At 63.5% G+C, this 57,671-nt stretch carries 49 protein-coding genes (1 of these 49 running past the window's edge); 29 read left to right on the forward strand and 20 right to left on the reverse strand.

The features are described from left to right. The 3 genes from ACX0GZ_RS14175 to ACX0GZ_RS14185 form a co-directional block, all read left to right on the forward strand. A partial coding sequence (locus ACX0GZ_RS14175) for a cryptochrome/photolyase family protein (protein WP_458817404.1) occupies window positions 1-795 on the forward strand: 795 nt, incomplete at its 5' end. A gap of 147 nt (window positions 796-942) precedes the next feature. Then, window positions 943-2,289: a class I SAM-dependent methyltransferase gene (locus ACX0GZ_RS14180; protein ID WP_458817405.1), complete on the forward strand. Its 1,347-nt coding sequence runs from the start codon at window positions 943-945 to the stop codon at window positions 2,287-2,289. Window positions 2,290-2,294: 5 nt separating this feature from the next. Further along, window positions 2,295-3,515 carry a serine hydrolase domain-containing protein gene (locus ACX0GZ_RS14185; protein WP_458817406.1) on the forward strand — a complete coding sequence of 407 codons (1,221 nt, stop codon included), beginning with the start codon at window positions 2,295-2,297 and terminating at the stop codon, window positions 3,513-3,515. 304 nt (window positions 3,516-3,819) lie between these two features. Here the strand turns inward: ACX0GZ_RS14185 and ACX0GZ_RS14190 are convergent, their stop codons facing one another. Beyond that, window positions 3,820-4,530 (reverse strand): SDR family NAD(P)-dependent oxidoreductase, encoded by a 711-nt coding sequence (locus ACX0GZ_RS14190; RefSeq protein ID WP_458817407.1) that lies wholly within the window; start codon window positions 4,528-4,530, stop codon window positions 3,820-3,822. A 107-nt stretch (window positions 4,531-4,637) separates the two neighbouring features. Then, window positions 4,638-6,095 carry an amidophosphoribosyltransferase gene (gene purF / locus ACX0GZ_RS14195; RefSeq protein WP_458817458.1) on the reverse strand — a complete coding sequence of 486 codons (1,458 nt, stop codon included), beginning with the start codon at window positions 6,093-6,095 and terminating at the stop codon, window positions 4,638-4,640. A 132-nt stretch (window positions 6,096-6,227) separates the two neighbouring features. Here purF and ACX0GZ_RS14200 point away from each other — a divergent pair, with 132 nt between their 5' ends. After that, the gene (locus ACX0GZ_RS14200) at window positions 6,228-6,476 is read left to right on the forward strand and encodes a DUF7218 family protein (RefSeq protein ID WP_458817408.1); all 249 of its coding nucleotides are present in this window, start codon (window positions 6,228-6,230) and stop codon (window positions 6,474-6,476) included. A gap of 137 nt (window positions 6,477-6,613) precedes the next feature. Here ACX0GZ_RS14200 and ACX0GZ_RS14205 read toward each other — a convergent pair whose 3' ends face one another. The 7 genes from ACX0GZ_RS14205 to ACX0GZ_RS14235 all read right to left on the reverse strand — a co-directional run bounded on the left by ACX0GZ_RS14205 (window position 6,614) and on the right by ACX0GZ_RS14235 (window position 15,535). Next, entirely contained in the window at window positions 6,614-8,896 is a 2,283-nt protein-coding gene (locus ACX0GZ_RS14205) for a patatin-like protein (RefSeq protein ID WP_458817409.1), read from the reverse strand. Between the two features lie 158 nt (window positions 8,897-9,054). After that, a complete protein-coding gene (locus ACX0GZ_RS14210) occupies window positions 9,055-9,750 on the reverse strand; it encodes an endonuclease/exonuclease/phosphatase family protein (protein WP_458817410.1) in 696 nt (231 codons plus the stop codon). Between the two features lie 146 nt (window positions 9,751-9,896). Next, window positions 9,897-11,276: a sensor histidine kinase gene (locus tag ACX0GZ_RS14215; RefSeq protein ID WP_458817459.1), complete on the reverse strand. Its 1,380-nt coding sequence runs from the start codon at window positions 11,274-11,276 to the stop codon at window positions 9,897-9,899. A gap of 2 nt (window positions 11,277-11,278) precedes the next feature. Then, complete coding sequence (locus ACX0GZ_RS14220; RefSeq protein WP_458817411.1) at window positions 11,279-11,998, reverse strand: response regulator; 720 nt, start codon at window positions 11,996-11,998, stop codon at window positions 11,279-11,281. Between the two features lie 106 nt (window positions 11,999-12,104). Next, the gene (locus ACX0GZ_RS14225) at window positions 12,105-12,923 is read right to left on the reverse strand and encodes a hypothetical protein (RefSeq protein ID WP_458817412.1); all 819 of its coding nucleotides are present in this window, start codon (window positions 12,921-12,923) and stop codon (window positions 12,105-12,107) included. A 312-nt stretch (window positions 12,924-13,235) separates the two neighbouring features. Next, window positions 13,236-14,006 carry an acyl-CoA thioesterase gene (locus tag ACX0GZ_RS14230; RefSeq protein WP_458817413.1) on the reverse strand — a complete coding sequence of 257 codons (771 nt, stop codon included), beginning with the start codon at window positions 14,004-14,006 and terminating at the stop codon, window positions 13,236-13,238. Next, a complete protein-coding gene (locus tag ACX0GZ_RS14235; protein WP_458817414.1) occupies window positions 14,003-15,535 on the reverse strand; it encodes a class I adenylate-forming enzyme family protein in 1,533 nt (510 codons plus the stop codon). Before ACX0GZ_RS14235 ends, ACX0GZ_RS14230 begins: the two co-directional genes overlap by 4 nt. 73 nt (window positions 15,536-15,608) lie before the next feature. Between ACX0GZ_RS14235 and ACX0GZ_RS14240 the strand changes: the two genes are divergently transcribed. Further along, a complete protein-coding gene (locus ACX0GZ_RS14240; RefSeq protein ID WP_458817415.1) occupies window positions 15,609-16,403 on the forward strand; it encodes an SDR family NAD(P)-dependent oxidoreductase in 795 nt (264 codons plus the stop codon). Between the two features lie 200 nt (window positions 16,404-16,603). On the opposite strand, the gene ACX0GZ_RS14245 is transcribed toward ACX0GZ_RS14240, so the two are convergent. After that, a complete protein-coding gene (locus tag ACX0GZ_RS14245; protein ID WP_458817416.1) occupies window positions 16,604-17,290 on the reverse strand; it encodes a glutathione binding-like protein in 687 nt (228 codons plus the stop codon). A 167-nt stretch (window positions 17,291-17,457) separates the two neighbouring features. Here ACX0GZ_RS14245 and ACX0GZ_RS14250 point away from each other — a divergent pair, with 167 nt between their 5' ends. The 4 genes from ACX0GZ_RS14250 to ACX0GZ_RS14265 all read left to right on the forward strand — a co-directional run bounded on the left by ACX0GZ_RS14250 (window position 17,458) and on the right by ACX0GZ_RS14265 (window position 24,257). Then, window positions 17,458-18,678, forward strand: coding sequence for an acyl-CoA dehydrogenase family protein (locus ACX0GZ_RS14250; RefSeq protein ID WP_458817417.1), 1,221 nt, complete (start codon window positions 17,458-17,460; stop codon window positions 18,676-18,678). Between the two features lie 113 nt (window positions 18,679-18,791). Continuing rightward, on the forward strand, window positions 18,792-19,856 hold the full coding sequence (locus ACX0GZ_RS14255) for an acyl-CoA dehydrogenase family protein (RefSeq protein ID WP_458817418.1): 1,065 nt from the start codon (window positions 18,792-18,794) through the stop codon (window positions 19,854-19,856). A 185-nt stretch (window positions 19,857-20,041) separates the two neighbouring features. Next, complete coding sequence (locus ACX0GZ_RS14260; RefSeq protein WP_458817419.1) at window positions 20,042-22,864, forward strand: TonB-dependent receptor; 2,823 nt, start codon at window positions 20,042-20,044, stop codon at window positions 22,862-22,864. 76 nt (window positions 22,865-22,940) lie between these two features. Continuing rightward, window positions 22,941-24,257, forward strand: coding sequence for a spinster family MFS transporter (locus ACX0GZ_RS14265; protein WP_458817420.1), 1,317 nt, complete (start codon window positions 22,941-22,943; stop codon window positions 24,255-24,257). 156 nt (window positions 24,258-24,413) lie between these two features. Here ACX0GZ_RS14265 and ACX0GZ_RS14270 read toward each other — a convergent pair whose 3' ends face one another. Then, the gene (locus ACX0GZ_RS14270) at window positions 24,414-25,652 is read right to left on the reverse strand and encodes a TetR/AcrR family transcriptional regulator (protein WP_458817421.1); all 1,239 of its coding nucleotides are present in this window, start codon (window positions 25,650-25,652) and stop codon (window positions 24,414-24,416) included. 190 nt (window positions 25,653-25,842) lie between these two features. Here ACX0GZ_RS14270 and ACX0GZ_RS14275 point away from each other — a divergent pair, with 190 nt between their 5' ends. From ACX0GZ_RS14275 to ACX0GZ_RS14295, 5 genes are all read left to right on the forward strand, one after another. After that, window positions 25,843-27,081: an acyl-CoA dehydrogenase family protein gene (locus ACX0GZ_RS14275; protein WP_458817460.1), complete on the forward strand. Its 1,239-nt coding sequence runs from the start codon at window positions 25,843-25,845 to the stop codon at window positions 27,079-27,081. 110 nt (window positions 27,082-27,191) lie between these two features. Continuing rightward, window positions 27,192-28,277, forward strand: coding sequence for a Zn-dependent alcohol dehydrogenase (locus ACX0GZ_RS14280; RefSeq protein WP_458817422.1), 1,086 nt, complete (start codon window positions 27,192-27,194; stop codon window positions 28,275-28,277). After that, the gene (locus tag ACX0GZ_RS14285; RefSeq protein ID WP_458817423.1) at window positions 28,274-29,293 is read left to right on the forward strand and encodes a phosphotransferase family protein; all 1,020 of its coding nucleotides are present in this window, start codon (window positions 28,274-28,276) and stop codon (window positions 29,291-29,293) included. The genes ACX0GZ_RS14280 and ACX0GZ_RS14285 overlap by 4 nt, the downstream gene beginning before the upstream one ends. Before the next feature lie 117 nt (window positions 29,294-29,410). After that, window positions 29,411-30,184 (forward strand): SDR family oxidoreductase, encoded by a 774-nt coding sequence (locus ACX0GZ_RS14290; RefSeq protein ID WP_458817424.1) that lies wholly within the window; start codon window positions 29,411-29,413, stop codon window positions 30,182-30,184. Between the two features lie 121 nt (window positions 30,185-30,305). After that, window positions 30,306-31,106, forward strand: coding sequence for an SDR family NAD(P)-dependent oxidoreductase (locus ACX0GZ_RS14295; protein ID WP_458817425.1), 801 nt, complete (start codon window positions 30,306-30,308; stop codon window positions 31,104-31,106). Window positions 31,107-31,418: 312 nt separating this feature from the next. On the opposite strand, the gene ACX0GZ_RS14300 is transcribed toward ACX0GZ_RS14295, so the two are convergent. Then, window positions 31,419-32,585 carry a hypothetical protein gene (locus ACX0GZ_RS14300; RefSeq protein ID WP_458817426.1) on the reverse strand — a complete coding sequence of 389 codons (1,167 nt, stop codon included), beginning with the start codon at window positions 32,583-32,585 and terminating at the stop codon, window positions 31,419-31,421. Window positions 32,586-33,002: 417 nt separating this feature from the next. Continuing rightward, a complete protein-coding gene (locus ACX0GZ_RS14305; RefSeq protein WP_458817427.1) occupies window positions 33,003-33,881 on the reverse strand; it encodes a LysR family transcriptional regulator in 879 nt (292 codons plus the stop codon). A gap of 96 nt (window positions 33,882-33,977) precedes the next feature. Between ACX0GZ_RS14305 and ACX0GZ_RS14310 the strand changes: the two genes are divergently transcribed. From ACX0GZ_RS14310 to ACX0GZ_RS14350, 9 genes are all read left to right on the forward strand, one after another. Further along, the gene (locus ACX0GZ_RS14310) at window positions 33,978-34,787 is read left to right on the forward strand and encodes a type 1 glutamine amidotransferase domain-containing protein (RefSeq protein WP_458817428.1); all 810 of its coding nucleotides are present in this window, start codon (window positions 33,978-33,980) and stop codon (window positions 34,785-34,787) included. Next, a complete protein-coding gene (locus tag ACX0GZ_RS14315) occupies window positions 34,787-35,245 on the forward strand; it encodes a VOC family protein (protein WP_458817461.1) in 459 nt (152 codons plus the stop codon). Before ACX0GZ_RS14310 ends, ACX0GZ_RS14315 begins: the two co-directional genes overlap by 1 nt. Beyond that, window positions 35,245-36,351 carry an NADH:flavin oxidoreductase/NADH oxidase gene (locus ACX0GZ_RS14320; protein ID WP_458817429.1) on the forward strand — a complete coding sequence of 369 codons (1,107 nt, stop codon included), beginning with the start codon at window positions 35,245-35,247 and terminating at the stop codon, window positions 36,349-36,351. Before ACX0GZ_RS14315 ends, ACX0GZ_RS14320 begins: the two co-directional genes overlap by 1 nt. Continuing rightward, on the forward strand, window positions 36,348-37,496 hold the full coding sequence (locus ACX0GZ_RS14325; protein WP_458817430.1) for an L-dopachrome tautomerase-related protein: 1,149 nt from the start codon (window positions 36,348-36,350) through the stop codon (window positions 37,494-37,496). Before ACX0GZ_RS14320 ends, ACX0GZ_RS14325 begins: the two co-directional genes overlap by 4 nt. A 76-nt stretch (window positions 37,497-37,572) precedes the next feature. After that, entirely contained in the window at window positions 37,573-38,313 is a 741-nt protein-coding gene (locus ACX0GZ_RS14330; protein ID WP_458817431.1) for an SDR family oxidoreductase, read from the forward strand. A gap of 111 nt (window positions 38,314-38,424) precedes the next feature. After that, window positions 38,425-38,718 (forward strand): putative quinol monooxygenase, encoded by a 294-nt coding sequence (locus ACX0GZ_RS14335; protein WP_009823882.1) that lies wholly within the window; start codon window positions 38,425-38,427, stop codon window positions 38,716-38,718. 122 nt (window positions 38,719-38,840) lie between these two features. Continuing rightward, the gene (locus ACX0GZ_RS14340) at window positions 38,841-39,260 is read left to right on the forward strand and encodes a GlcG/HbpS family heme-binding protein (protein WP_458817432.1); all 420 of its coding nucleotides are present in this window, start codon (window positions 38,841-38,843) and stop codon (window positions 39,258-39,260) included. A gap of 333 nt (window positions 39,261-39,593) precedes the next feature. Next, window positions 39,594-40,733, forward strand: coding sequence for a glutathione-independent formaldehyde dehydrogenase (locus ACX0GZ_RS14345; RefSeq protein WP_458817433.1), 1,140 nt, complete (start codon window positions 39,594-39,596; stop codon window positions 40,731-40,733). Window positions 40,734-40,764: 31 nt separating this feature from the next. Next, a complete protein-coding gene (locus ACX0GZ_RS14350; protein WP_458817434.1) occupies window positions 40,765-41,310 on the forward strand; it encodes a type 1 glutamine amidotransferase domain-containing protein in 546 nt (181 codons plus the stop codon). Between the two features lie 256 nt (window positions 41,311-41,566). Here the strand turns inward: ACX0GZ_RS14350 and ACX0GZ_RS14355 are convergent, their stop codons facing one another. From ACX0GZ_RS14355 to ACX0GZ_RS14365, 3 genes are all read right to left on the reverse strand, one after another. Further along, window positions 41,567-44,227 (reverse strand): excinuclease ABC subunit UvrA, encoded by a 2,661-nt coding sequence (locus ACX0GZ_RS14355; protein WP_458817435.1) that lies wholly within the window; start codon window positions 44,225-44,227, stop codon window positions 41,567-41,569. Window positions 44,228-44,422: 195 nt separating this feature from the next. Beyond that, complete coding sequence (locus ACX0GZ_RS14360) at window positions 44,423-45,532, reverse strand: S-(hydroxymethyl)glutathione dehydrogenase/class III alcohol dehydrogenase (protein ID WP_458817436.1); 1,110 nt, start codon at window positions 45,530-45,532, stop codon at window positions 44,423-44,425. Window positions 45,533-45,601: 69 nt separating this feature from the next. Beyond that, window positions 45,602-46,591: a zinc-dependent alcohol dehydrogenase family protein gene (locus ACX0GZ_RS14365; RefSeq protein ID WP_458817437.1), complete on the reverse strand. Its 990-nt coding sequence runs from the start codon at window positions 46,589-46,591 to the stop codon at window positions 45,602-45,604. A gap of 138 nt (window positions 46,592-46,729) precedes the next feature. Between ACX0GZ_RS14365 and ACX0GZ_RS14370 the strand changes: the two genes are divergently transcribed. Both ACX0GZ_RS14370 and ACX0GZ_RS14375 read left to right on the forward strand, forming a co-directional pair. Beyond that, window positions 46,730-47,308 (forward strand): TetR/AcrR family transcriptional regulator, encoded by a 579-nt coding sequence (locus ACX0GZ_RS14370; RefSeq protein WP_458817438.1) that lies wholly within the window; start codon window positions 46,730-46,732, stop codon window positions 47,306-47,308. Window positions 47,309-47,383: 75 nt separating this feature from the next. Then, window positions 47,384-48,214, forward strand: a complete 831-nt coding sequence (locus ACX0GZ_RS14375) for an aldo/keto reductase (RefSeq protein ID WP_458817439.1) — start codon at window positions 47,384-47,386, stop codon at window positions 48,212-48,214. 562 nt (window positions 48,215-48,776) lie between these two features. Here the strand turns inward: ACX0GZ_RS14375 and ACX0GZ_RS14380 are convergent. From ACX0GZ_RS14380 to ACX0GZ_RS14395, 4 genes are all read right to left on the reverse strand, one after another. Beyond that, a protein-coding gene (locus ACX0GZ_RS14380) for an IS5 family transposase (RefSeq protein ID WP_458817462.1) occupies window positions 48,777-49,528 on the reverse strand; the annotation gives its coding sequence in 2 pieces (ribosomal slippage) (window positions 48,777-49,189 and window positions 49,189-49,528; 753 coding nt in all). Between the two features lie 786 nt (window positions 49,529-50,314). Beyond that, window positions 50,315-50,617: a DUF1971 domain-containing protein gene (locus ACX0GZ_RS14385; protein ID WP_458817440.1), complete on the reverse strand. Its 303-nt coding sequence runs from the start codon at window positions 50,615-50,617 to the stop codon at window positions 50,315-50,317. After that, window positions 50,614-50,994: a group III truncated hemoglobin gene (locus tag ACX0GZ_RS14390; RefSeq protein ID WP_458817441.1), complete on the reverse strand. Its 381-nt coding sequence runs from the start codon at window positions 50,992-50,994 to the stop codon at window positions 50,614-50,616. Before ACX0GZ_RS14390 ends, ACX0GZ_RS14385 begins: the two co-directional genes overlap by 4 nt. A 78-nt stretch (window positions 50,995-51,072) precedes the next feature. Further along, entirely contained in the window at window positions 51,073-51,762 is a 690-nt protein-coding gene (locus ACX0GZ_RS14395) for an alternative oxidase (protein WP_458817442.1), read from the reverse strand. 122 nt (window positions 51,763-51,884) lie between these two features. On the opposite strand from ACX0GZ_RS14395, the gene ACX0GZ_RS14400 reads away from it, so the two are divergent. From ACX0GZ_RS14400 to ACX0GZ_RS14415, 4 genes are all read left to right on the forward strand, one after another. After that, window positions 51,885-53,405 carry a PAS domain S-box protein gene (locus ACX0GZ_RS14400; RefSeq protein ID WP_458817443.1) on the forward strand — a complete coding sequence of 507 codons (1,521 nt, stop codon included), beginning with the start codon at window positions 51,885-51,887 and terminating at the stop codon, window positions 53,403-53,405. Continuing rightward, window positions 53,395-54,003 (forward strand): response regulator FixJ, encoded by a 609-nt coding sequence (gene fixJ / locus ACX0GZ_RS14405; protein ID WP_458817444.1) that lies wholly within the window; start codon window positions 53,395-53,397, stop codon window positions 54,001-54,003. Before ACX0GZ_RS14400 ends, fixJ begins: the two co-directional genes overlap by 11 nt. Window positions 54,004-54,297: 294 nt before the next feature. Continuing rightward, on the forward strand, window positions 54,298-55,788 hold the full coding sequence (locus tag ACX0GZ_RS14410) for an ATPase domain-containing protein (RefSeq protein WP_458817445.1): 1,491 nt from the start codon (window positions 54,298-54,300) through the stop codon (window positions 55,786-55,788). Continuing rightward, window positions 55,785-57,671: the 5' portion of a response regulator gene (locus tag ACX0GZ_RS14415; RefSeq protein ID WP_458817446.1), read on the forward strand. 132 nt of this gene lie beyond the right edge of the window; the window shows 1,887 of its 2,019 coding nt (coding positions 1-1,887); the start codon lies at window positions 55,785-55,787; its stop codon lies beyond the right edge, outside the window. The genes ACX0GZ_RS14410 and ACX0GZ_RS14415 overlap by 4 nt, the downstream gene beginning before the upstream one ends.

Consider the following 57,671-nt stretch of genomic DNA (forward strand, 5'->3'; position numbering starts at 1 on the left):
AGCGCCCAGGAATGGACGCCGGGGGAGGATGGCGCGCGGGCGCGGGTCAATGATTTCGTCGGCGAGGCTGCGGATTACGAGGCGACGCGCAACCTGCCCTCGATCGAAGGAAGCGCGCGCCTGTCGCCTCACCTCCATTTCGGCGAGGTGTCGCCTGCCCATGTCTGGCACCGCACGATGAAGGCAGGCGGATCGGTCGATGTGTTCCTGGGCGAACTGGGATGGCGCGATTATGCGCAGAACGTGATCCTGCAGTTTCCGGATTACGCATCGAAGAACGCGCGCGACCGGTTCGACGCGCTGCCGTGGCGCGACTTGCGCGAGGCGCGGGGGGATTTCGCGGCCTGGAAGGAGGGCCGCACCGGCTATCCGATCGTCGATGCCGGGATGCGGCAACTCTGGACCAGCGGCTGGATGCACAATCGCGTGCGGATGATCGCAGCGTCGTTCCTGATCAAGCATTTGCTGATCGACTGGCGTCATGGCGAACAATGGTTCTGGGACACGTTGGTCGATGCCGATTACGGGTCGAACGCGGTCAACTGGCAATGGGTCGCGGGAACGGGGATCGATTCCAACATGTTCAGCCGGATCATGGCGCCACTGTCGCAATCGGAGAAATTCGAGTCCGGCGATTATATCCGCGAATGGGTGCCGGAGCTGGCGAAGCTGTCGGACGCGGTGATCCACGATCCCGACGAGCATGGGTGTCGGCCGAAGGACTATCCGGCCAAGATCATCGGGCATCGCGAAGCGCGCGAGCGTGCGCTTGCGGCTTATGCCAAGGTGAAGTGAGAGGGCTTGCGAAGAGTCTTGCTCGGTGCATTAGGGAGACATGATCGCTTTCCAATTCGTCATTCCCGCGCGCGCGGGAATCCATAAGCACTGGCATGGGTTATGGATTCCCGCCTGCGCGGGAATGACGGGTGGAGTGGATGCCGCGTGAACGTTGAGCGCAGCAATCGGGGGCGTCGTGTCGTCGCGCCACGCGGGCATCGCGCGCGGGCGATCGATACGCTGCTCAACCCCTTCACGGCGCTGTTTCACGGCTTCCTCGACCGGATGGATGGCGCGATCGTCGATGGCGCGATCGAGGCGAGCCTGCCCGACGGCACCACGCGCCTGCTCGGCGGACGGCGACCGGGGCCGCATCCGGTGGTGCACCTCCACAGCTGGCGCGCGCTCGTCAGCCTGGCGGCGGGCGGCTCGGCGGGATGGTATGAGGCGTGGGCGCGCGGCGACTGGTCGTCCCCCGATCCAGTGCCCTTGTTCGAGATTTTTACGCTCAATCGCACCACGCTTGCGCTGCTGGGGCGGGCAAGTCCGGCGACGCGGGTGTTTCGGCGGCTGGCGCACCGACTGCGGCGCAACGACAAGAAGGGATCGCGGCGCAACATCGCCTATCATTACGATCTGGGGAATGATTTCTATCGCGCGTGGCTGGACCCGACGCTGACCTATTCGAGTGCGCTGTTCGGTGCACCCGTCGCTCACCCTGAGCCTGTCGAAGCCGGGATGGCGGAAGCACCCTTGGACGGGCTCAGGGTAAGCGCGCAGGGGCGTCCGACCGCAGGAGGTCTGGAGGCGGCGCAGCAGGCCAAGCTCGACGCCATCCTGGCGCGCACGGCGACCGGACCCGGCGATACCATCCTCGAGATCGGCTGCGGCTGGGGATCGTTTGCCGAAACCGCGGCGCGGGGCGGGCGGCGAGTCCATGCGCTGACCCTGGCTGCCGAACAGAAGCGCCATGTCGAAGCGCGGATGGCCGCGGCCGGGCTGACGGGGGTGGCGGTCGAACTGACCGATTATCGCGATGTCGCGGGCACCTATGACGCGGTTGCGAGCATCGAGATGGTCGAGGCGGTGGGGCAGGAATATTGGCCCGCCTATCTCCAGACCATTGCCCGCGTGCTCAAACCGGGAGGCCGGGCGGCGATTCAGTATATCGCGATCGACGATGCGATCTTCGCGAACTACGCCGCCAATGTCGACTTCATTCAGACCTATGTCTTTCCCGGCGGGCTGTTGATCTCGGAAAGTCGGTTTCGTCGAATTGCCGAAGATTGCGGGCTGGAATGGGCCGATCCGCATCGCTTCGGCGCCGACTATGCCGAAACGCTTCGGCTGTGGCGCGAGGCGTTCGACGCCGCCGATCGCGAAGGGCGGATACCGGTTGCATTCGACAACGCCTTCCGCGAGCTTTGGCGCTATTATCTGATGTATTGCGAAGGCGGATTCAGAGGCGGCGCGATCGACGTCGCCCAGGTGACGCTGGTGAAGAAGGAGTGAGGGGGATGATCGGACGGTTGCTCGGCGGAATTGCGGGTCTTGCGCTGTTGGCGGGATGCGCGGCGGAAACGCAGGTCGCGTCGCTGAACGGCATACCGGTCGCGAAGGACGCGGTGGTGTCCGATGCGATGACCGTCGCGCCCTCCGATCTGGGGCGATTGCAGCAGGTCGGCGCGGAAATCCTGTTCTGGGACCAGCCGACGCGCGAGCGCAATTTCCGGCAGATGGAGGCGATTTTCCCCGGCTATGTCGTCCAGGCCGGATCGCGGGTGAAGCCGCTTCCCGCAGGCACGCCGCTGCCGGTCGATGGCGCGACGGTCGATGCGTATATGAAGGCGAACAACGTCGCCGGACTGATCGTGGTTCAGGACGGGCGGGTGCGGCTGGAACGCTATGGCCTGGGGTTCGGACGCGAGGGGCGCTGGACCAGTTTTTCGGTCGCCAAGTCATTTACCTCGACGCTGGTCGGCGCGGCGATCAAGGACGGTTTCATCAAGTCGGTCGACGAGCCGGTGACGCGCTATATCCCCGAACTGGCGGGGTCGGGCTATGACGGAGTGACGATCGCGCAGTTGCTGACGATGACGTCGGGGGTGCGCTGGAACGAAGATTATACCGACCCCAATTCGGACGTGGCGCGCATGTATGCCAAACCCGCGCCCGCGGGAATGGACGCGACGGTCGCCTATATGCGGACGCTGCCGCGTGAGACCAAGCCGGGCGACAAATTCGTCTACAAGACCGGTGAGACCAACCTGATCGGCGTTCTCGTGTCGAATGCGATCGGCAACCGGTCGATCGCGACCTATCTGAGCGAGAAGATCTGGAAGCCCTATGGTTTCGAGCAGGACGCGTTCTGGATGGTCGACCCGACCGGGCAGGAAGTCTCAGGCTGCTGCCTGTCGGTGTCGTTGCGCGATTATGCCCGGATGGGGCTGTTCGCGCTGGAGGGCGGAGCAGGCCTGGTGCCCGATGGCTGGATCGCGGAAGCGACGCGACCGCACGTCACGCTGAACGCCGCCGGGTTCGGCTATGGTTACCAGTGGTGGACCTATCCCGGCGGGCTGTATGGCGGGCAGGGGATTTTCGGTCAGTCGATCACGGTCGATCCGAAAACGAAGACGGTGATTGCGATGGTCAGCGCGTGGCCGCGTGCGACGGGGAGCGACCTGACCATGCCTCGCTTGAAGTTTGTGAGTGAATTGGTGGCGGCTGCCGAGAAGTAGTCCGTTTCGCTTCCCTCTTTGTCGTCATTGCGAGCGTAGCGAAGCAATCCAGAGCGGTGCGCGTAACGGCTGGATTGCTTCGCTAGGGTCCAAACTCAATCAGGAGATCGACGTGACGGAGCCGATTTTGGTGCCAGGCAAGGCGCGAGGAAGGCGCGATGCTTGAGCATCGTGCCCGACGAGCAACGCTGCCTGGCGCCGAAATCGGCCCGCCGCAAAGCGGTCGCCCGGAGCGGCGGGTGGGCGATCACGCCGACCCCCTGATTGAGTTTGGACCCTAGGCTCGCAATGACACAGGGAAGGTTCAGTCCACCCGTTCGAAATGGCCGGTGGCGAAATCCTCGGCCAGCAGCGCGGCGATCCGCTCGCCGACGACCTCCGGCAGCTTCACGCTGTTGGGGTCTTCGCCGGGATAGGCGCGCTCGCGCATCTTGGTGCGGGTGGCGCCGGGATCGATGATCGCGACGCGGACCTTGCCCAGCCCGCGATGTTCCTCGGAATAGCTCGCCAGCAGCGTGTCGAATGCTGCTTTGGACGCGCCGTACAGCCCCCAATAGGGACGCGGGCTGCGACCGACGCTGGAGGTCAGACCGACGACGCGACCACGCCCGCTTTTCTTGAGCAGGTCGTCGAACGACGCGATCAGTGCGGCCTGCGCACTGACGTTCAGCGTCAGCAGCCGCGCCATTTCCTTCATGTCGATCGCGGGCACCGCCGATAGCTGGCCCAGCGTCGCGGCGTTCAGCACCAGCATGTCGAGCTTGCCCCAGCGTTCGCTGACCGCCTGCGCCAGCCGCGCGACGCTGTCGCCGTCGATCAGGTCGAGCGGCGCGATGGTCGCGGTGCCGCCCGCCTCGTGAATGCGTTCCTCGACTTCCTCAAGCCCGGCGGCGGTACGCGCGGTGAGCACGACATGCGCGCCGCGTGTGCCCAGCGCGATGGCGGTCGCCGCGCCGATGCCGCGCGATGCGCCGGTGACGAGCGCGATTTTGTCGGTGAAGGATTTGTCGGTCATGTGCAGTCCTGGGATATTTCCCCGCGCTCAGGCTGAGCCTGTCGAAGCCGGGTTTGTCTCGACACCCTTCGACAAGCTCAGGGTGAGCGCGGTTGCGAAGAGTTGTTCTAACCCACCCGTTCTTCGAGCAGGGCGAACTGGTCGACCTGTGTAGTTTCGTCCTGATCGGTCAGCGGGGTGGGGTAATCGCCGGTGAAGCAGGCGTCGCAATAGCCGGGTTCGCGCTCGGCGCGCGTCGGCTGACCCAGCGCCTTGTAGAGGCCGTCGATGGAGACAAAGGCCAGGCTGTCGGCATGGATGAAGTCGGTCATCCCGCCGACATCGTGCTTGGCGGCAAGCAGCTTGGCGCGCTCGGGCGTATCGACGCCGTAGAAGCAACTGTGCCGGGTCGGCGGCGATGCGATCCGCATGTGAACCTCTGCCGCGCCCGCATCGCGCATCATCTGCACGATCTTGAGGCTGGTTGTCCCGCGCACGATCGAATCGTCGACCAGAATCACGCGCTTGCCCGCGATCAGCGAGCGGTTGGCGTTGTGCTTCAGCTTGACGCCCAGATGACGGACCTTGTCGCCCGGCTGGATGAAAGTGCGGCCGACATAATGCGAGCGGATGATGCCGAGTTCGAACGGAATGCCCGACGCCTGAGCGTATCCGATCGCGGCGGGCACGCCCGAATCGGGCACCGGGATGACCAGATCGGCATCGACCGGCGATTCCATCGCGAGTTGCGCGCCGATTTCCTTGCGCACTGCATAAACCGAGCGATCCTCGGCGATCGAATCGGGGCGCGAGAAATACACCCATTCGAAGATGCAGGGCCGCGCCGCACGCTCGCCGAACGGGCGGATCGAGCGGACCTCGGTGCCCTTGACGATGACCAGTTCGCCGGGCTCGACATCGCGTTCGTAGGTCGCGCCGACGACGTCGAGCGCGACCGTTTCGGACGCGAAGATCACGCTGTCGCCCAGCTTGCCCATCACCAGCGGACGGATGCCCAGCGGATCGCGGCATGCGATCATCCCCTCAGGCGTCATCACGATCAGCGAATAGGCGCCCTCGACCCGTTTCAGCGCGTCGATGAACTTGTCGAGCAGCGTCCGGTAATGCGAGGTCGCGACCAGGTGGATGATCGTCTCGGTATCGCTGGTCGACTGGAAGATCGAACCCGATCGGATCAGGTCGCGCCGCAGCCGCATCGCGTTCGAGATGTTGCCGTTATGCGCGATCGAAAAACCGCCCGAGGCCAGTTCGGCATAGAGCGGCTGCACGTTTCTGAGCGCGGTTTCTCCCGTCGTCGAATAGCGGACATGGCCGGCCGCAACTTCGCCCGGCAGCGCTTCGATAATCTCGGGCCGGTCGAAATTGCCGGCGACATGGCCCATCGCGCGGTGATTGTGGAATTGCTGGCCGTCGAAGCTGGAAATCCCGGCGGCTTCCTGTCCCCGGTGCTGGAGCGCGTGAAGCCCCAGCGCGACGAGCGCGGCCGCTCCTTCCGCGCCGGATACCCCGAACACGCCGCATTCTTCGCGGAGTTTGTCGTCGTCGTAAGGATTGGTGGTCAGCATGCAGCCCAGCTTCGCGTGATCCAAGTCACCGGCCATATAGGGAGGGTTGGCCGCTTTGTCCCCCCTTTGTCACACATCGCTGAACCTGCCGTGAAATCGGGCGTTTTTGCATTGTCGCAACGGAGAATGACGATGGCGAAGGATCACGGACCGCAGATCAAGGACGACAAGCTGTACGAGGAACTGCGCAAGCAGGGCGAATCGAAGGAAAAGGCCGCCCGCATCGCCAATGCGAAGGCGGCGGGGACGCTCGACCGCAAGGGGACGAATCTCGACGATCGTTCGAAGGACGAACTGTACGATGAGGCGAGAGACATCGGGATCGAGGGGCGGTCGCAGATGTCGAAGGATGAACTGGTCAAGGCGATCCGCTCGCATTGAAGCGCTAAATTGCGGTCTAGCGAAATCGCCTTCCCCGTTCGTTTCGAGCGAAGTCGAGAAACGCGATGTTGGCGCTCGGGTCACGTTTCTCGACTTCGCTCGAAACGAGCGGGTTGGGGGTGTCTCGGGGATGAGGTTCAACCGATCTCCACCCTCAGCGATGCGATCAGCCGGTCGGCGGTTTTCAGGCGAGGTTCCTCCTCGTCCAGAATCGCGTGGAACGCGCGGCGCTTGAACCCTGCGATCGCGCCGGGTTTCAGCGTGACGGTATCGGGCAGGGTCGAAACCACGATGTCGATCAGCCGATCGGCACCATGCAGCCGTCCCCAGAGATAGTCGTTTTCGCGATAGGCGCGGCTGAAGAACGCGCCGAAATTGTTGAACTGAGTGCCCTTGAGCGTTGCCTCCGCGCCGCCCTTTCGAATGGTGTTGCAGTCGTCGGGCGAAATGCGGTCGATGCGGATGGGGTCGAATTCGTCGAGCCCTTCGCCCTGCAACATCGGCAGCGTCGCGATGTCGAAAAACGGAAAGCCGAGATAGGCAAGCAGCATCGGCCGCCGAAGCTCCTTGTCCAGCCTGCTGAGCGCGGTGGACAGCGCCGCGTCGGTTTCGTCGTCGAGCCGACGCAGGTCCATCGCCGCCTCCAGCCGGTCGAGCACCGGCGCGGCGTCGCCGTCCATCGCCTTTAATTCGGGGCGAAGCGCGCGGTAACGATCCGATCGCTCGCATTCGAGATAGGCGGACAGCGCGTCGTAGATCGCGTCGCGCATCGGCTTTACCTCGGCCTCGCCTGCCTGAGCGTCGAGTTCGGCCAGACGGCGTGCGAGCAGGCGCAGGCGGCGGATGCGGAAGCCCAGATCGTGCGCGCGCAGGAATGCGATTGCCTCGGCATTGGTGGTTTTCGCCGAAAATTCATGCGCGCCGCGCGCTTCGACCGCCGCCGCGACCGCCGCGCGCGTCCGGTGCCAGGCGTCGTGATCGGGCTTGCCCGCGATCGTGTTCAGCGTCGTCGCGATGCGGTCGACGATGCCGTCGAGTTTCAGCAGCGCATAGGCGGTGTGGCCGTAACCGGCCTTGGACGCGGCGGCATTCTGTGCGCGCCTGCGCCACCCTTCCAGCCGCTTGGGCGTCGGATAATCGAGGAACAGCGTGTAGCCGAACAGCGATTCGACCTGCGCTTCCACTTCCTCGCGGATGCGTTCCAGAATCGTCAGCATCCGTTCGATCTTTTCCGATCGGTCGGACAGCGCGTCGAGATTGTCGCGGATCGGCTGGTGGCGCGGCAATTCGCTCAGCGCGCCGATGACGGTGCGAAAGAAGCCGGGCGCTTCATCGCCATTGCTGCGCAGCGCGAAGGTCATGCCGGGCGACGGGTCGATATAGACGAAACGGCGATCGATCTGGCGATGCGCGGGGCGTTCGCGAAGCGCCTCGATCGCCGGACGGAAAGGCGCGTTGGCCAGCACCGATCCGTCGATGAGTGCGGCCTGTTCGGCGCGTCCGATCGCGAAATGGCGCGGCAGGATGCGGTCGAGAAACGCTTTCCGGCTCGGCCAGCGCAGCTTTCGTTCCTCGGCCACCGCGTCCAGTTCGCCGACGGTAAAGGCAGGGAACGCGCCGGGAAAGCTGGACGTCGCACGCGCGGCAAAGGCCAGCTCGGCGGGGTGGGCGAGCGTTTCGGGCGTGTCGCCATGATCGGTGAAGGAGAGGACGAGGCGATGTTCGGTCTCGACCACCTCGGGCGGCGAATTGAGCCGCAGGCGTTCAGGATGGCCGCCGAAATCGGTTACGGTGACGAACAGGTCGAGCGGCTGGCCATTCGGGAGCAGCCGCTTGGCCTTGGGCGACTTCGCCATCGCGTCCAACGCGTCGAGGATCATGTTCAGCAGCCGCTTGCCGCCGAACGGCGGCTCGAACCAGCGCGATCGGACGAAGCGCAGCAATTTGGCCTGCACTTCCTCGCGTTCCTCCGGCTCCACCGTGCCGTCGACGGTGATCCCCTTCTTCGCCGCCATCCACGCGATCGGCGCGGCCCAGAATTTGGTCATGCCCGATTTTGGCGCCTGATCGGGGTCGAGCAGCGCGTCGGCATCGGCATTGTCGAGCCACATCTGCGTCAGCGGCTCCAGCGGCTGGCCGGTGGTGATGGCTTGCGCCAAAAACACGCCGTTGATCCCGCCGGCGCTGGCGCCCGCGATGATGTCGATCAGCACGCGCAGGCGGATGCCGGTCTCGTCCTCGATGTCCTGAAGCAGCGCGCGATAGACGCCCTGGCTGCCGGGCGCGGGCGGATCGCCATCGGCGAACGCCCGGCTGGCGGAGGACAGCCGCCAGATTTCCTTGGTGATGCCGTGCATATAGACAGCCAGGCTGATCCCGCCGTAGCAGACGAGCGCCAGCCGCAATTCCTTTTCGCGCATTCCGCTCGCTGGCTCCCCACAATCATATCCGTTTGTGCTGAGTAGAGGCCGAGTAGCCGCGTCAGCGGCGTATCGAGGACTCGTATCGAAGCATCCTTCGATACGCCCCATCGGCTTCGCTCAGGGGCTACTCAGAACGAACGGATAAAGTTGCGTCCTCAACTCGCCACCACCCTAGCCCATATCGGCAGGTGATCGGAAGCCGTGCGCGACGCGAGACTTTCATGGACGCCACAATCGGCGACCTTCAATTCGCGCGACACCAGGATGCGGTCTAGTTTCGCCACTGGCCGCCGCGCGTGGAAGCTGGGGCCGGTGTCGGCCATGTCGTAATGGCGGCAGAAATGGCGGATGCAGCCGAGCCGGGCGGACCATTCGTTGAGGTCGCCCATCATTACCGTCGGCATCGCCTCTCGCTCATGGGCGAGATGGGCGAGGATCGCCTGCGCCTGACGGCGCCGCCACAGCCCCGACAGGTCGAGATGCATGCCGACGACACGCAAGCGTTTGCCGTTGATTTTCAGATCCGCCATCACCGCGCCGCGTGGCTCCAGCGCGGGCAGATGGATCGCCTCGCAATCGAGGATTTCGGCGCTTTTCCGCACCAGCAGGGCATTGCCATGCCAGCCCATCGACCGGTCGCGCAGCGCGATCGGGACGGCTTTCCAGTCGCTATGCTCTTCCAACAGATGCGGCGTCATCACGCTGGCGCGCGTGCCGAACCGGCGATCGGCCTCTTGCAGCGCGATCACGTCGGCGTCGATTTCGTTCAGAACCTGCAACGTGCGTTCGGGACGGCGACGGCGGTCGGTCCCGATCGACTTTCGCATATTATAGCTGGCGACCTTGATCATGCGGTTCCCAAAACATTCCTCCCCATCGGGGGAGGTGGCAGGCGCAGCCTGACGGAGGGGGCGACCCAAGCGAGCGACTCGTGTGCGGCGCCCCCTCCACCAGCTTCGCTGGTCCCCCTCCCCCGGTGGGGGAGGAATTTGCGTAACTATCGCGGCAGGGTGATGGTTGCGATCAGGCCGCCGCCGTCGCGATTGGCAAGCCGGATCGTGCCCCCGGCTTCGCGCACGATCGCGCGCGCCAGCGACAGGCCCAGCCCGATGCCGCCAGTGTCGCGATTTCGCGATGCCTCCAGTCGGGTGAAGGGATCGAACACCGCGTCCAGTTTGTCCTGCGGGATGCCGGGACCACGATCGCACACCTCGATCGCGACCGAACCCGGCGGGGTGGTCAGTCGAACCTCGGCGCTGCCCGCATATTTCACCGCGTTCTCGATCAGGTTGCGCACCGCGCGGCGCATCAGTGCGGGGCGCATCCGGGCGCGGATGCGGGGGCTGTCCTCCAGCGTAACGTCCGCACCGATGTCGCGAAAATCCTCGACCACCGCATCGACCAACGCCGCCAGATCGACCTCGGTCGCCGGTTCGCTCGGGCGCCCAAGCCGGGCCAGCGACAGGATATCGTCGAGCATCCGGTTCATCTCTTCGATGATTTCCGCCATCCGCGCGCGGTCGGCATCGTCATCGACCGATTCGATGCGGACGCGAAGCGCGGCAAGCGGCGTGCGCAGGTCATGCCCGATCGCGCCCAGCATCCGGTCCTTTTCATCGAGCATCGCGGTCACCCGTGCGCCCATGCCGTTATAGGCGGCGATCACCGCGCGGACATCGTCCGGGCCGCGTTCCTCCACCGCGTGCGCCTCTTCGCCGGGGCGGAACTCGCGCGCGGCGGTGGCGAGCGATTTGAGCGGCTTGGTGATGCGCCGCCCGACCCACAGCAGCGGGATCAGGACGATGATGTAGAAAATCAGCGTCTGGGCCGCCAATCGCCAGATCACGTCGCGTGCGCCGCGTGGCCAGGGGGTGGACAGCGTCAGCCAGCCTTCGCCCGGTATTTCGACCGCGATCATCAACTCGCCGCCAAAGCGCTTCAATCGTTCTGCACGCTTCGCCGAATAGGTGGCGAGGCGGGGGTCGTTGCTGCGGATCTGGCGCACGCCCGTAATGATCTGCCCGTGTGGCAGGCCAAGTTCGGTCAGCGCGGTGCGGATGCCGTCCTCCACATCGTCGGCTCGGTCCAGCCCGGCAGGGATCGGGTTCGCCTGTACCAGGTCGACGCGCCCGCCACGCCGTTCGGGGCGTGGATTGCCCTGACGATCAAGGCGCGGGATGACCAGCGTGCGCCCGGCGCGGAGCCGTTCGATCGCATCGACGACACGGGTGATGGCGGGTGCGGTGACCTGATTGAAGCGCAGCGCCTGACGCTCGCGAAAGATCAGCCCGAAATTGATCGCCTGCGCGACGAACAGCGCGAGTGCCACCAGCAGCGCGATCTGGCCGGTCAGGCTGGAGGGCAGGAAGCGCCGGATGGTCAAAGCCGGGTGACCTCGCTGGCGAGCGTGTAACCGCCGCCCCAGACGGTCTTGATGAGTTCGGGCGATTTGGCATCGACCTCGATCTTCTTGCGCAACCGGCTGACCTGATTGTCGATCGCGCGGTCGAACGCGGCGGCTTCGCGGCCCTGGGTCAGATCGAGGAGCTGGTCGCGGGTGAGCACCTGACGCGGGCGAGTGACCAGCGCGAGGAGGAGGTTATATTCGCCCGTGGACAGCGGCACCGATACACCTTCGCGATCGACCAGGCTGCGCTCGCCGGTCTTCAATACCCAGCCCGAAAAGGCGTAGCTGCCGCTCTCCGGAGCATGTTGCCGCGCGCCGCCCGCCGCCATGCGGCGCAGCACGACGCGGATGCGAGCGGCGAGTTCGCGGGGAGAAAACGGCTTCACGACATAATCGTCGGCGCCCATTTCCAGCCCGACGATCCGGTCGGTCTCCTCCGACTTGGCGGTCAACAGGATGACGGGCGTCTCGCTGGTCGCGCGGATGTGGCGGCATAGCGACAGTCCGTCTTCGCCCGGCATCATGATGTCGAGGATGACGAGGTCGATCGCATAGGCTTGCAAGCGCGTGCGCGCCGCCTCGGCATCGCCGACCTGGGTCACGCGAAACCCCTGTTTGGTCAGATATTGCGCCAGTGGTTCGCGGATCGAGCGTTCGTCGTCGACCAGCAGCAGATGGGGGGTGTCGGCCATGTCCATCGGTTAGCAGGTCCTTGGGCGGAGAAAAGGGCCGGTTACCGCCGGGCAGGGGGAGGAGGGGGCTGATACCCCCGCCCGGCGGTCCGGTTTCGACGCGACCTCAGTTGGTCGGCGCCGCGACGGGCGCGTCACGCTGCGCCCGCATTGCTGCGCGTCGTTCCTGCATCTGGGCGCGAAATGCCTGACGCTCGGCTGCATCGACGCGGCCATCCTTGTTGGCGTCCATCCGGTCGAACCGGGCGAGTGCCGCTGCACGATGTTCGTCGCGGCTGATCATGCCGTCGCCATTGGTATCGACGCGCGCCAGCATCGCCGCGCCGCGCTCGCCGCCGCCACGGCGACCCATGCGTGGGCCTTCGCCGCCCTCGGCGCGGCGCGCCTGACGGGCTTCGCGGAATGCCGCGCGTTCCTCGGCGGAGACGGTGCCGTCGCCATTCGCGTCCATTCGCGCGGTCATCTGCGCGCGGCGGGCGGTGCGGCTGGCCTTGGCGGTGGCACGTTCGGCATCGGTGACGGCGCCGTCATTGTTGGTGTCGAGCCTCCCATCGCGCTTGGCCTTCATCGCCGCGCGCGCTTCGCCGCGTTCGGCGGCAGAAATCTGTCCGTCGCCGTTGGTATCGAACTGAGCCAGACGACTCTGGCCCATGCCCATCCGCTTCATGCCGCCGCCGCGCTTGCCCTTCATGGCGGCGCGTTCGTCGGCGGAGATCTGGCCGTCATTGTTGGTATCGAGGCGCGCGAACCGCGCGTCGGCCTGTGCGGTGATCTCGGCGCGGGTGATGATGCCGTCACGATTGGCGTCGGCAGGCGTCTTGTTCGCGCCCTGCATCGCCGGACTGGAGCTATCCTGACCGGCGATCGCAACCCCGGCGATCGCGGTGGCAGCAAGCGCAGCTGCCATGAAAAGTCGGTTGTTCATCGTAAGCATCCTCGCAACTAGAGACGCGAACTACCGCGTCGATGGTGCGATAAATGAACCCCGGCTGTCGCACGCCTTTGTCAGCGCGCGGCCAAAGTGTCGCAAATTGTCGCAGAGGGGGTGGCCACTCCCCATCCCATTTGGTTCCAGCGAAGTCGAGAAACGTGGGATGGCGCTTTGATTCCGTTTCTCGACTTCACTCGAAACGAACGGAGGGGGCGGGCGGTCAATTCTTTTCGTGCTCCTGCGAAAGCAGGAGTGTTGGAAATATGGCGGACGATGGCCAGCACTCCTGCTTTCGCACGGGCAAGACTATCCGAAAATCGCCACCGCCTGCATCGCTTCGGCCACCGGGGCGCCATCGGCATTCCAGATCGTCATCCGCTGGCTCGAATACCCCCCTTGCGCACGGTCGCTGGTCGCGCCCAGCAGCCACCAGCCGTCGCGGGTTGCGGGCGCGGGGTCGAGGAAATTGATCTGCCAGTTGAGCGAGGACAAGGGCGTCAGTTTCTCGAACAGCTTGAACGCGGCAGGCGGCAGCCCGTCGCCGATCGCCATCAGCTCGACCATCGGGTCCAGTCCGTCGCGCGTCCGAAGCCGCCCCCAGCGCAACCATTCCGCCGGGCCGAGGTCTGACTTGGGATCGAAGAACTCGAAATTGCTCGTGAAGAAATTTTCCGGCCCGACATAAAGGCTTGCATCAGGCGGCGGCGGCGCGATCGGGGCGGTGCGCACGGCGTCGTACGACACCGCACTTTCACGACCGGTCATGAACACGAAGGTCGCGCGAAACCCTAGCCCCGCCTCGCTGACGATGTCCGACTGGACGAAGGCCGCATTGCGTCCGCGGCGCAGCAATGTGGCGGTGACCGTCACCGCGCCCGACAAGGGGCCGACGAACGCGATCTGCGCCGACCGGAGCGGCGGCAGGTCGTCCGCCAGACGCTGCGCCGCGTCGAGCGCCAGCGCGGCGGACAGGCCGCCATAGGCGGTGCGGCCCTGCAACCAGTTGGCGGGAATCTCGCTCGCAAAGCCACCCTCGACCGGAGTCGCGGCAGCGAGAATGTCGGTCAGCGACGTCATGCATCGGCTCCCTGATAACGGTCGCGCAGGTCACGCTTCAGCACCTTGCCGATCGCGCTGCGCGGCAATTCGTCGAGGCGTTTGAGCTCGGAGAGGCGCTGCGTCTTGCCCACCCGTTCGTTGAACCAGCCGAGGATCGCGGCGGCCTCGTCTTCGGCGTCGGCGCGCGCGACGTAGAAACCCATCGGCGTCTCTCCCCAGGCCTCGGACGGCATCCCGACCACGGTGCACTCCACGACATCGGGGTGGGTGGCGAGGATCGCCTCAAGGTCGCTGGGATAGATGTTGAACCCGCCCGAGATGATGAGGTCCTTCTTGCGGTCGAGCAGGGTCAGGAACCCGTCCGCGTCGAACCGCCCGACATCGCCGTGGCGGATGAAGCGGTTGCCGTCGGCATCGAACCATTCGGCGGCGCTCGACGCCTCCTTGCGCCCGAAATAGCCGCTCATCATTGCGGGGGATCGACCGACGACTTCGCCGACCTCCCCGGGCGCGACCTCCACGCCGTCGTCGTCGATCAGCCGGATGTCGTGCCCCTCGATCGGGCGTCCCACCGTCGCGAGCTTGTCGGGAAACTGGTTGCAGACGAGGAGTGTCGTGCCGCCGCCTTCGGTCATGCCGTAATATTCGACCAGCAGCCCCGGCCAGCGCGCGACGATGTCGGCCTTGAGCGCGGCGGAGAAGGGCGCGCTGGTGCAGGTCTTGAGCACGAAGCTCGACAGGTCGAATGCGTCGAAATCGGGGAGCGCCATGATCCGCGCATATTGGACCGGCACCAGCATCGCATGCGTCGCGCGGTTGGCTTGCGCCAGTTCGAGGAAGCGGCGCGCGTCGAATTTCTTCATCAGCACTGCCGTTCCGCCCCAGGCGAGGGTGGGCAGGAAGCTGACCAGGGTTGTGTTCGAATAGAGCGGCGTCGCGATCATCGTCACCGCGCCGGTGAAATTGCTGCGCGACACTTGCGCCCAGCGCATGGCGTGCGGCTGGACGATCCCCTTGGGCGTGCCCGTGGTGCCGGAGGAGTAGATGATGTTGAACGGGTCTTCGGGCGCGATCTCTACCGCGGCGGGCGGTGTCGTCGCATTCGCCCATCGATCCAGCTCGCCGAGCGCCAGCAGCGGCACGGCGAACGGAGCGTCGGCGAGCGCCGCCAACGAAGCATCCTCGGCGAACAGCATCGGCGATCCGCAATCGGCGACCATCGCCGCGATCTGGTCGGGCGTGGAGGACGGCGCGAGCGGCGTCGGCACGCATCCGGCGCGCAACGCCCCCAGGAACAGCGTGGCGAGCGCCGCGCTGTTGCTCGCCACCATCGCGATCGGCGTACCCCTGGCGATCGACGCCGCCTGAAGCGTGGCGGCGATGCGGTCCATCGCCCCGTCGAGTGCGGCATAGTCGAGCATTGCGTCCTCGCCGACCAGCGCAGCCTTGTCCGGTTGCGCGCGGGCGTGTGCCGCGATCAGGTCGGACAGCGTTCCGAAATCGCTGTCGATCAGGGCGGCGGGCAAGGCGGGATCGTCGGCAGTCATGCTTTCCAGCTATGCGAGCCGCCGCACGAATGCCATACGCAATTTTCGAAAACCGGCTTTTGGGAGAAGCGAAATGACCGACGCGATGCATGGCATGGTGGCGATCGTCACTGGCGGCGGAACCGGAATCGGCGCGGCAGTGGTGCGGGCGCTCGCCAAGCGGGGCGTGCGATGCGTCATCAACTATGCCTCCAGCCGCGACGCTGCCGAGGCGCTGGCGGCGGAGGTCGGGGGCGGATCGATCGCGGTCCAGGCCGATATCGCCGACGACGCCCAGTGCCGGGCGTTGGCGGAAGCGGCGCGCGTAGCGTTCGGGCGCATCGACCTGCTCGTCAACAATGCGGGCAAGACGAAGTTCGCTGACCATGAGGATCTCGACGCGCTGTCGGCGGACGATTTCCTCGACATCTATCGCCTGAACACCGTCGCCGCGTTTCAGATGACGCGCGCCTGCGTGCCGCTGATGCGCGAAAGTCCCAGTGCGGCGGTGGTCAACCTCGCCTCGGTCGCGGGCGTGTTCGGCAATGGTTCGTCGGTCGCCTATGCCGCGTCGAAGGGCGCGCTGATTACCATGACCAAGAGCCTCGCGCGGGTGCTGGCGCCCGCGATTCGGGTGAATGCGGTGGCGCCGGGCTATGTCGGGACGGGCTGGTTTTCGGAGCGGATGGACGCGGATCAGTTCGCGAAGTTCGAAGGCTTCATCGCCGGGCAGGTTCCGATGGCGATGGCGGCGCATGCCGAGGATATTGCCGGGCCGATCGTCATGCTGCTGGACCCGGCGAGCCGGGTGATTACCGGCGAGACGGTGCTGCTCGACGCGGGCGCGCATCTCGATGTGGGGTTGAGCAGACGGCCGGGGCGGGGGTGATTTCGCCCGTCCCCTTTTCCGTTCGTTTCGAGCGTAGTCGAGAAACGCGACCAGAGCGCCCAGCCCGCGCTTCTCGACTACGCTCGAAACGAACGGTCAAAGGGGGGGCGGGGGCATTCGAGCGCTCACCCTGAGCCTGTCGAAGGGTGTTGGGACAAAACCCGGTTTCGACAGGCTCAGCCTGAGCGCGGCGGGGCGGGTCAGTTCTTCAACCCAAACAGCACCGCTTTTGCCTTCTCGGTCATTGGCTGGTTCGGCGGGCTCACCTCATCGCCCTTGCGATATGCCTCCACCGTCGCGGGCCGCGCGCGGATCACCTCGAACCAGCGCTTCACGTTGGGGAAATCCTCCAGCCGCTGGCCTTGCGCCTCATAGGGCACGATCCACGGATAGGCCGCCATGTCGGCGATCGAATAATCCCCGGCGATGAACTCGCGCCCTTCAAGCCGCCGGTCGAGCACGCCGTATAGCCGCGCGGTTTCCTTGATATAGCGGTCGATCGCGTACGGAATCTTCTCGGGCGCATAGCGGTTGAAATGATGGTTCTGCCCCAGCATCGGCCCCAGCCCGCCCATCTGCCACATCAGCCACTGCAACTGCTCGGTCTTCGTCCGGGCGTCGGGGCCGTAGAAGCGCCCCGTCTTCTCCGCGAGATAGATCAGGATGGCGCCCGATTCGAACACGCTCACCGGCGCGGCTCCATCGGCCGGCGCGTGATCGACGATCGCGGGCATCCGGTTGTTGGGCGCAATCTTGAGGAAATCGGGCTCGAACTGCGCGCCTTCGCCGATATTCACCGGCACGATCCGGTATTCCAGCCCCGCTTCTTCGAGAAACAGCGTGATCTTGTGGCCGTTCGGCGTGGGCCAATAATGCAGGTCGATCATGGGTGGCGCTCCGTTGCAATTCCCTCGCTGCGCCAGATGGTCATGGTCCGTCGCGACCACAACCGCGCATCATCGCGCTTGACGTGGCGTCGGACATACCGCAATTTCGAATCCTGATCGGGTGACCTGCGGTGCATGAGCGCCGGGCGCCGAAATGGAGGAGCAGGATGGCAGGTGTTGCCGAGGCCGAACCGGCCGTCAATTCGCTGGATGATTTCCGGCAGCAGGTGCGCGACTGGATCGCCGCCAATTTCCCGGCATCGTTGAAAGGCAAGGATGCCAGCCTATCCGCGCTCGAAGGGCCGAGCGAGGAAAGCGCCGATGAAAAGGCGTGGCGCGAGGCGATGGGCGAACAGGGCTGGGGCGTCCCCACCTGGCCAAAGGACTATGGCGGCGGTGGGCTGAGCAAGGCCGAGGCGCGCGTGCTGCAGGATGAACTGGGCCGGGCAGGCGCCCATAACCCGATCGGCGGCATGGGCGTGATGATGTTCGGGCCGACCTTGCTCGAATACGGGACCGAGGAGCAGAAGCGCGAACACATCCCGGCCATCGCGCGCGGCGAGGTGCGCTGGTGTCAGGGCTATAGCGAGCCCAATGCCGGGTCCGACCTCGCCAATATCCAGACCTTTGCCGAGGACAAGGGCGATCACTACGTCATCAATGGCCAGAAGACCTGGACCAGCGGCGGGCAATGGGCCGACAAATGCTTCGCGCTGGTCCGCACGTCGAAGGAATCGAAACATGGCGGGATCAGCTTCATGCTGATCGACATGCACCAGCCGGGGGTGGATACGAAGCCAATCGGGCTGATTTCCGGCTCGTCGCCGTTCTGTGAGACGTTCTTCACCGACGCAAAGACCGACAAAGCGAACCTGGTCGGACGCGAGGGGCAGGGGTGGGAAATCGGCACGCGGCTCTTGCAGCACGAACGCGCCAGCCTGTCGGGCGGCAGCGGCGGGGCGAGCCGGTTGTTCGCGGGGATGCCACTCAGCGCGCTGGCGAAGGAATATGTCGGTACCGACGAACAGGGCCGCATTTCCGATGCCGATCTACGCACTCGCATCATCAAGCATGAAATGGACGTGCGATCGTTTCTGCTGACGCTGAAGCGCGCGGGCGAGGAAGCCAAGTCCAACCAGGGGCCGTCGGCGACCACGTCGATCATGAAGAATGTCGGCGCGCGGATTACCCAAGACCGCGCGGAACTGGCGCTGGAGATCATGGGGATGCAGGGGCTGGGCTGGGAAGGCGAGGGCTTCACGGCAAAGGAACTGGAGCAGACCCGCACCTGGCTGTGGGGCAAGGCGGTGTCGATCTATGGCGGATCGACCGAGATCCAGAACAATGTGATCGCCAAGCGCATCCTGGGGATGCTCGACCATCAATAGAAAAAAACAGATCGTCTCCCCAGCGAAAACTGGGGGATCAGGCGGCGTGCGTGCGGCCTGATATGCCAGCCTGCGCTGGCATGACGACACCAATGAAAAGGCGGGGCTGAATAATGGCCGTACTCAACGACGAACAGGTGATGCTGCGCGACATGGCGCGCGAATGGGCGGACAATGAATCGCCCGTCACGGAGTTTCGTAAACTCCGCAAATCCGGCGCGGCGGAGAAGTTCGACGCCGACAAATGGCGCGCTCAGGCCGAAATGGGTTGGGCGGGCGTCATCGTTCCCGAAGAGCAGGGCGGAGTCGGCATGGGCTGGCTGGCGCTCGGGCTGGTGCTCGAACAATTGGGGCGGACGCTGGCGGCAAGCCCGCTTGCCGCGACCGCATCGGCGGCGGGTGCGATCCTGCTGTCCGACGACGAGGCGCTGAAGGGCGAGGTGTTGCCGCGCATCGCCAGTGGCGAAGCGATCGCGACCCTGGCGATCGATGAAGGCTCGCGCTTCGACCCCGCAAGATGCGCTACCCGTGTCGAGGGCGGCAAGCTGACCGGCACCAAGATGTTCGTCGCGGAAGGCGACGCCGCAACCCTGTTCGTCGTGTCGGCCGAGGATGGCCTCTATCTGGTCGAGGACGCAGCGGGGGTCACCAAGTCGTCGCGCGCGATGGTCGATTTCCGCAGCCATGCCGATGTGCGCTTCGATGGCGCGCCAGCGCGAAAGCTGGGCGGGACCGATCTGATCGCGGCGGCCACTGACCGCGCCGCCATCGCCACGGCGGCCGAAATGCTCGGCATGGCGGAAGCGGCGTTCGAGCAGACCAACGACTATCTGAAAACCCGCACCCAGTTCGGGCAGAAGCTATCGACCTTCCAGGCGCTCCAGCATCGCATGGCAAAGATGTTCACCGAGTTGCAGCTGATGCGCTCGGCGGTGGAGGGCGGACTCGAAGCACTCGACCGCGGCGCGGGCGTCGATCAGGCGGCAAGTCTGGCCAAGGCGGTGGCGAGCGAAACGCTGCACTTGGTCAGCCGCGAGATGATCCAGCTCCACGGCGGCATCGGCATGACCGACGAGCATGATGCGGGCTTTTACATGAAGCGCGCGCAGGTGCTGGAGACGATGTGGGGCACCGCCTCCTATCACCGCGACCGCTTTGCCCGGTTGAACGGCTATTGAGTTTCGATTTGATACTCAATTCGGGCGCGGGGTATGGCCATTTTGGTGTATGGTATTTGCGTCACACCTTTGTCGAACGCTAGCGAATATGCGGGATTCCCACTTGACGAACATGGGACACCGCTTCAAATTCGAGGATGAGGTATGCGCCGTCCAACAGGCGCAGCCAATCAGGAGAGGATGCTATGGCTAAGCGACAGTTGATGGTTGCGTGCGCGGGTTCGGCATTGATGCTGGCGCTCGCGATGCCGGCCCATGCGCAGGACGTGACGGCCGCGTCCACCGAGCAGGATGTGCAGGAGCAGGAGGTCGGCGGCTCGATCGTTGTTACCGCTCAAGGTCGTTCTCAGATCCTGGCCGACGTTCCGGTCGCGGTTTCGGCGGTCAATGCCGAAAGCCTGGCCTTGTCGGGTGCCAACGACATTCGCCAGCTGAACCAGCTCGCGCCGTCGCTGCTGGTGTCGTCGACGGGTTCCGAAGCCAACGGCTCGGCGCGTATCCGCGGGATCGGCACGGTCGGCGACAATCCGGGTCTCGAAAGCTCGGTGGTTACCTTTATCGACGGCGTCTATCGCTCGCGCTCGGGGATCGGCCTCAACGAACTCGGCGAAATCGATCGCATCGAGGTTCTGCGCGGACCGCAGGGCACGCTTGGCGGGCGCAACTCGTCGGCGGGCCTGATCAGCATCATCAGCAAGCAGCCCGAATTCACCTTCGGCGGCAGTGCGGAGGCGACCTATGGCAACTACGATTTCTGGCGTTTCGGGGTCGGCCTGACCGGTCCGATCATTTCCGACGTGCTCGCGGCGCGTGTGGACGGCGTTTATGTCAAGCGCGACGGGTTCTACAATGACGCCGCGAACGGCACGACGATCAACGATCGCGACCGTTACTTCGTTCGTGGCCAGTTGTTGTTCCAGCCCAATTCGGACATCAACGTCCGCCTGATCGGCGATTACAGCAAGCGTGACGAAAACTGCTGCGCTGCCACCTATGTCGGGCCAACGGTCAATCCGTTTATCGGCAATCTCAACAACCCGGTAGCTTCGGTGAATGCGGGGCCGGGCACGTTTGGAAACGGCAACAACATCATCAATGTACTGACCGCGCTGGGCCAGAATCCGGCGGCCTTCAATCAGGGGTATAGCCGCAATGTGTCGGTGACGCCGGGCCGCGATTATGAAAGCAATTCCGAAGACTATGGCTTCTCCGGGCAGGTCGACTGGACGTTCGGCGACACCACCTTCACGTCGATCACCGCCTATCGCAACTATTACAATACCCAGGCCAGCGATACCGACTATGGCACAGCCGATCTGTTGTATAACGGCGGTGGCGACAGCAACTCGCGCCGGTTCCGCACCTTCACTCAGGAACTGCGCTTGCAGGGAAGCGCGTTCGACGGTCGGCTCGACTGGCTGGTCGGCGGCTTCTATCTGAATGAGCGTATCCGGGTTACCAGCGACTTGCGGTTCGGCAACGATTATGGCCGGTTCGCAACATGCCGGATCATTTCCGGCACGGCATTGGCGTCATTCTATTCGCCCGGTTCGACCAGTTGTATCGGCACGACTCCGATCCCGGCTCTGGGCGGGATTACCGGCCGACAAGGCGTTGCTGGGGCCTTCGGTGCGGCCGGGCCAACCATTCTTGCGGCATTCGACCGGTTGGACGGCATTCGCGATCGCGGATCGATCGTTGACACCTATCGCCAGAATACGGAGAGCTTTGCCGCCTTCACCCACAACATCGTGCATCTCACCGACAAGCTCGATCTGACGCTGGGCCTGCGATACACCGACGAACGCAAGCGTTTTTCGGCGAACTTCACGAACGACAATACCGCATGCGTCGCCAACCAACAGGCGTTGACGCCGTTCTTGACCAATCCGGCACTTGCGGCGATCGCGGGCGGCATATTGGGTCTGTCGTGTCAGGGGAATTCAACGTCGGAATTGAATGGCGTTTCGATCAGCGACGAACGCAAAGAGGACAAGTTCACCGGCACCGCGATCCTGTCATACAAGGTGACGCCCGACCTGCTGGTCTATGGCAGCTTCTCGCGCGGCTATAAGGCGGGTGGCTTCAACCTCGACCGCTCGGCGCTGAAGCAGCCCGTGCAGTCCTTCGCATCGCTGGGCGGTGCGCAGGCACTGACCGGTCGTCTCCAGTTCGATCCCGAAACGGTCGACGCGTACGAAGTCGGTGCCAAATACGCAACCGGCCCGTTCAGCGTGTCGGTCGCGGCGTTCCGCCAGGAGTTCAAGAACTTCCAGCTCAACACCTTCGACGGAACGGTGTTCATCGTTCAGAACGTGAATGGCTGTACCGCCGATCTTGCTGGCGGCGATCGCGATCAAAGCAAGTTCACCGGCGCGCCCAACTTCAACGCCGGGGCAACCGCGTCGGGTGCCTGTGCAAGCGATGACCTGGGATACGGTGTCCTTTCCCAGGGTGTCGAGCTGGAAGCGCAGATCGTTCCCGTCCGCGACCTGAGGATCGCGATGGGCTTGACCTATGCCGAGACCACGTTCCGCGACAACCTTGTCGGCAATGCCAGCGGCGCGCCGCTCAACCAGGCGCTTCGGAAATTGCCGGGCGACAATCTGTCCAACGCTCCCGAGATCGTCGTGACCTCATCGGTGGGTTGGACGCCGCAGCTCGGCAATTCCGGTCTCTCGGCCCTGTTCTACGTCGATGGCCGTCTGGCCGGCGATTATAACACCGGGTCCGACCTGTTCCCGCAAAAGGAACAGGACGGGTTCTTCATCCTGAACGCGCGTGTCGGTATCCGTGGCCCAGCGCAACGGTGGGCGCTCGAATTCTGGGGCCAGAACCTGCTCAACAAGGATTATGCCCAGGTCGCGTTCAACTCGCCGTTCCAGGAAGGTGCGACTTCGACGACGACGGCGTTTGCGGATCCGCAATATCCCGGCGGGCGCCAGATCTTCTCGCAGTTCCTCGCCGAGCCGCGGACTTACGGCGTGACGTTGCGCGGGCGGTTCTGACCGTCCGCGCCCAAGGGCGGGTCGCTTTTCCGAGCGGCCCGCCCTTTTTGTTTGAGTATCAATCGAGGAGCCGCCCATGAGCGCCAGTCCAGTCCAGGTCGCCGATGCGATCGCCGACGATGTCGCCATCCGCCGTCGGGGATGGACGCTGGGGCTGCTTACCGTCACCTATTTCTTCAGCTATATGGACCGTCAGATCCTCGCGATCTTGCAAGAGCTGATCAAGGACGACCTGGGCCTATCCGATACTCAGCTGGGCATGCTGACGGGCCTCGCCTTCGCGGTCTTCTACGCCGGGCTCGGCATTCCGGTCGCGCGGCTGGCCGACCGGATGAACCGCAAGAACATCATCGCCATTTCGCTGACCGTGTGGAGCGCGATGACCGCCGCTTGCGGCCTTGCACAGAATTTCATCCAGCTGCTGCTGTTCCGCATCGGCGTCGGCGTCGGCGAAGCCGGGTCGAGCCCTCCCAGCCATTCGATCATCGCCGATCTCTATCCGCCCGAAAAGCGCGCCGGCGCAATGGCGATCTATTCGCTGGGCGTGGTGCTGGGCACCGCGTTCGGGACGATGATCGGCGGCACCGTCGCGCATTATTACGGATGGCGGATCGCCTTGTTCGCGGTCGGCCTGCCGGGCGTTCTGCTCGCTTTCTTCGTGTGGAAATATGTCGTCGAGCCGCGCCGTGGCCTGTCCGACGTTGCCAAGGTCGCCGAGAGCGACACGATGCCGACGCTGGGCGAAGGCTTTGCCGGCATGTGGCGCAACAAGGCGGCGGTGCATGTGGTGCTGGGCGTCACGCTCACCTCGATGATCGGATATGGCCTCGCCGCGTTCGGTCCGAGCTATATGCAGCGGTCGCTCGACATGAGCCTGCTCCAGATCGCGTGGATCGTCGCGCCGATCCTGGGCGTCGTCGGCGCCTTGTCCGCCGTGCTGGGCGGGCGGCTCGCCGACTGGCTGGCGAAGAACAAGGGGATGCACGCGCAAAGCTACATGGTGGCGGTACTCAAGGTCATCGCGCTGCCCTTCGCGCTCATGTTCTACTGGCTCGACAGTTGGCAGCTGGCGCTGTCGGCCTATGTCGTCGCGCTGCTGTTCCAGAACAGCTATCTCGGCCCGAGCTTCGCGATGATCCAGAGCCTCGCGCCGCAAAAGGTGCGGGCCTTGTGGGCGGCGATTACGCTGCTCGTCATCAACATGGTCGGACTGGGTATCGGTCCGGTTGCCGTCGGGCGGCTGAGCGATGCGCTCAACCCGACCTATGGCGAGGATTCGCTCCGTTACGCGATGCTGATCTTCGCCGCGATCACACCCTGGGCGATCTTCCACTATTGGCGGGCCGGGGTGCTGCTGAAAGCGCAGCAGGACGCTCGGGCGCAGGCGACTTAAGGTACACGCGCTCCTCCACCGTTCGTTTCGAGCGAAGTCGAGAAACGTGGACCGGACGCTTCGGGCGGGTTTCTCGACTTCGCTCGAAACGAACGGTGGGGGTAGGTTGCCTGGAATGGAGTGAGGCGGGAGAGGACGGAAGAGTGTGGCTTGGGATCACCCCACCGCGCGGTCGTCGAACATTCCGAACATCAGCGACGACGCATACATCGCCACCGCTTTCTCGCGTGGCATGGTGCCTGCCCATTTGCGCATGTCGAACGCGGCGTTTTGCAGCGCCATCAACGCCTGGCTCGCGACCAGCGGATCGACCGCGCGGATCGATCCTTCGGCGATCCCGTCGCTGATCGTGCCCGCAAAGCGCCGCGCGATGCGGTTCGACCGGTCGATCATCGTCTGGCGCACGCGCAAGGGAAGCCCCGAAAGCGCGGTGGTGCGGAGCAACGGCCCGGCTTCCGAAAACTGGATGTCGAGCAACGTCGCGACGACATTCTGCAACCGTTGCCAGTAATCGCCGCCCAGATCGTCGCCGTCGCGCTGTCCTTGGGTGATCGTGTCGAAGCTGCGTTTGTAGCATTCGATGACAAGATCGTCCTTGGCGTCGAGATGGTGGTAGAAGCTGCCCTTGGTCACGTTCAGCTCGGATGCGATCCGCTGGACCGATGCGCCGCGATAGCCGAGTTCGTTGATGAGCCGCGTGGCCGCGAGCAGGAACTGCACCCGCTGCGGCTCGGTGTCGCCGTGATCGAGGTCGAGCAGTTGAGGCGACCAGTCGCGCCCCGGCGCGGCGAGGCCATGTTCGAACACGTCCATCAACCGCGCCTCGACGCGGGGATATTGGTCGACCGAATAACGCTCCAGCCAAGCCGACAGCCAGAAGCTGTTTTCGAGCAATGTATGGGCGCGGGCGCTCCGAAGATCGGTATGCTCGCGCCCGCCGCCGTCGCCCCACAAGGCACGGGTCTTGCGGAATACCTCGCGCCAGCCTGCCATCAGCTTGGTTCGAGCGGGTTCTTCGGTGGCGCGCAGGTCGGACAGGATCGCGAATTCGGTCTCCTCGCCTTCGCGCACGCGGGCAAGCCGCGCCATGTTGATCGACAGGAACTTGGCGACCCGCGCCTGCGGCGTCGTTTCCTGAAGCGCGGCGTCGAGCATCGCGGTCAGACGCGTCAGCGTCTGGTCGAAACAGGCGGCGGCAAGATCCTCCTTGCGCTTGAAATAATAGGTGACGCTCGTGGTGTTCAGCCCGACGCGCCGCGCGACATCGGCAAAGGTCATGCCCTTTGCCGATTGTTCGTTGATCGCCTCTGCCGCGGCGGCGAGGATCGCGTCCCGCTTGGCCTGGAATCTTTTGGTTCCGGCGGAGCCATCCGCCACGGTGTCGTGCCCCTGCATCGCGAAACTCTAGCAAATGAATTTCGAAGCGACAGTGTTTTTTGTGCGCAGCATGGGCGCGGTTGAGACGAGCCGTTTATGCGGCCCGCGTGAGGACGAAATCAGTTTTATTGAAAAACGGGTATGGCGTTGGCCGGTGTCCGGCGATAGTCTCCGCAACGACCATTATCAGGCAAAAGGACGCACCCCAATGGACTTCACGCTCAACGAACGCGAAACGCATTTCCGCGACCGGGTGCGCGCCTTTATCGACCAGCATATCGCCCCGCGCCAAGACGACTACTATGCCGACCTCAAGGCGGGCGACCGCTGGGCGCCGTCCACGGTGATCGAGGAATTGAAGCCCAAGGCAAAGGCTGCGGGGCTGTGGAATTTCTTCATGCCGCCGCATTCGGGCCAGAGCCATGTCGATGACAGTTTCGAGTTTGAGGGCACGCAGCTTTCCAACCTCGAATACGCGCTGTGCGCCGAGGAAATGGGCCGGATTTACTGGGCGAGCGAGGTGTTCAACTGCTCCGCGCCCGATACCGGCAATATGGAAGTGCTCCACCGTTACGGCACGCGCGCGCAGAAGGACCAGTGGCTGCGACCGCTGATGAACGGCGAAATCCGTTCCGCCTTTCTGATGACCGAGCCTGCGGTCGCATCCTCCGACGCGACCAACATCGAAACCTCGATGGTGCGCGACGGCGACCATTATGTCATCAACGGTCGCAAATGGTGGTCGTCGGGCACCGGCGATCCGCGCTGCAGAATCGCGATCGTGATGGGCAAGACCGATACCGAGGCCAAGCGGCACCAGCAGCAGAGCCAGATTCTCGTTCCGCTCGACACGCCCGGCGTGAAGATCGAACGGATGCTGTCGGTTTACGGGTATGACCACGCGCCGCACGGACATGGCGAGGTGGTGTTGACCGACGTCCGCGTGCCGGTCGAAAACCTGCTGCTCGGCGAAGGGCGCGGGTTCGAGATCGCGCAGGGGCGGCTGGGACCGGGGCGCATCCATCACTGCATGCGGACGATCGGCGTCGCGGAGATGGGCATCGAATATATGGCCAAGCGGCTGCTTAGCCGCGTGGCGTTCGGCAAGCGGATCGCCGACCATTCGATCTGGGAACAACGCATCGCCCGCGCGCGGATCGACATCGAAATGACGCGACTGCTGTGCCTGAAGGCCGCCGACATGATGGACAAGGCGGGCAACAAATCGGCGCAACAGGAAATCGCGATGATCAAGGTTCAGGCGCCGAACATGGCGCTGTCGATCCTCGACGACGCGATCCAGGCGCATGGCGGTGGCGGGGTCTCTGGGGATTTCCCGCTGGCGAGCGCCTGGGCTTCGATGCGGACGCTGCGTTTTGCGGACGGGCCGGACGAGGTGCACAACCGGGCGATCGCGCGCAACGAGTTCGGGAAATATTCGGCCTGAACCGTCGCCCCAGCGAAAGCTGGGGCATCAAGCGGCAGGCGCAGCGCAGGAGTCGCATTATATCCCAGCTTTCGCTGGGATGACGGGTGATTTGAAAGGATTGGGATAGGGTGAAGGCAGCCGTTCTGTTCGAGGCGAAACGCCCGCTCGAAATCGTCGAGGTGGTGGTCGACAAGCCCGGCCCGCGCGAGGTGCTGATCCGTACCGCTGCGGTCGGCGTGTGCCGGTCGGACCTGCATTTCGTCGATGGCAGCTTTCCGCACCCCATGCCCACCGTTCCCGGCCACGAAGCCGCAGGCGTGGTCGAGGCGGTGGGGGAGGGCGTGTCGAGCGTGAAGCCCGGCGATCACGTCATCACCTTCTTCACCGTATTCTGCGGCAGTTGCGAGATGTGCATCACAGGACGGCCCTCGCTGTGCGTCGATCCCTCCACGCGCCGCGCAAAGGACGCGCCGCCGCGATTGACGCTGAAGGACGGTCAGGCGCTTGCCCCCTTCCTCAACCTGTCGGCATTCGCCGAACAGATGCTGGTCCACGAAAACGCCTGCGTCGCGATCCCCAAGGAAATGCCGCTCGACCGCGCGGCGTTGCTCGGCTGCGCGGTCATCACCGGCGCGGGATCGGTGTTCAACGACAGCAAGGTGAAGCCGGGCGAAAGCGTCGCGGTGATCGGCGCGGGCGGGATCGGCCTGTCGGCGATCAACGCGGCGAAGATCGCGGGCGCGGGCCAGATCATCGCGATCGACCCGGTGGCCGAGAAACGCGCGCTTGCCGAGAAAATGGGCGCGACCCACACACTCGACGCCAATGCGGATGGGTTGATGAAGACCGTCCTCGCGCTGTCCGATGGCGGCGTGCATTATGCGATCGAGGCAGTCGGGCGGTCGAATACCGCCGAGCTTGCCTGGAACATCCTGCGGCGCGGCGGAACCGCGACGATCCTCGGCATGATCGCGCCGGGCAACGAAGTGAAGATCGCGGGGCCGACCTTTCTGACCGGCAAGAAGCTGCAAGGATCGCTGCTCGGCTCCACGCAATTCCCGATCGACATGCCGCGTCTCGTCCGCATGTATCTCGACCGCAAACTCGATCTCGACACGATGGTCGCCGAGCGAATCGCGCTGGAGGAGATCAACGACGCGCTCGAAAAACTGAGGACCGGCGACACCGCGCGCTCGGTGATCGTGTTCGCATGACGCAGGACCTCGACACCGCACGGCTGACCGAGTGGATGGCGGCCAACGTCGCCGGATTCGAAGGGCCGCTGAACTATGAAAAATTCGCGGGCGGCCAGTCCAACCCGACCTATCGCATCGACGCCGCCTCGGGCAGCTATGTGCTGCGCCGCAAGCCATTCGGGCCGCTGCTGCCGTCCGCCCATGCGGTGGACCGCGAATATCGCCTGATCGCCGGGTTGCATCCGACCGGCTTTCCGGTCGCGAAACCTTACGGGCTGTGCGAGGACGACGCGGTCATCGGATCGGCCTTCTACATCATGGAAATGGTCGAGGGGCGCACGCTGTGGGACGGGACCTTACCCGACATGGCCCCCGCCGATCGCAGCGCCCATTACAACTCGATCGTCGACACGCTCGCCGATCTGCACGCGATCGATTACGAAGCGGCGGGTCTGGGGAGCTATGGCAAGCCCGGCAATTATTTCGAGCGTCAGGTCGCGCGCTGGACCAAGCAATATCGGATGAGCCAGACCGACGATCTGCCGGAAGCGGAAACGCTGATCGAATGGTTGCCGCGCACCGTGCCCGAACAGACGCGCACCTCGATCGTCCACGGCGATTACCGCATCGACAACATGATCTTCGATGCGCAGGGCCCGCACATCCGCGCGGTACTCGATTGGGAATTGTCGACGCTGGGCGATCCGCTGGCTGACTTCGCCTATTTCGCGATGAACTGGGTGACCGAGCCGGAAGGGCGGTCGGGGGTGAAGGGCGTGAATGGCGGCGATACCGGCATCCCGACTCTGGAGGAGATCACTGCCCGTTACTGCGCGCGCACCGGGCGCGACGGGGTGCCCGACCTCAACTGGTATTTCAGCTATAATCTGTTCCGCCTGATGGGCATCGTGCAAGGAATCAAGAAGCGTGTGATCGACGGCAATGCGTCGAATGCGCAAGCGGAGGCGACTGCGGCACGCGTGCCGGGTCTGGCGCAGGCGGCATGGGAGTTTGCGGTGAAGGCGGGGGCTTGAAATGGCCCCGCAACCGCCAGCCGTCATTGCGAGCGCAGCGAGGCAATCCAACGATGTATCTGCTGCTCTGGATTGCTTCGCTGCGCTCGCAATGACGGAGGCACACAGATCGAGAGGATGGAGATGAAAAACCTGTTCGACCTGACCGGCAAGGTCGCGATCGTCACCGGCTCGTCGCGCGGGATCGGCAAGGCGTCGGCCGAAGCACTTGCCGCGCATGGCGCAAAAATCGTCATCTCCAGCCGCAAGCAGGACGCCTGCGACGAGGTGGCGGCCGCGATCAACGCCGAACATGGCGACGGCACCGCCATCGCCATTGCCGCCAGCATATCGGACAAGGAGGCGCTGGCCCGGCTGCTCGCCGAAACGCGCAACGCGTTCGGGCGCATCGACATCCTGGTCTGCAACGCGGCGTCGAACCCCTATTACGGGCCACTTGCCGGAATCGAGGACGAACAGTTCCGCAAGATCCTCGACAATAACGTCCTGTCGAACCACTGGCTGATCCAGCAGGTCGCGCCCGAAATGCGCGAGCGCAAGGACGGGGCGATCATCATTGTCTCGTCGATCGGTGGGCTTCGCGGATCGCCGGTGATCGGGGCCTACAACGTGTCGAAAGCGGCAGATTTTCAGCTCGCACGCAACTATGCGGTCGAATACGGACCGGACAATGTGCGCGTGAATTGCATCGCGCCGGGCCTGATCCGCACCGATTTTGCCCGCGCGCTATGGGAAGACCCGGAACGCGAGAAACAAACGAACCGGTCCACCCCGCTCCGCCGCATCGGCGAGCCGCATGAAATCGCGGGTGCGGTCGTCTATCTCGCCTCGCCCGCCGCGGCGTTCATGACCGGACAGGCGATGGTGATCGACGGCGGCGTGACGATCTAGCAGCAAGCCGTCCCCCGTTCGTTTCGAGCGAAGTCGAGAAACGCGGCCTGGCGTGTGCACGCGTTCTCGACTTCGCTCGAAGCGAACGGGTGGGTGAAGACAGGAAATTGGGAATAGCGATATGAACAGGTTCGAAGGCAAATCGATCGTCGTCACCGGCGCAGGATCGGGGATCGGTCGCGCGGCGTCGCTGCTGTTCGCGGCGGAAGGGGGGAGCGTGCTCGTCGCCGATCTGACCGAAGGCGCGGACGAAACCGCGCGGATGATCGCCGACGCGGGCGGCACCGCGCAGTCGATCCGCGTCGATGCCGGGAACGAAGCCGACGTGATCCGCATGATCGATACCGCCGCGGAGGCGCATGGCGGCATCGACGTGATCTTTGCCAATGCCGGGATTTCGGGCGGCATGGCCAATATCTTCGATACCGATGTGTCGCTGTTCAGCGATGTCCTGCGCGTCAACCTGATCGGGCCGTTCCTGGCGATCAAGCACGGCGCGCCGAAGATCTCCGATAGGGGCGGCGGCGCGATCGTGCTGACCGCCAGCGTGGCGGGCATCCGATCGGGCGCAGGGTCACCCGCCTATTCGGCGTCGAAAGCGGGCGTCATCAACCTGGCTGCGGTCGCTGCGCAACAGCTTTCGGGGTCGAATATCCGAGTCAACGCGCTGTGTCCCGGCCTGACCGAAACGGGCATGACCAAGCCAACCTTCGATTACGCGCGCGACGCCGGAAAGATGGACCGGATCGGTCGCCTCAACCCCTTGAAACGCGGTGCCCAGCCCGACGAACTCGCGCGCGCCGCGCTGTTCCTCGCCTCCGACGACGCCAGCTATGTCAATGGCCAGGCGCTGGCAGTCGATGGCGGCCTGTCGTCCAGCCACCCGGTCACACGTCAGGAGTACGGACGAACCGCGGTCTAGAAACACTTGCGCACGGACAACCGAAACGGTGCTGCACGACACGCGAAACAGTGGATCGCGCCGCGTGGTGCTCATCGGCTGAAAAGGGGGGACCTTCCTCCCCTGAAAAGGGGGACCCACCATGAAAGCTGCGAATTAAACGCCACAAATCAATATGGTGACCCCTACGGGAGGGGACCCCTTCAAGCAAAAGAGCCCATTCGGTGGGCTTTCCGCTAGGTGGATCATAAGCCGCTGTACCACAGCGCTGTACCTGTATTGTACGCGCGCTGACCGTCCCCCGCAACTCCCAACGCAAACTTTTGATTCGAATTAAATCTCGATGCCATCGACGGACAGAGGATCACGTTCAAATCTGAAGAAACCTCCCTGTCGCCACTTTTCCAGCCCCACCCAAGCATCTCCCAATTCGTTGAAATGCCAGCAGGCATCCTCTTCAAGGTAGCGGATGTGGTCTACGGGAATGGACAGAGGAAAATATCCGCCCGCGCGGATGTGATCCCAAATTGCACATTGAATGTCGAAGTCGTGCGGTGGATCTTCGGAGCTGGTGCTTTGCCGCCAGTTTTCGCGAGCGACCCTTCGGCTTTCGGAGCGAAGGGCAAGGCTGAATGCGGCTTTTCCAGTCCGTGCTTCCTCTAGACAGACCATGTGGATATCTTTTCTGTACGAGATTCGGAAAGACTGATCCGGTCCGCTTCGGTTTGGCGACGCTTCCAAGATATATTGCGGAATTGTCGGCGATCGTTTTCGTCGAAGCTCAGGCGATATCTCGAAGCTCCGCTGCTCCTCCTTATTCCGAAAATACGATGTAACGTCGGCCCCCGGTGGCAGGTTGGTGGTATGTTGGCCGCTCGGCCTTGTTTCTTGCGGCCCGTCATTTTTGGCGTAGTCCGCAAGGAGGGAGCGCACTGCATCTGCAATACCGGCTTGAAGCGCCACATCATTGCCGTGAATGAACAGCGCCCGCTTTTCAGCCAATTTCAGATGCGCATCAACTGCGACCATTAGCGGCCATGCAGGACCGATAGCAGCCTTCGCAGCAACCCCAGTGCGCATCTGGACCAACAGGGTAGTTGCGACGACCAACCTAAGAGCGTCCAAATAGGCATTCTCGTAGTCTTTTTCCCGACCCTTTGCCTTCGGGTGGTCAGCCAGAGATCGAATTCTCTCGCGCTGCCGATCAATGAATTTGGACGGACTTTCCCCCACTCGACCGATGGCATAGGACACGTTTTCTCGAAGTTGAAAACTTCCCACCGCCAAAGCCTCGAGCCAGGCAAGGCCGTCAGGCTCAGGACCGACCAGAGCAACCACAAGACGAGCGATCGAACGCTCACTTTCATTTTTAGGAGCTACGATCATTCTCACGGCGCGCTCTGCCTGTGCCAGCGCCGCTTCGGGTTCAGAAGACCACTGCGCTTGGAACGCTGCAACAATTTTAGGACCGAATAGCTCGTCGAGCTTCAACGTGAGCATAGCTGTTCCTGTCCAGCGCGATGTGATCCCGTCCCACTGGATCAAAGTGCTAACTTTTTGATGAACTGGGAGGAAAGGGCACGCGATCCACCCGTGACAGGGATCGGAAAATACCAGGACGAGGGGGCATCGTCCGCGTGACAAAGAACGCGTTTGGTCGAGACAAACGTTTAGGCGCAATACCGTAAAAATGTGCAGGCCAACATTTTTACCAATTTTGGTGGCAAGCCACCGGCGAGCGGCAAGCACTCGGGTCCTCTGCTACGCTCCGGAAGGCAAGGCGTAGGTCAGCAAAGCGCCCCACATCCGGCCGTTCGGCCTTGTCGCCCGACGATCCCGAAAGCCGCCCTTCGTTCTGCCAGCGCTCAACTGGTGCAGCCCCGAAATTGCGCTGACGCCCAACAGGCGTGGCCACCATTATGTTCGGAGTGCAGCAATCAGGGCGTCCCGAGCCATGGCCACGCGCGGGTGTCGCAGCGATGAGCGTGCCCAGACGAGGTAGTAAGCGTTGCGCGGCACCGTGACCGGGGCGGGTATCTCGATCAGCGTGCAGGCAGCGCGTTCGCTGCGGGTGAGATAGCCGGGCATCACCGTCCAGCCGAGACCCGCGCACAATCCCGATCGCAATACTCTCAAATCGGGCGCGGTCAACGCGGGCTGGCTCGTCAGCTCGAGCTGGTTTGCATGGAGCCAGGTTCGCAGCAGCGGCCGTTCGAGGTCGTAGGCGAGGTGGGCCGTCCGGTTGAGTCCGTCGGCAAGCGGCAATTCGGCAATCCGCATGGCCACGGCGGGCGAGGCTACGGCGCGCAGGTGCTCTTCGCCCAGCGCATGAAAGGCCAACCGCGCATCTTCGGGTTGGGAGGCGGTGACGGCCAGGTGCACCTTGTCTTCGAGGAGCAAGGCATAGAGCGCCTCGCGCCCGCCGATATGCAGGCGCAGGTCAAGCCCTGCTTCCAGCAGCGGGGCCAGCCGGGGCGTGATCATCTCCCCCAGCAGGTCCGACGGCGCGGCGATGTGGACCGTGCCCGAGATGCGCGACGATCGGGCCCGCGCGCTGGCCAGTGCCGATTCCGCCGTGTCGAGGCTGCTTCCGATCGAAGCCACGAGATCGTCGGCAATCGCTGTTGGTCGAACACCCCGCGAATGGCGATCGAACAGAGGACGGCCTAATTGCGCCTCGAGCGATGCGATGTGCTGCGACGCCGCCGGTTGGGTGATGCCGATTGCCCGGGCCGCCTCGCTCAATGAACGACGGCGGTAGACTTCGACGAAGGTGCGCAACTGCAGGAGGGACATTCCGGTTCCATAACCGGATTTATGGCCGTCCGCCATTCCCCCTGGATTTCATGATGCCGTTCCCTGCGTATCTAAGCCGCCGAAAGGAACGATCGAATGCAAAATCGCCGCCAATTGCTGCAAGCCCTCACCGCTGTCCTGGTGGCGGGCGCGGCGCCGGCGGGTGCGTTTGCTCGTGTTCCCGACATCACTAGAAAAGGACAACTGACGATGACCCGCATTCTCATGGTGGCCACCTCCGCCGACCGCATGACTCCCGGCACCGAACCGACGGGCGTCTGGCTCGAGGAACTTACCACCCCGTACTACGCGTTCCGCGATGCGGGCGCCGAGGTTACGCTGGCCTCGATCAAGGGTGGCGCCATCCCCGTCGACCAGCGTAGCGTTAACGCCGACGGCGAGAACGACGCTTCGGTCGAGCGCTATCTGAAGGACGAGGCCCTGAAGGCCGAGGTTGCCAGCACCCCTGTCTTCACAAGCATCGATCCCGCCGGCTACGACGCGCTGTTCCTGCCGGGCGGCCACGGCACCATGTTCGATTACCCCGTCAGTGACGAACTGGCCCGCCTGGTCGAACGCTTCGACCGCGAAGGCAAGATCGTTGCCGCCGTCTGCCATGGACCGGCAGGGCTGGTCTCGGCGAAGAAGGCTGATGGCACGCCCTTCGTCGCCGACCGCCGTGTCGCGGGCTTCACGGACAGCGAGGAACGCGCGGTCGGTCTCGATCAGGCGGTGCCGTTCCTCCTCGAAACGCGTCTCAAGGAACTCGGCGGCAAGCACGAAGGCGGCCCCGATTTTGCCCCCTTCGCCCTGTGCGACGGCAATCTGGTGACCGGCCAGAACCCCGCCAGCGCGACCCGCACCGCGGAGCTCGTGATGGAAGCCCTCAAGGACAAGGTCGCCTGATCATGCGCTATCTCCACACCATGCTGCGCGTCGCCGATCCCGAGGCGGCGATCCGGTTCTTCACGCCGCTGGGTCTCAAGGAGACCCGGCGCATGGAGAACCAGGCCGGGCGTTACACGCTGATCTACCTTGCCGCCGACGAGGATTTCCGCGGCGACGGCGAGCAGGGCGATGCCGAGGTCGAGCTGACGTACAACTGGCCGCCGGAGGACGGCAGCTCTGCCGAGACATACACGGAGGGCCGAAACTTCGGCCACCTCGCCTACGGGGTCGACGACATCTACGAGACGTGCGCGCGGCTGCAGGCGGGCGGTGTGACGATCAATCGCCCCCCCCGCGACGGATACATGGCGTTCGTCCGCTCTCCGGACGGGATCTCGATCGAACTGCTCCAAAAAGGCGAACACATGGCCCCGGCCGAACCCTGGGCCTCCATGCCCAACACGGGCGCATGGTGATGGCGCGCCTGTTCGAACCGCTCGAGGTCGGGGGGCTGCGGCTTGCCAACCGCATCGTTATCGCGCCGATGTGCCAGTATTCTGCCGAGGACGGCGCGATGACCGACTGGCACCGGATGCATCTCGGCCAGTTGGCACTGTCGGGGGCGGCTGCGCTGACGATAGAGGCGACCGCTGTGAGCCCGGAAGGGCGCATCACCTACGGTGACGTCGGCCTGTACGATGACCGAACCGAAGCGGCGATGCGAAGCGTGCTCGAAAGCGTGCGCCGGTGGTCGGACATGCCGCTGATCATCCAGCTGGCGCATGCCGGCCGCAAGGCGAGCTGCGCCAAGCCGTGGCACGGCGGAACGCAGATCGCCCCCGACGCGGAAAATGGCTGGCAGACCGTGGCACCCAGCGCCGTTCCCTTCGCGCCCGCCGACCATCCCCCTGTCGAACTGGACACGGCAGGGCTTGCCCGCATCCGCGAAGCCTTCGCCGATGCCGCCCGGCGCGCCGGCAGGCTCGGCATCGATGCCGTCCAGATCCACGCGGCGCATGGCTATCTGCTCCACGAGTTTCTTTCGCCGATCTCCAACCGGCGCGGCGATGAATACGGCAGCAGCCTCGAAGCTCGGATGCGCTTCCCGCTCGAAGTGTTCGATGCCGTGCGCGAAGCGTTTCCGGCCGACCGCCCGGTGACCGTCCGCGTTTCCGGGACCGACTGGGTCGAAGGCGGCTGGACAGCGGAGGAAACCGCATTGTTTGCACGGGAGCTGGAGCGGCGCGGTTGCGCGGCGATCCACGTCTCCGGCGGCGGCCTCGACCCGCGCCAGCAGATCCCTGTCGGCCCCGGCTATCAGGTGCCGCTGGCGCGGACGGTCAAGGAAGCGGTCGTTATGCCTGTCGTGGCGGTCGGAATGATCACCGATCCGCACCAGGCGGAGCGCATCCTCGAAGACGGGCATGCCGACGCCATAGCAATTGCCCGCGCTGCGCTGTGGGCCCCCCGTTGGCCCTGGCACGCCGCCGCCGCGCTTGGCGCATCGGTCAAGGCGCCGCCGCAATATCTCCGGTCCGAGCCCCACGAAGCGGGCCGCATCCTCAAGGAAATGATCCCATGAAAGCCGCCAAACTGCTTCTTGCCGCTGGCGCTGCCCTCGCGCTTGCTGCCTGCGCGACCACTCGCGACGGTGCACCCGCGCCGCAAATCGAACAGGTCGCGACCTTCGATGGCGCGATGCCGACGGGCGTGACCGTCGCCCCCAACGGGCGCATCTTCGTCAACTTCCCGCAATGGGGCGATAACGCACCGTTCACGGTGGCCGAACTGGTCGACGGCAAGGCGGTCCCCTATCCCGACGCCGCGACCAACCGTCCCGATCCGGCCGACCCGGCGGGGCATTTCATCTCGGTGCAGAGCGTGGTGGCCGACGGCGCCAATCGCCTCTGGGTGCTCGACACGGCGGCGCCCAAGTTCTCGCAGCCGCAAGCCGGCGGGGCAAAGCTGGTAGCGATAGATCTTGCGACCAACCGGGTGGTGAAGACGATCGTCCTGCCGCCCAGCGTGGTGCTGCCCACGACCTACCTCAACGACGTGCGCTTCGATCTGCGTCAGGGTGCCGAGGGCGTCGCCTACATCACCGACAGCAGCAACGAGGGGATCGGCGGCATCATCGTCGTCGATATCGCCAGCGGGCGTGCGATCCGACGCCTGTCGAACCATGCGACGACCAACCCCGAGCCCGGCTTCACCCCGGTTGTCGACGGCGCGGTGCTCATGAACCGCCCGGCTGACGGCCCCGAGACGCCGGTCACGATCGCAAGCGACGCGATCGGGCTCAGCGCCGACAGCAGCCTGCTGTATTACGGTCCACTGTCGGGCCGCACGCTGCACGCGGTGCCCACGGCAATGCTGCGCGATCCCGCAGTGTCCGAGGAGGAACTGGCCCGCGCGGTCCGCAGCCTGGGGCGCAAAGGCGCCTCGGACGGGATAGCCGAGGACGACAAGGGCCGAGTGTTCGCCGGCGATTACGAGAACAACGCGATCCGCATGCTCGATCAGGGCCTCTGGACGACGGTGGTCAGCGACCCCCGCATCAGCTGGCCCGACACGCTGTCGATCGGCACCGACGGCTACCTCTACTTCACCGCCAACCAGCTCCATCGCCAGCCAGGCTTCCACGGTGGGCGGGACTTGCGCCGCAAGCCCTACGAGCTGCTCCGCATCAAGGTGGGCGCCGGACCCGTCCTGTTGCGCTCGCGGTGACCATATCAGGCCGGACGGTCTCGCGCGGGGCCGCGATCCGGCGAAAAATCAACAACGGACTTGAAGGAATACAGTCATGACCAAGGGTATCGAAGGCAAGGTAATTCTCATTACCGGCGGCAGCACCGGCATCGGCGCGGAAACCGCGCGTCTTCTCGCGGAACGCGGCGCGAAGGTGGCTATCGCCGCGCGGCGCAAGGACAGGCTCGACGAGGTCGTCGCGGACATCGCCGCAAATGGCGGCTCGGCACGTAGCTACGCGCTGGACGTGACCGACAAATCGGCGGTCCAGTCCGTCGTCGCCGCAATCGTTGCCGACTTCGGCCGCCTCGACGTGCTGATCAACAACGCCGGGCTGATGCCGATCCGCCCGATGGCCGAGGTCAACACCGACGAGTGGGACCAGATGATCGACGTCAATCTGAAGGGTACGCTCTACGGCATCGCGGCGGCCCTTCCCGGTTTTCTCGAGCAGGGCAGCGGTCACATCATCAACTTGAGCTCGGTTGCGGGCATCAAGGTCTTCGCACCGGGCGGCACGGTCTACTCCGGCACAAAGTTCGCCGTCAGCGCGATCAGCGAGGGCTTGCGCCACGAGGTGGGGGAAAAGGTCCGGGTCACGTCAATCGAGCCTGGAGCTGTCGAAAGCGATCTGAAGTTCACGACATCCGGCACGGCTGCCGAGACGGTGCTGGACTTCTACAAGCAGGCCATCCCGGCGGCATCGGTGGCGCGTGCTATCGCGTTCGCTGTCGAACAACCTGATGACGTCGACATCAACGCGATCGTCATCCGGCCGACCGCACAGGAGTTCTGATTTCGACCGGGAGGCGGAGCCGCGTGTGCTCCGCCTCATGGGGAACGTACCGGCCCGCTCGTCCGTTAATTTGACGAATAATATCTGTTCGTTTCACTAGAGGAATAAATTATGCCCAAACTTGCCCTGTATGTACCGCTGAAGGCTAAGCCCGGAAAAGAACGCGATGTCGCCGATTTCCTGACCTCGGCATTGCCGCTCGTTCAAGCTGAGCCGGGCACGCTGACCTGGTACGCGATCGAGGAAGGTCCCGGTGCGTACGCGATCTTCGATACGTTTGACACCGAGGAGGATCGGCAGGCCCATCTTGACGGCAAGGTTGCCGCCGCTCTGATGGACAAGGCAGAAGAACTGTTTTCCGAACCGCCGCAGATTCACAAGTTCACCCTGCTGGCCGCGAAATAACGGAACGCTCGGCGCCCTAGCGCGTCGCTTTCATCGCCCGCGCGGGGGGGGGGGGGGGGGGGGACCCGCGCGCGGCGGCGTGCGTGGAGCGGTTTTCCCCGAACTGGCGAAGGAGACACACCATGCGCACCACTCAGACGCTCGACCTAAACGACGCGCGGGCAATCATCGATGCGGGGATCGCGGAGGCCGAGCGGATCGGCAACCCGATGAACATCGCGGTGGTGGACGCGGGCGGCTGCCTCCTAGCGTTTGCGCGGATGGACGATGCGTGGCGCGGCAGCGTCGACATCGCGATCGGCAAGGCATGGACGGCGCGCGCGTTCGACGTCGAGACCAAGGGGCTTGCGAATCTCGCCCAGCCGGGCGCCGACTTCTACGGCATCCATGCATCCAACGACGGCAAGGTGATGATCTTCGCCGGGGGCGTGCCGATCAAGGTGGGCGAGACGGTGATCGGCGCGGTGGGCGTGTCGGGCGGCACCGGCAAGCAAGACCAGGGCGTGGCCGAGGCGGCGGCGCAGGCTTTCGCGCACGGTTGAGCCTTGAAGCGCGGTGGCGGGCGCGGCGGAGCCGGCTCAGTCGCCGGTGGTTCAGTCGACGGCGGCGGGCTGAGGCGCCGGGCGCGCCTCCCGCGCGGCGTGGGTCGCCTTTGTTTAACGCGTTATTCGGTCGTTCTGGCCCAGTCATTCAGAAAACCACCGTCAATCGATCCCGGGACTGCCCTACGGGAAGGAACCTCTCAAATAGCAGCAGGTTCAGTAAGGTGAGAACACTTGGAAGGGTGCGATGTCCTCCGCCGTTGCGATGGAAGGGATCATCACAAGCTCTCCATTTAATGACGCGTTGAGTAGAGCTGCGAAAGGAAAAGATCCGTGAAAGCTGTCGTATACAACGGGCCCAAAGATGTTTCCGTCAATACCATCGATGATCCCAGGATCGAAAAGCAGACCGATGTTATCATCCGGCTGACCACGACCAATATCTGCGGGTCGGACCTTCACATGTATGAGGGCCGTACCAGCTTCGAGAAGGGCAGGGTCTTCGGTCACGAAAACCTTGGCGAGGTCATCGAGGTCGGCTCTGCCGTAGATCGTATCAAGAAGGGCGATCGCGTGTGCATGCCGTTCAACGTCGGTTGCGGTTTCTGCGAAAATTGCGAACGCGGTTTGACGGGTTTTTGCCTCACGACCAACCCTGGCACCGCCGGCGCAGCGTATGGCTTTGCCGAGATGGGTCCGTGGCAAGGTGGTCAGGCCGAATTGATGCGCGTTCCTTATGCGGACTTCAATTGTCTGAAGCTGCCTGAGGACGCTGAGGAGAAGGAGGATGACTATGTCATGCTCTCCGACATCTTCCCGACGGGTTGGCATGGCGTCGAACTGTCAGGTTTCCTGCCTGGCGAAAGCATCGCGATCTACGGCGCCGGTCCGGTCGGTTTGATGGCCGCGCATTCAGCCGAAATTCGTGGTGCCTCTCAGATCTTCGTGGTGGATTCTCACGATGACCGCCTGAAACTGGCCGAGGCGATGGGCGCTATTCCGATCGACATGCGCAAGGGCGATCCCGCCCAGCAGATCCTTGACGCGACCGGCGGCCTCGGGACCGACCGGGGGGTCGAGGCGGTCGGGTATCAGTGTTGCGATCGCCACGGCAAGGAGCGCAGCAATTACACGATGAACCGCCTCGTCAAAAGTACGAAGGCCACCGGCGGGATCGGCGTCGTCGGCGTGTTCATTCCGGAAGACCCGAACGCGCCTGACGATCTCCAGAAGGAAGGCAAGATCGCTTTCGACTTCGGCGACTTCTGGTTCAAGGGCCAGAAGATCGGCACCGGCCAGTGCAACGTAAAGCACTACAACCGGCGACTGATGAAGCTTATCGAGCAAGACCGGGCCAATCCCGCCCAAATCATCTCGCACCGATTGCCGCTTGATCAGGCGCCAGACGCCTACAAGCACTTCGACGAGCGCGATGCTGGATGGACCAAGGTCGTGCTCAAGCCGGGCACCTGACCTAAATCCTCGACGGAACAGGAAATAAACTATGACTTTGGAAGGCAAATCAGTTGCCATTCTGATCGCACCCCGCGGGACGGAAGAACCAGAATTCTCGAAGCCCAAGCAAGCTGTCGAGGAGGCTGGTGGCAAAGTGACCGTGGTCAGTTTCGAATCGGGCAAGGCTCGCACAGTCAATAGCGATCTTGACGAGGGCGGCAGCTATACTATCGACAAGACGTTTTCCGAGGTCAAAGCCGACGATTTCGACGGACTTGTTGTGCCCGGAGGGACTGTCGGTGCCGACAAGCTTCGCGGCAACGTCGAGGCAATTGGTTTCATCAGGGCTTTCTTCGATCAGAAAAAACCTGTTGCGGCGATATGCCACGCACCCTGGACATTGATCGAGGCGGGTGTGCTCAAGGGTCGCACCTTGACGTCCTACCCCACGCTGAAGGTCGATATCGAGAACGCCGGCGGTGCATGGACCAACGAGGAAGTCGTGGTCGACAACGGCCTTGTTACCAGCCGCGATCCCGACGATTTGCCCGCCTTCTGTGCCAAACTCATCGAGGAAATCGCAGCAGGGAATTAACACGGAGCGTTTCGACGAACCATGTGAGGGCCCTCTCCATGGAGAAGGTCCGCACAAAGCAAGTGTGGCGGATGGCCAGCGATTGGCCGTTCGCCACGCCGCGTATCACACGAACACGGCGCACCTGACGGGCACTCAAACCCTGAGCCGCGTCAACCGCGGTGACGCGGCTCCGGCTCAAGCATCCAGATTCGACCCATTCCAACGTGTGGTTGAGATGCACCTGCCCGAACGTGCATTCGGCCAGATTTACGACTTACAGTGCTGCCTTGAGATAGCGGGCGGTGAGACTGCCTTCCGCTTCCGCAACCACGACAGGGACGCCGCTGGCAACGATACGGCCCCCATCTTCCCCGGCCCCCGGTCCCAGGTCGATGATCCAGTCCGCCTGTGCGATGGCGCGCATGTCATGTTCGACGACTACTACGGTATTGCCGGCGTCTACGAGGCCCTGCAGGTGTTGCATCAGCCGGTCGCTATCGGAGGGATGAAGCCCCGAAGTTGGCTCGTCGAGGATGTAGATCGTGTTGCCGCGTTGAGCGCGTTGCAGTTCAGTCGCCAATTTGATGCGCTGCGCCTCCCCGCCAGACAGCTCGGTCGCCGGCTGACCGAGCCTCAGATAGCCAAGGCCGATCTCCCGCAACACGTCGAGGGAGCGCATCACGGATGCCTCGCCAGCGAAGAAATCGCACGCATCGTCGACCGTCAGCTCGAGCACCTGGGCGATATTGCGCCCGTTCCATTCGACTTCGAGCGTTTGCGGGTTGTAGCGAGAGCCATGACAGGTCGAGCACGGGGCAAAAACGCTCGGCAGGAACAGCAGCTCCACCATGACGTATCCCTCGCCCTCGCACACAGGGCAGCGGCCTTGCGCGACGTTGAACGAGAACCTTCCCGGGCTGTAGCGCCGCCGGCGGGCGAGCGGCGTCTCAGCGAAGATCCGTCGCACATGGTCGAACATGCCGCTGTAGGTGGACAGGTTCGAGCGCGGCGTGCGGCCGATCGGTTTCTGATCGACCCGCACCAGCCTGCGGACATGCTCGATGCCTGCGACAATGCGTCCTTCAGTGTCGTTCTGCGCAACATCGAGTAGCGGATCGATATCCTCCTCCTCGGCCACGGGGGAGCCGCCGAGGTGTTCCGTGACGAGCTCGGGCAGCGCCTGACTGACAAGACTGGATTTGCCCGATCCCGAAACGCCGGTGACAGCGGTGAAGCAGCCGATGGGAAACTCGACGTCGAGACCATGGAGATTGTTCCGCCTGATCCCTTCCAGGCGTAGCCATGCCCTGGGATCGCGCGGTGTGCGCTCACCGCGGAGCGGCTCTGCGAACAGGTAGCGGCGGGTGATCGAAGTCTCGACGTCGGCAAGCCCCTCTATCGGCCCGCTGTAGAGGACTTCACCGCCCTTTTCCCCGGCTCCTGGGCCGACATCGACGAGCCATTCCGCGCGGCGGATCACGTCGAGATCATGTTCGACGACGAACAGGGTGTTGCCCGCCGCCTTGAGACGCTCGAGGATGGTGAGCAAAGCTTCGCCATCTGCCGGGTGCAACCCTGCCGAAGGCTCGTCAAGCACATAGACCACGCCGAAAAGCTGTGACGACAATTGCGTGGCAAGCCGCAAGCGCTGCAGCTCTCCAGAGGAGAGCGTCGGCGTGCTGCGGTCGAGCGAAATGTAGCCAAGGCCAAGATCGATCAGCGGGTCCAGCCGCTCGATCAATTCGCAGGCTAGGCGTTGGGCGGCGATCCGCTTCTCGTCGGAGAGATTGGGCGTGCGGCGTACGTCGGGCGCGCTCTTGTGCGCAGAGCCGCCCGCCGCAACCCGTTTTTCGACCGCTGCATCGCGGGCCGCTTTTTCCAGGACATGGCCCTTCGAGGGGGGGGAGACCGCGCCATACGCGCCCTGCGCGACGGGCATCAGCAAATCCTTCAACTTGAGCACCGTCAGGTCGCCGAACTCGGCAATGTCGAGGCCGGCGAATTTGACCGACAGGGCTTCGCGCTTCAGGCGCTTGCCGTCGCAGGTCGGGCAATCGCGGCCGATGATATATTGCGAGACACGCTTCTTCATCAGCGAGCTTTTAGTGTTGGCGAAGGTTTCCAGCACATAACGGCGCGCGCCGGTGAAGGTGCCCTGGTAGCTCGGTTCCATGCCGCGCTTGAGCGCCGTCCGGGTCTGTTCGGGCGTCAGGCCCGCATAGACCGGCACCGTCGGCGCCTCTTCCGTGAAGAGGATCCAGTCGCGATCCTTTTTCGGCAGGTCGCGCCACGGCGTATCGACATCATAGCCGAGCGAAACGAGGATATCGCGCAGGTTCTGGCCATGCCACGCGGTTGGCCAGGCGGCGATCGCCCGGTCGCGAATGGTGAGGCTGGTGTCAGGAACCATCGTCTCATCGGTCGCGTCATAAACGCGGCCGATGCCGTGGCAGGTCGGGCAGGCCCCCGCGACCGTGTTGGGGGAGAAATCCTCCGCATAGAGCATGGGTTGATGGCGCGGATATTCGCCGACGCGCGAATAGAGCATCCGCACCAGGCTGGAGAGCGTCGTCACGCTGCCGACCGAGGAGCGCGCGTTGGCCGAGCCGCGCTGCTGCTGCAACGCGACCGCAGGCGGCAAACCGTCGATCGCGTCGACCTCCGGCACGCCGGCCTGGTCGATCAGGCGACGGGCATAGGGCGCAACCGATTCCAGATAACGCCGCTGGGCTTCGGCATAAAGGGTGCCGAACGCGAGCGATGACTTGCCTGAGCCCGATATGCCGGTGAACACCACGAAGGCGTCGCGCGGTACATCGACGTCAATATTTTTGAGGTTGTTCTGGCGCGCGCCGCGAACCTGCACGCACGCGGGCGGCCCCGTATGCCCATGATCGGTGGCCGGCGTCGCCGCGTGTACATCCTTGCTCTTCAATTCAGTCTTCCTGCCTATACGCCCGCGCGGCCCTTGGTTCATGACTCGGGTAACAGATGAATGCATTTCGACGCGTTGCCCATTTGCCAGAGCGCGCCTCATCATGGCCGGGGTCGGGCCATGATCACGGCCGAGTTGTCGATCCGAGCGCCTCGCGCCGCTTCGGATCGACGGGGAGGCGCTCGGATCGGCGGGTCAGTAGTGAATGACCGTGCGGATCGACTTGCCTTGGTGCATCAGTTCGAAGGCCTGGTTGATCTCCTCCAAACCCATCGTGTGGGTAACGAAAGGGGCCAGATCGATATCGCCTCTCATCGCGTCCTCGACCATGCCGGGGAGCTCTGTCCGGCCCTTGACGCCGCCGAAAGCGGACCCCTTCCATACGCGGCCCGTGACGAGCTGGAATGGGCGGGTGGAGATTTCCTCGCCCGCGCCGGCAACGCCGATCACGATCGACTGACCCCAGCCACGGTGCGCTGATTCAAGCGCGGCGCGCATGACGTGGACGTTGCCGATGCACTCGAAGGTATGATCGATGCCCCAGCCCGTCATCTCGATCAGCACTTGCTGGATGGGTTTGTCGTGGTCCTTGGGGTTGATGCACTCGGTCGCACCGAACTGGCGTGCCAGCTCGAACTTGGACGGATTGGTGTCGATGGCGATGATGCGACCCGCCTTCGCCTGGCGCGCTCCCTGAATCGCCGCGAGACCGATGCCGCCGAGGCCGAACACGGCGACCGAGTCTCCGGGCTGGACCTTGGCGGTATTGTGGACTGCGCCGATGCCGGTGGTGACGCCGCAGCCGAGCAGGCAGACATGTTCGGGGTTTGCCGCGGGATTGATCTTGGCGAGCGAGACTTCGGCGACGACGGTATATTCGCTGAAGGTTGAACAGCCCATGTAGTGATAGAGGGGCTGACCATTGTACGAAAAGCGGGTGGTCCCATCGGGCATCAAGCCCTTGCCCTGCGTTTCGCGGACAGCGACGCACAGGTTGGTCTTGCCAGACAGGCAGAAGTCGCACTTGCCGCACTCGGCGGTGTAGAGCGGAATCACGTGATCGCCCGGCACGACGCTGGTGACGCCTTCACCGACCTCGACAACGATGCCCGCGCCCTCGTGGCCCAGAACCACCGGGAAAACACCCTCCGGATCACTCCCCTCCAGCGTGTACGCGTCGGTGTGGCACACACCGGTGTGCGTCACCCGTATGAGGACTTCGCCTTTCCGGGGCGGGGCGACATCGATCTCGACGATTTCGAGTGGCTTGCCCGCCTCGAAGGCTACAGCAGCGCGAGATTTCATGTTGGGATACCCTCGTTGAGTTAAACTGGTTGCTGGTGCGAGGCCGTTGCGTCAGCGCCGCTATGCCGGTCAGACCGTAACGACCACTTTGCCGACCTGGTCGTTCGATTCGAGGAAGCGGTGAGCGTCCTGGATGGCGTCGAGCGGGAAAGTGCGCGCGATCCGCGGCTTGAGCGCGCCCGATTCCAGACCCGCCACGATGAACGCCTTGGCGCGATCGAGGGCGGCATCGTCCGAGACGATCTCGCTGTAGAGATACCCCTTGAGCGTGAGGCTCTTGCCCAGCACGGAGAACAACGGGAACGGCGTCGGTTCGCCGCTGAGCGCGCCATATTCGAGCAGGATACCGCCGCGTGCCATGCTCTCGGTCAGCGGCTCGAACGACGGGCCTCCGACCGGATCGAGCACCACACGCGCACCCTGACCATCGGTTATCTCCATCACCCTCGCTACCAGATCCTCTTCCCCGGTCGCGACGACATGATGTGCACCAGCATCGATCAGGGCCTGGCGCTTGGCGCCGGTACGCGTCGTCGCGATTACCGTCGCGCCGACCATCCGCGCAATCTGGAAGGCAGCAAGGCCGACGCTGCTGGAGGCAGCAGTGACGATGACGAAATCGCCCTCGCCGAGTTTCGCCTGCTCCACCAGCGCACCCCAGGCGGTGACATACTGCATCCACACGGCCGCCGCTTCCTCGAACGACAGCGCCGCCGGATGCTTGACGACGAGGCGGGCGGGCACGTTGGCGACCTCGCCATAAGTGCCCCAGCGCGCGATATCGAGCGGGGGGATGACGCTGACGGCTTCGCCTTCCGCAAACCCGGTCACGTCCGCGCCGACCGTAACGACAGTGCCGGCAGCCTCATAGCCAAGGCGGCTCGGGAACTCGGCTTCCTGAAGGTAGGCATGGTTGCGGAACATCACTTCGGCGCGGTTTATGCCTATCGCCTTCACCGCGATCTGCACTTCGTCGGCCGCGGGCGCGGGGACTGCCACATCTTCAATCCTGAGGACGCTGGCGTCGCCATATTCGTGGATGCGGACGATGCGGCTCATTGGAGACTCCTTGATTATTGAATGATCGTTCTGTAAGGGAGCGGGCCACCAGTTTCAAGATATTATTTATCGATCATTCCATATCGTGCACCAGAGATGACAGAGATGAAAGCCCGTCGCCGCGCAGGTCGCCCTCGTGTGTTCGACACTGACGCTGCGCTCGACAAGGCGGTGCGGCTGTTCTGGCAGCGCGGCTACGAGGCGACATCGATGGCCGATCTGGTGGCGGAGACCGGCGTCGCCGCTGCCAGCCTCTATGCAGCGTTTGGCAACAAGGCGGGGCTGTTTGCGGCGGTGATCGAGCGCTACGCCGCGACGTTCAGCGTCCACCTCTATGCACCCATCAACGATCCGGCGTTGTCCACCTACGAGGCCGTCAAAGGCCTGCTGGAACGAGCGGCGTCATCATTCTCGGAACCTGGAACGCCGGCCGGCTGCTTCATGTATTCGGCAGCGGCAGCGGTTTCGCCGGCGTCCGCCGCCATCGAATGCCTGCTGCGCGACAAGCGTATCGCGGCGGAGGCCCTCCTAATCGAGCGTCTGCAACGCGGCGCCGCGCAGGGCGAGCTTGCGGCCAACACCGATCCTTCCGTGCTAGGCAAATTCATCAATACGGTCATGGAAGGCATGTCCGTTCAGGCGCGCGACGGCGCTACGATCGACGAACTGCTCTCCATCGCCAAAATGGCACTCGATCGATGGCCGGCCGCGATATGATCGTTAGATGGTGTTCATCTGGCAATCCGCCTCCCGCGACCGAACTGTCGAACTCATCTCATAGGACGAAAGCACATGAAACACGTGACATTGCCCGACGGGGAAGTGGTTCCGTCACTAGGGCAAGGCACCTGGAAGATGGGCGAACGTGCCGAGCGCCGATCCGATGAGATCGCCGCGCTACGCGCCGGTGTCGAACTGGGCATGACGCTCATCGATACCGCCGAAATGTACGGGGATGGTGCGGCGGAAACGCTAATATGCGAGGCGCTGGGCAGGGTTCGCGACCAGTTATTCCTCGTCAGCAAGGCATATCCGCAGAACGCATCGCGCTCCCGCCTTGCCGGTGCGTGCGAGGCGAGCCTGAAGCGGCTCGGCACCGACCGACTGGACCTCTACCTGCTCCACTGGCGGGGATCGGTGCCGCTCGCTGAGACTGTGGAGGCATTGGAGGCGCTCAAATCGGCAGGAAAGATCCGACACTGGGGTGTCAGCAATCTCGATACCGACGATATGGAAGAGCTTGTCGCTGCGGGCGGGAATGGCTGCGTGACCGATCAGATCCTCTACAATCTGGTCCGGCGAGGCCCCGAATTGGACCTGCTGCCGTGGCTCGCCGAGCATAACATACCGGTTATGGCGTATAGTCCAGTCGAGCAGGGACGACTTTCTACCCACCCCGCTCTCGACAAAATTGCAGCCGAGGTTGGCGCGACCCCTGTGCAGCTCGCACTTTCGTGGACGTTGCGGCAAGATGGTCTCATCGCTATCCCGAAAGCGAGTTCAGTCGCCCATGTGAGGGAGAACCGCGCGGCCGCCAATATCGTTCTTTCCGACGCTCAGCTTGCGACACTCGACGCGGCATTCCCCAGGCCACGCGACCGCCGTCCACTCGAGATGCTTTAGCGTCAGATGACGATATTGTCGCTCGAAGGAACAGAGCGCAAACCGGATCGGCGATAGGCGCTCAGCGGTGCGGTGATCGGACCAGTGTCGACACCGTTATCAAGTGAATGCTGCGCGACTGACGGTTCGAGAACCAGGCCTATCGCGCCCCTGGCCCCAATCTGCTCTTAGCCTCCACGAATAACCGTCTGACCGTTCTTACCGGTTATGGGGCGTATCCGAGCCGGCAGGGAATCCAGCCAAGGGCGTCATTCCGGTCCATCGGGCGCTCTGGATCGTATCTCGGGCGGCCTAGCTGTCAGCACGACACCTCACTGCCTGAGTTTCCAAGCTGCCATCCCAGCGTGCGCCGCTAGCGGGAAGGTGAGCCGACTACTCGCTCAAGATCAGTTCGACAGAGCGCAGGCCATGAACCGCTCACTGCACTGCAGCGCCGAATTAGCGCGCTGCTACCTATAGAACTACCTAGCCCAAAAATGCTCTCAATAGCCCGATCTCGCAAGCCTAGTATCTGATTGATGAATAAGGGAAATATGGTGGGCGCGCTAGGTTGAATCGACATTCAGCACCAGAACGCGATGGCGGCGAGGTACAGAGTGGCGAGATAGTTGTGCGGGAGGCGGTCATATCTGGTGGCGACGCGGCGTAGTTGCTTGAGTTTGCCGATGGTGCGTTCGATGCGGTTGCGCAGCCTATAGATGGCGGGATCGAAGTCGCGTTGGCGCGGCATGCAGATGCGCTGGGGGATGATCGGGCGAGCGCCGGAGGCTTCGACATGATCAAGGATGGCGTGGCTGTCATAAGCTTTGTCGGCAAGGACATGGCGGGCGTCGAGACCGCTCAGCAGTGGGATCGCCAGTTTGGCATCACTGACATTGCCGCCGGTGAGGATGAAGCGCACCGGTCGGCCAAAGGTATCAACCGCGATATGCCATTTGGACGTCAGGCCTCCTCGGGAGCGCCCCAGAGCCTGGTCGCAGAGCCCCCTTTTTGGCCCGTCGCCGCTTGGGCATGGGCGCGTACGATCGAACTGTCGATCATCAGATACGCGTTGTCGCGATCGCGGGCGAGCAGGGTGAAGATGCCTTCCCACACCCCGGCACGCGCCCAGCGGGTGAAGCGCTTGTGGACTGTCTTGTACTTGCCGTAACGCTCGGGCAGGTCCGACCAGCGTGCGCCTGACCGCAGCACCCACAAAACACCGTTCACGAACAAGCGGTTATCTGATGCCGTGCGTCCTGGATCAGAGACCTTGCCCGGCAAAAGTGGCTCGATCCGGCTCCACTGCGCTTCGCTCAACTCGTATCGCTTGATACCCATGACGCCTCCGCAATCTGCGGAACCTCATGAATCAGACAACAAAGACTTTGGGAATCCTGAATGTCGATACGGCCTAGGGCTCGAACCTAGGCCCGCTGATTAAGAGTCCATTGCGACTTCAATGATTTCAACGCCCATTCCGACATTTCATGCTTTGTTCGGGTTGTTGCAGATCAATAGCTTAGCCGATTTGTCGGAATGAGATTGGCGCGATTTCGCGTCCGCTTCGCGCCCCAAACCCGGTCATTCCGAGCGGCCGCGCATGATCCCGAAAGCGGCCGCTCGTTTCGATCAGCAAGCAACAGTTACTATTGGATGGCCAGTTGACGTTGTGGGCGTCACGCTATGGTCAGCGACGGAACGGTCATCACGGAACCTTTAAGAACTTACAGTCATTGGGTAACCGTGGCGGCATCATTCAGACAATTTCGGAGATAGACAGATGGGTAAATATGGAGTCCCCTCCATCGTGGTCATCATTCTGGTAGTATTGGTGCTAGTTTGGCTGTTTTGACCGGCAGCCACAATTGAGGGCTTGATTACTTCGGCATCGATATCGAAGATGCTCTGGTCCTCGCAGAGCGAACGGAGATCTGATGCTGGCGCGGCCCGTCTGAACTGGAGATGGTTCGCTCCTATACCGGACCGCTATGTGCCTCACTTGAGGTCGCCAGAACTGCTCCGACCCCGTGCTAGAATCAGCCTAAAAACGAGCGTCAGAATCAAAGTTGATAGAATTCTTACCCGCTTATCGAATGACTTGAATGCGCTGCGCCAACGTCATCGCACATCTGTCGTTCGATAAAATTCGACATGGAACTCAACGGGGCCGAGCAGCTCCACGTGGTGGACTACCGCGGGTTCAATCACAATCTCGGGGGTGTCCGGAGTGAGCAGCACATGGAACGGCTGGCGGCGCGGGTCGGTCACGACGTAGCGCAGCCGCCCCGATTCGAGCCGAAGCACCCCCCAGGCCCCCTCCTTGGTAGAATGGTCCTGGAGCAGTCCTGCAGGAACGCTCGATTGATCGAAAGTGGCCGTGCGCTTGTAAGCTGTGACGCCATCAGGAAGCTGTGGGGTCATGCCGCCCGCCGTTCGCGCTGGAAGCGGATACCGAGTTGCAGACTTTCGGCGATCCGTCCCGCCTTCTCCTGAAAGATCGCGGCCTTCTCGGGGCGAAGCAGGGCGTTGCTCGCCTCTTGCCACAGGTCGAGCCAGCGCGCGAAATTTTCTGCGGTCATTGCCTTTTCGTGACGGAAATGGGCGACCATCGGCTGCCCCTTGTACCGCCCGCTGGTCAGCATGACCGACGACCAAAAGGCCTCGAGTGTCTCAAGATGGGCAGGCCATTCCTGGATAGCGCCGTTGAAAATCGGACTGAGGAGCGGATCCTGCCGGATGCGTTCGTAAAATGCCGGGACCAGCAAAGCGATGTCGGCTTCGGTAATTTCAACGTTCATCACGCAGCCCTCCGAGGTTACCAAGCTATCGGAAGGTCAGGCGCAGGTTGAATCCCTGCGCCTGGCCTGTGTCCGGTATCAGGCCGCCTTTTTCCAGATCGGCTCCAGCGCGACGTGGGGCGGGCAGTCGGCGACCGGTCCGGCAGGCAGTCCCGCCAGTTCGTTGGCGAAGCCGTGGTTGACGTCGCGGTGGTGCGCTTCGTCGGCACGGACCACCAGCACCACATCGCGCAGCGTCGCATCGTCCGGCAGACCCCAATAGCGCTTGGCGATTTGCGGTGCCGGGACGTTCGGGCTACGGCCTTCATCGATCTCGGCGAGATAATGGGTGTAGCTGATCACGGCCTCTTCCTCGAAATAGCCGACCACCCGGTGCGCGGTCTTGGAACTGACGAGATAGAGGGCGAAGAAGAACAGATAGAACACCCATTGCACGCCGATGATGACCGCGCGTTCGAACCAGGTCGGCTTGGCTACCTCGATGAAAGTCATCAGGTGCATCCGCTCGTTCTCGGCCTCGTCCATCAGCGTCTTGATCCAGCCCTTGTCGTCGCACATGCGGCGCAGGCAGGCGAGGTGGTTGATCGTCGCCCCCACCATGCCCGGCACCGCCGCGACGGTTTCTAGCACGACTGCTCGGTGACCATAGCGTTCGGCGAAGAAGGTATCGGCCGTCCATCGCAGCATCTTGGTGAAGCCAAAGGCGATGCGGTCGGACAGGCCCTTGGGCTGGTGGTGGACGTCGAGGTCGATGAACGGCGGGGTCATGAACTTTCTCCGTGGTTTGAAATCCGGTGTGGCGCCGCATTAGGAGGCGCGCGCGAAGCCCGACACTCGGATCATGTCCCTACGGTGTGTACCGGAGGTGGCGTTTCGGCGGCGCGCGATGCATGACGCGGGACGTGATTCGCAAGCGGCCCTCCCTGCTTCTTCCGATCCTGCCTTCGCCGCCATTTTTGGTGACGCTTGCGCTGGCGCTGGTGGCGATCGCGCTGGGGGCCGGCATCCGTATCGCGTTTGCAGCGGAACTTGGGCAGCGCGCGACCTTCATCTTCTTCGTGCCCGCCGTTGTGCTCGCGGGCGCGCTCAGCGGCTTGCGTGCCGGCCTGATCGCGAGTGTGGCAGGCGGTGTGATCGCCCTTTGGTGCGACGCGATGGTTGGGCCGCTGGGGGTCGGGAGCTGGATCGCCGCGGGCGCGTTCGTGTTGATCGGCAGCGCCATTGCCCTTGGTGGCGAATGGTTCCAGCGAGCCCGGGCAGAGGCTGAGCGGGTGACCGACGGCCTGGCGCGACGTGAAGCGCATCTGCGATCGATGCTCGACACCGTACCCGACGCAATCGTCGTGATCGACGAGGCCGGGCTGATCCGCGACTTCAGCCCCGCGGCAGAGCGGATGTTCGGATGGGATGCGACCGAAGTGCTCGAACGCAATATCAGCCTGCTGATGCCGGACCCCTATCGCAGCGCGCATGACGGCTATCTCCAGCGTTATTACGAAACCGGCGAGAAGCGGATCATCGGCAAAGGGCGCGTGGTGGTGGGCGCGCGCCGCGACGGATCGACCTTCCCCATCGAACTTGCGGTGGGCGAGATGCGCGTCGGCGGGCTGCGCCATTTCACCGGCTTCATCCGCGACCTGACCGAGCGGCAGGAAGCGGAGGCGCGGCTCCAGGCATTGCAGGGCGAGCTTATCCACGTATCGCGGCTGACGGCGCTTGGCGAAATGGCGTCTGCGCTGGCGCACGAACTGAACCAGCCGCTGTCGGCGATCACCAATTATCTGAAGGGCAGCCGCATGTTGCTGGCGCGTGAAGACGTGCCGCTGGCGCGGGTGCGAGACGCTGTAGAGCGGGCTGGCGATCAGGCGCTTCGTGCCGGCGACATCATTCGCCGTCTGCGTGAGTTCGTTGCGCGCGGCGAAACCGAGCGTTCGGTGGAAAGCCTGCCCAAGCTGGTCGAGGAGGCAAGCGCGCTTGCCTTAGTGGGCGCCAGTGAACAGGGCATCCGCGTACGGTATGATTTTGACCCCGCAATCGATCTGGTCCTGGCCGACAAGGTCCAGATTCAGCAGGTTTTGCTGAACCTGATGCGAAACGCCGTCGATGCGATGACCGAGGCCGAGCGACCGATCCGCGAACTCACGCTGTCGATCGCGCCCGCCGACGATCACATGGCGCAGGTCACCGTCGCCGATACCGGGCCGGGGATCGACCCGGAAGTCGCCGAACGCCTGTTCCAGCCTTTCATCACGACGAAGCGCGAAGGGATGGGCATCGGCCTGTCGATCTCGCGCACGATCGTCGAGGCGCATGGCGGTCGCATCTGGGCGGAACCGCGCAAGGGCGGCGGGGCGTCGTTCGGGCTGACCTTGCGGCGCGTGGGAAAGGAGGAGCTATACGATGGCGAATGATCCGATCGTCTATGTCATCGACGACGACGAGGCCGCACGGCATTCGCTGGAGTTCCTGCTGGACTGTGCGGATATCCGGGTACGCTCCTTCGCGTCCGCCGACGCGTTCCTGACCGCGTCGCCGCCGCTTTCGGGCGCTTGCGTGGTGACCGATGTGCGAATGCCGGGTCGCAGCGGGATCGAACTGGTCGAGGAGATGAAGCGGCGCGGGGCAAACGCTCCAGTGATCGTCATCACCGGTCATGCCGACGTCCCGCTGGCGATCCAGGCGATGCACGCGGGCGTCGCCGATTTCATCGAAAAGCCGTTCGATGACGATATGATGCTCGCCGCGATCCGCAAGGCGCTGGCCGATCAGGCCGGAGAAGCCGCCGCGCTCGCCGAACATCAGGTTCTACTGGAACGCATCGCGAGCTTGAGCGGTCGCGAGCGCGAGGTGATGGAAGGATTGGCGCGGGGCGACGCCAACAAGGCGATCGCGTTCGACCTTGGCATTAGCGCTCGAACAGTCGAGGTCTATCGCGCAAACGTCATGCTCAAAATGCAGGCTAAGACGCTATCCGATCTCGTGCGGATGGTGACTGTTGCTCGGTTATGAACGCCGCAGAACATGGTCGAGACCGCTATGCGCCCCAATCCCAGTCATTCAGCTTCACGCCGTGCGAGCCCGAAGCCTGCCGTTTCCACATGGCGCTTGAGGCTCGTGCCAACACAGCAGGCATCAGCGACATAGCCGGCTGTGAATCGGGGGGCTAAGTCGCTTCAACTCCGAGCCAACCTATCGCAACCAATTGGATTGATCTAAGCTTTGGATTACTCGCTTGGGCACCCCCGTTTAAGGGCTGGACATGCGAACAGGGCTTAACCGCCCTCAGTCGGCGGGAGATGAAGTTTGAACGAGCAAGGCTTTACCGATCAGGCCGCAACCGGGATCGTGGGATTGGACGATGTGCTGGGAGGCGGGTTTGAGCGAGGGCGCGCCTACCTACTCGAAGGGAGTCCGGGTACGGGCAAAACAACGATCGCGCTTCAATTCCTGTCGGCCGGCGCCGCAGCGGGCGAAAAATGCCTTTACGTTACATTGTCCGAAACCGGCGACGAGCTGCACATGACCGCCAAGTCGCATGGCTGGAAGCTCGATGGTCTCGACATTTACGAGCTTGTTCCCCCCGAAAGTCTGCTCGACGAAGATCAGCAGCAAAGCCTGCTCTATTCGTCCGACCTTGAACTGGGTGAAGCGACCAAACGCATTTTTGAGAATTTCGAACGCGTGAATCCATCGCGCGTGGTGATCGACAGTCTCTCCGAGATCCGCCTGCTGGCGCAGAGCTCGCTGCGCTATCGGCGTCAAATTCTGGCGCTGAAACATTATTTCGCGCGGAGCGGGGCAACTGTGCTGATGCTCGACGACATGACGACCGAGATCAACGACAAGACAGTGCACTCGGTCGCCTATGGCGTGGTCCGGCTCGAGGAGCTCGCGCCCGAATATGGCGCGGAGCGGCGACGGATGCGGGTCATCAAATATCGCGGAAGGCGGTTTCGTGGCGGGTATCACGATATGGCCATCCATACCGGCGGGGTCAGGATTTTCCCGCGGTTGATTTCTGCTGAGCATCACAAAGATTTCAACCGCGACATCCTTGGAACCGAAACTCCGGAACTCGATGCGTTGCTGGGTGGCGGGATCGAGCGCGGATCGGGCGTGTTGGTGCTAGGTCCAGCAGGTACCGGCAAATCGCTGCTGGCCCTTACCTTCGTCAAAACCGCAGTTGCGCGCGGCGAACGCGCTGCGATGTTCGTGTTTGACGAAGAGATCGGCTTGCTGACCCAGCGGGCGCTCGGCCTCGACATCGACCTGCAGGCGATGATCGATTCCGGCGATGTGGTACTCGAACAGGTGGATGCCGCCGAGCTCACGCCCGGCGAATTTTCGGCGCGTGTCCGCGAATGCGTCGAGGCGCATGGCGCGCGCACGATCGTCATCGACAGCCTGAACGGTTACCAGGCGGCGATGCCCGGCGAGCATGCGCTGATCCTCCACATTCATGAATTGTTGCAATACCTCAATCGCCGCGGGGCGACCACGTTCTTGACGGTAGCGCAGCACGGGCTGGTGGGCGACATGAAAGCGCCGGTCGATGTCACCTATCTCGCCGATACCGTGATCCTGTTGCGATATTTCGAGGCAGTAGGGCGCGTCCGAAGAGCGATTTCGGTCGTTAAGAAGCGCATGAGCGCCCATGAAGATTCGATCCGGGAATATCAGATCAACAGCCAGGGTATCCGCTTGGGTCCGCCGCTCACCGGTTTCCAGGGCATATTGAGGGGTGTCCCGGAACTGATCGAACCCGTTACTTTGCTCGGTCCCGAACCGGCGTGAAACGCACCACGCTGTCCGAACGGGCGCTGATACTGGCTCCGCGGGGACGCGACGCCGCGATCGCTGCGCATATTCTGAGCGAGGCGGCGATCGAGGCGCATATTTGTGCCTCGCTTCCTACTCTAATCAACGAACTCGACGCTGGCGCAGGCTTTGCCGTTTTTACCGAAGAGGCATTGATCAATGCCGACCTCAGGCCTCTTGTAGATTGGCTTGCCGATCAGCAGGAATGGTCGGACATGCCGATCGTTCTGCTGACCAATCGCGGAGGCGGACTCGAGCGAAATCCCGCGGCCTCGCGTCATCTCGAAACTTTGGGGAACGTCACCTTTCTGGAGCGGCCGTTCCATCCGACGACGCTGGTCAGTCTGGGGCGATCGGCATTGCGGGGGCGCAGGAGACAATATGAAGCGCGGGCGCGCCTGATCGAATTGCGCGAAAGCGAGGCACGATACGCGACGTTGTTCGAGACGATGGATGAAGGTTTTTGCGTCATCCGGTTTGTCGATGGACCGCATGGACCCCAGAGCGACTATGTCCATATCCAGGCCAACAGCGCCTATGCCCGCCATTCCGGTATCGAGAACGTAGTTGGTCAACATGTGCGGAAGATGGTCCCAGAGGAGGCGGACTCATGGGTGGAGCGATATCGGACTGTCCTGATCACGGGGGAGCCGGTTCGCTTCGAACAGGAATTGGTAGCCACCAGTCGGCACCTCGAGCTCTCGGCGTTTCGCGTCGAGCCTAAGGAGCTCAACGAGGTAGCGGTTTTATTTCAAGATGTAACTCAGCGAAAACGCGCCGAAACTGCGCTACGCGACCTTAATGAAACTCTCGAGCGCAGAGTGGAGGCTGCAGTTGCGGAACGGCACGCTGCTGCCGAACAACTGCACGAAGCGCAAAAGTTGGAGACAATTGGACAGTTGACGGGCGGGGTGGCGCACGACGTCAACAATTTGCTGACGCCGATCACGGGCGCGCTCGATCTGCTCAGCCGTCGTTATGCGGAGCAGGATCCGCGTATGGGGCGTCTGATCGACGGCGCACTCCAGTCTGCGGAACGCGCGCGCGTTCTCGTCAGCCGCCTGCTAGGCTTTGCCAGGCGACAGGCGCTGGAGACAAAACCGACCGATGTTTGCGCGCTGATCGACGGCGTGCAGGATCTCGTCATAAGCTCGATTGGGCCTTCGATCGAGCTGCAGCTTGATTGCCCGGACGCCCTGCCAGCGGCCGTGGCGGATCCGAACCAGCTCGAGCTGGCCATCCTCAACCTGTGCGTCAACGCGCGGGATGCGATGCCGAAAGGCGGGACGTTGACGATTTCGGCATCTCAATCGACGATTGAAGGGCAGAATGCCGAAGGCCTCGTCAACGGCCAATATGTTCGAATCGTCGTCCGCGACACCGGCTTCGGCATGAATGCCGAAACTTTGGCACGCGCGGTAGAGCCTCTCTATTCCACCAAGGAGGTTGGTAAGGGGACGGGTTTGGGTCTTTCAATGGTTCACGGTCTGGCGGGGCAGCTCGGAGGCACCTTCGCCTTGAGCAGCGAGCCGGGCGCGGGGACCGAAGCCAGCCTGTATCTGCCGGTGGCGGACGAAAAAGCTGCAGACGTGGTTTCGACCTTCAGTGGTGACGGGCCAGTCATACGTCCGTTGCGAATTCTTTTAGTGGATGACGAGGAACTGGTCCGCGCGGGAACCGCCGAAATGCTGCGCGACTTAGGACATGAAGTTCGGGAAGTGGGCGGCGGCGCACAGGCTCTGAGTGAATTGTCGGCGGGGTTAGAAGTCGACTTGATGGTAACGGACTACATGATGCCGGGCATGAACGGAGCGATGCTCGCCAAGCGCGTTTCTGCGCGACATCCCAAACTGCCCGTA

Source organism: Sphingomonas aestuarii, assembly GCF_054457155.1.

Coding starts and splice junctions, on each gene's coding strand:
- ACX0GZ_RS14205 (WP_458817409.1), bottom strand. CDS start 8,896: ATGCGCGAAAAGGAATTGCGGCTGGCGCTCGTCTGCTACGGCGGGATC.
- ACX0GZ_RS14285 (WP_458817423.1), top strand. CDS start 28,274: ATGACGCAGGACCTCGACACCGCACGGCTGACCGAGTGGATGGCGGCC.
- ACX0GZ_RS14245 (WP_458817416.1), bottom strand. CDS start 17,290: ATGATCGACCTGCATTATTGGCCCACGCCGAACGGCCACAAGATCACG.
- ACX0GZ_RS14395 (WP_458817442.1), bottom strand. CDS start 51,762: ATGACCCCGCCGTTCATCGACCTCGACGTCCACCACCAGCCCAAGGGC.
- ACX0GZ_RS14310 (WP_458817428.1), top strand. CDS start 33,978: ATGCAAAATCGCCGCCAATTGCTGCAAGCCCTCACCGCTGTCCTGGTG.
- ACX0GZ_RS14270 (WP_458817421.1), bottom strand. CDS start 25,652: ATGCAGGGGCACGACACCGTGGCGGATGGCTCCGCCGGAACCAAAAGA.
- ACX0GZ_RS14295 (WP_458817425.1), top strand. CDS start 30,306: ATGAACAGGTTCGAAGGCAAATCGATCGTCGTCACCGGCGCAGGATCG.
- ACX0GZ_RS14265 (WP_458817420.1), top strand. CDS start 22,941: ATGAGCGCCAGTCCAGTCCAGGTCGCCGATGCGATCGCCGACGATGTC.
- ACX0GZ_RS14290 (WP_458817424.1), top strand. CDS start 29,411: ATGGAGATGAAAAACCTGTTCGACCTGACCGGCAAGGTCGCGATCGTC.
- ACX0GZ_RS14190 (WP_458817407.1), bottom strand. CDS start 4,530: ATGACCGACAAATCCTTCACCGACAAAATCGCGCTCGTCACCGGCGCA.
- purF (WP_458817458.1), bottom strand. CDS start 6,095: ATGCTGACCACCAATCCTTACGACGACGACAAACTCCGCGAAGAATGC.
- ACX0GZ_RS14375 (WP_458817439.1), top strand. CDS start 47,384: ATGAAACACGTGACATTGCCCGACGGGGAAGTGGTTCCGTCACTAGGG.
- ACX0GZ_RS14400 (WP_458817443.1), top strand. CDS start 51,885: ATGACGCGGGACGTGATTCGCAAGCGGCCCTCCCTGCTTCTTCCGATC.
- ACX0GZ_RS14300 (WP_458817426.1), bottom strand. CDS start 32,585: ATGCTCACGTTGAAGCTCGACGAGCTATTCGGTCCTAAAATTGTTGCA.
- ACX0GZ_RS14225 (WP_458817412.1), bottom strand. CDS start 12,923: ATGAACAACCGACTTTTCATGGCAGCTGCGCTTGCTGCCACCGCGATC.
- ACX0GZ_RS14230 (WP_458817413.1), bottom strand. CDS start 14,006: ATGACGTCGCTGACCGACATTCTCGCTGCCGCGACTCCGGTCGAGGGT.
- ACX0GZ_RS14325 (WP_458817430.1), top strand. CDS start 36,348: ATGAAAGCCGCCAAACTGCTTCTTGCCGCTGGCGCTGCCCTCGCGCTT.
- ACX0GZ_RS14350 (WP_458817434.1), top strand. CDS start 40,765: ATGACTTTGGAAGGCAAATCAGTTGCCATTCTGATCGCACCCCGCGGG.
- ACX0GZ_RS14220 (WP_458817411.1), bottom strand. CDS start 11,998: ATGGCCGACACCCCCCATCTGCTGCTGGTCGACGACGAACGCTCGATC.
- ACX0GZ_RS14390 (WP_458817441.1), bottom strand. CDS start 50,994: ATGAACGTTGAAATTACCGAAGCCGACATCGCTTTGCTGGTCCCGGCA.
- ACX0GZ_RS14360 (WP_458817436.1), bottom strand. CDS start 45,532: ATGAAATCTCGCGCTGCTGTAGCCTTCGAGGCGGGCAAGCCACTCGAA.
- ACX0GZ_RS14385 (WP_458817440.1), bottom strand. CDS start 50,617: ATGACCCCACAGCTTCCTGATGGCGTCACAGCTTACAAGCGCACGGCC.
- ACX0GZ_RS14255 (WP_458817418.1), top strand. CDS start 18,792: ATGGCCGTACTCAACGACGAACAGGTGATGCTGCGCGACATGGCGCGC.
- ACX0GZ_RS14275 (WP_458817460.1), top strand. CDS start 25,843: ATGGACTTCACGCTCAACGAACGCGAAACGCATTTCCGCGACCGGGTG.
- ACX0GZ_RS14185 (WP_458817406.1), top strand. CDS start 2,295: ATGATCGGACGGTTGCTCGGCGGAATTGCGGGTCTTGCGCTGTTGGCG.
- ACX0GZ_RS14200 (WP_458817408.1), top strand. CDS start 6,228: ATGGCGAAGGATCACGGACCGCAGATCAAGGACGACAAGCTGTACGAG.
- ACX0GZ_RS14240 (WP_458817415.1), top strand. CDS start 15,609: ATGACCGACGCGATGCATGGCATGGTGGCGATCGTCACTGGCGGCGGA.
- ACX0GZ_RS14305 (WP_458817427.1), bottom strand. CDS start 33,881: ATGTCCCTCCTGCAGTTGCGCACCTTCGTCGAAGTCTACCGCCGTCGT.
- ACX0GZ_RS14340 (WP_458817432.1), top strand. CDS start 38,841: ATGCGCACCACTCAGACGCTCGACCTAAACGACGCGCGGGCAATCATC.
- ACX0GZ_RS14335 (WP_009823882.1), top strand. CDS start 38,425: ATGCCCAAACTTGCCCTGTATGTACCGCTGAAGGCTAAGCCCGGAAAA.
- ACX0GZ_RS14320 (WP_458817429.1), top strand. CDS start 35,245: ATGGCGCGCCTGTTCGAACCGCTCGAGGTCGGGGGGCTGCGGCTTGCC.
- ACX0GZ_RS14235 (WP_458817414.1), bottom strand. CDS start 15,535: ATGACTGCCGACGATCCCGCCTTGCCCGCCGCCCTGATCGACAGCGAT.
- ACX0GZ_RS14330 (WP_458817431.1), top strand. CDS start 37,573: ATGACCAAGGGTATCGAAGGCAAGGTAATTCTCATTACCGGCGGCAGC.
- fixJ (WP_458817444.1), top strand. CDS start 53,395: ATGGCGAATGATCCGATCGTCTATGTCATCGACGACGACGAGGCCGCA.
- ACX0GZ_RS14250 (WP_458817417.1), top strand. CDS start 17,458: ATGGCAGGTGTTGCCGAGGCCGAACCGGCCGTCAATTCGCTGGATGAT.
- ACX0GZ_RS14365 (WP_458817437.1), bottom strand. CDS start 46,591: ATGAGCCGCATCGTCCGCATCCACGAATATGGCGACGCCAGCGTCCTC.
- ACX0GZ_RS14210 (WP_458817410.1), bottom strand. CDS start 9,750: ATGATCAAGGTCGCCAGCTATAATATGCGAAAGTCGATCGGGACCGAC.
- ACX0GZ_RS14260 (WP_458817419.1), top strand. CDS start 20,042: ATGGCTAAGCGACAGTTGATGGTTGCGTGCGCGGGTTCGGCATTGATG.